This window comes from Paraburkholderia sp. MPAMCS5, from assembly GCF_036016995.1.
Lineage (GTDB): Bacteria > Pseudomonadota > Gammaproteobacteria > Burkholderiales > Burkholderiaceae > Paraburkholderia.
The window spans coordinates 230,687-288,049 of the sequence record NZ_JAYXBK010000007.1 but is presented as its reverse complement, the minus strand read 5'-3'; the positions used below and the strand labels follow the sequence as shown (position 1 = coordinate 288,049).

Annotated in this window: 52 protein-coding genes and 1 riboswitch (2 of these 53 only partly in view); of the genes, 28 read left to right on the top strand and 24 right to left on the bottom strand. The window is 64.0% G+C overall.

Annotated elements, in window-relative coordinates; translation table 11 throughout:
* A protein-coding gene (locus VOM14_RS18555) for a lytic transglycosylase domain-containing protein (RefSeq protein ID WP_327630187.1) crosses the window boundary here: on the bottom strand, positions 1-496 show its 5' portion. It extends 1,472 nt beyond the left edge of the window; only the first 496 of its 1,968 coding nucleotides appear in the window; the start codon lies at positions 494-496; its stop codon lies beyond the left edge, outside the window.
* 77 nt (positions 497-573) lie between these two features.
* On the opposite strand from VOM14_RS18555, the gene VOM14_RS18550 reads away from it, so the two are divergent.
* Positions 574-1,116, top strand: coding sequence for a 5-formyltetrahydrofolate cyclo-ligase (locus VOM14_RS18550; RefSeq protein WP_327630186.1), 543 nt, complete (start codon positions 574-576; stop codon positions 1,114-1,116).
* An 86-nt stretch (positions 1,117-1,202) separates the two neighbouring features.
* Here the strand turns inward: VOM14_RS18550 and VOM14_RS18545 are convergent, their stop codons facing one another.
* The gene (locus VOM14_RS18545) at positions 1,203-1,715 is read right to left on the bottom strand and encodes a winged helix DNA-binding protein (protein ID WP_006052563.1); all 513 of its coding nucleotides are present in this window, start codon (positions 1,713-1,715) and stop codon (positions 1,203-1,205) included.
* A gap of 206 nt (positions 1,716-1,921) precedes the next feature.
* On the opposite strand from VOM14_RS18545, the gene pxpB reads away from it, so the two are divergent.
* The 6 genes from pxpB (at position 1,922) to VOM14_RS18515 (ending at position 8,469) form a co-directional block, all read left to right on the top strand.
* Positions 1,922-2,575, top strand: a complete 654-nt coding sequence (pxpB, locus tag VOM14_RS18540; RefSeq protein ID WP_327630185.1) for a 5-oxoprolinase subunit PxpB — start codon at positions 1,922-1,924, stop codon at positions 2,573-2,575.
* Positions 2,572-3,624: a biotin-dependent carboxyltransferase family protein gene (locus VOM14_RS18535; RefSeq protein ID WP_327630184.1), complete on the top strand. Its 1,053-nt coding sequence runs from the start codon at positions 2,572-2,574 to the stop codon at positions 3,622-3,624. Before pxpB ends, VOM14_RS18535 begins: the two co-directional genes overlap by 4 nt.
* Positions 3,625-3,715: 91 nt before the next feature.
* Positions 3,716-4,468 carry a 5-oxoprolinase subunit PxpA gene (gene pxpA, locus VOM14_RS18530; protein ID WP_327630183.1) on the top strand — a complete coding sequence of 251 codons (753 nt, stop codon included), beginning with the start codon at positions 3,716-3,718 and terminating at the stop codon, positions 4,466-4,468.
* A gap of 288 nt (positions 4,469-4,756) precedes the next feature.
* On the top strand, positions 4,757-5,506 hold the full coding sequence (locus VOM14_RS18525; RefSeq protein ID WP_327630182.1) for a DUF969 domain-containing protein: 750 nt from the start codon (positions 4,757-4,759) through the stop codon (positions 5,504-5,506).
* Positions 5,503-6,459, top strand: a complete 957-nt coding sequence (locus tag VOM14_RS18520; protein WP_327630181.1) for a DUF979 domain-containing protein — start codon at positions 5,503-5,505, stop codon at positions 6,457-6,459. The genes VOM14_RS18525 and VOM14_RS18520 overlap by 4 nt, the downstream gene beginning before the upstream one ends.
* Positions 6,460-6,672: 213 nt before the next feature.
* Positions 6,673-8,469, top strand: a complete 1,797-nt coding sequence (locus VOM14_RS18515) for a tetratricopeptide repeat protein (protein WP_327630180.1) — start codon at positions 6,673-6,675, stop codon at positions 8,467-8,469.
* A gap of 6 nt (positions 8,470-8,475) precedes the next feature.
* Here VOM14_RS18515 and VOM14_RS18510 read toward each other — a convergent pair whose 3' ends face one another.
* From VOM14_RS18510 to VOM14_RS18460, 11 genes are all read right to left on the bottom strand, one after another.
* On the bottom strand, positions 8,476-9,639 hold the full coding sequence (locus tag VOM14_RS18510) for a TraB/GumN family protein (protein WP_327630179.1): 1,164 nt from the start codon (positions 9,637-9,639) through the stop codon (positions 8,476-8,478).
* Positions 9,632-10,651, bottom strand: a complete 1,020-nt coding sequence (locus VOM14_RS18505; protein WP_327630178.1) for a peptide ABC transporter ATP-binding protein — start codon at positions 10,649-10,651, stop codon at positions 9,632-9,634. Before VOM14_RS18505 ends, VOM14_RS18510 begins: the two co-directional genes overlap by 8 nt.
* On the bottom strand, positions 10,648-11,652 hold the full coding sequence (locus VOM14_RS18500) for an ABC transporter ATP-binding protein (RefSeq protein WP_327630177.1): 1,005 nt from the start codon (positions 11,650-11,652) through the stop codon (positions 10,648-10,650). Before VOM14_RS18500 ends, VOM14_RS18505 begins: the two co-directional genes overlap by 4 nt.
* Positions 11,653-12,570: an ABC transporter permease subunit gene (locus tag VOM14_RS18495; RefSeq protein WP_327630176.1), complete on the bottom strand. Its 918-nt coding sequence runs from the start codon at positions 12,568-12,570 to the stop codon at positions 11,653-11,655.
* 5 nt (positions 12,571-12,575) lie between these two features.
* Entirely contained in the window at positions 12,576-13,586 is a 1,011-nt protein-coding gene (locus VOM14_RS18490; protein WP_327630175.1) for an ABC transporter permease subunit, read from the bottom strand.
* 150 nt (positions 13,587-13,736) lie between these two features.
* Positions 13,737-15,365: an ABC transporter substrate-binding protein gene (locus tag VOM14_RS18485; RefSeq protein WP_327630174.1), complete on the bottom strand. Its 1,629-nt coding sequence runs from the start codon at positions 15,363-15,365 to the stop codon at positions 13,737-13,739.
* Between the two features lie 194 nt (positions 15,366-15,559).
* Positions 15,560-17,203, bottom strand: a complete 1,644-nt coding sequence (locus VOM14_RS18480; protein ID WP_327630173.1) for an ABC transporter substrate-binding protein — start codon at positions 17,201-17,203, stop codon at positions 15,560-15,562.
* A 216-nt stretch (positions 17,204-17,419) separates the two neighbouring features.
* Entirely contained in the window at positions 17,420-18,250 is an 831-nt protein-coding gene (metF, locus tag VOM14_RS18475; protein ID WP_327630172.1) for a methylenetetrahydrofolate reductase [NAD(P)H], read from the bottom strand.
* Positions 18,251-18,261: 11 nt separating this feature from the next.
* Positions 18,262-18,615, bottom strand: coding sequence for a phage holin family protein (locus VOM14_RS18470; protein WP_013340808.1), 354 nt, complete (start codon positions 18,613-18,615; stop codon positions 18,262-18,264).
* A gap of 150 nt (positions 18,616-18,765) precedes the next feature.
* Positions 18,766-20,184, bottom strand: coding sequence for an adenosylhomocysteinase (gene ahcY, locus VOM14_RS18465; RefSeq protein WP_327630171.1), 1,419 nt, complete (start codon positions 20,182-20,184; stop codon positions 18,766-18,768).
* Between the two features lie 33 nt (positions 20,185-20,217).
* Positions 20,218-20,354, bottom strand: a riboswitch (S-adenosyl-L-homocysteine riboswitch).
* Between the two features lie 117 nt (positions 20,355-20,471).
* Positions 20,472-21,245, bottom strand: coding sequence for a glycosyltransferase family 2 protein (locus tag VOM14_RS18460; protein WP_327630170.1), 774 nt, complete (start codon positions 21,243-21,245; stop codon positions 20,472-20,474).
* 196 nt (positions 21,246-21,441) lie between these two features.
* On the opposite strand from VOM14_RS18460, the gene VOM14_RS18455 reads away from it, so the two are divergent.
* Entirely contained in the window at positions 21,442-22,392 is a 951-nt protein-coding gene (locus VOM14_RS18455; RefSeq protein ID WP_327630307.1) for a LysR family transcriptional regulator, read from the top strand.
* Between the two features lie 31 nt (positions 22,393-22,423).
* Here the strand turns inward: VOM14_RS18455 and VOM14_RS18450 are convergent, their stop codons facing one another.
* Together VOM14_RS18450 and VOM14_RS18445 are read right to left on the bottom strand one after the other, a co-directional pair.
* Positions 22,424-24,223: an OmpA family protein gene (locus VOM14_RS18450; protein ID WP_327630169.1), complete on the bottom strand. Its 1,800-nt coding sequence runs from the start codon at positions 24,221-24,223 to the stop codon at positions 22,424-22,426.
* 122 nt (positions 24,224-24,345) lie between these two features.
* On the bottom strand, positions 24,346-26,004 hold the full coding sequence (locus tag VOM14_RS18445) for a GMC family oxidoreductase (protein WP_327630168.1): 1,659 nt from the start codon (positions 26,002-26,004) through the stop codon (positions 24,346-24,348).
* Positions 26,005-26,377: 373 nt separating this feature from the next.
* On the opposite strand from VOM14_RS18445, the gene VOM14_RS18440 reads away from it, so the two are divergent.
* Both VOM14_RS18440 and VOM14_RS18435 read left to right on the top strand, forming a co-directional pair.
* Complete coding sequence (locus VOM14_RS18440; RefSeq protein WP_327630167.1) at positions 26,378-28,087, top strand: isovaleryl-CoA dehydrogenase; 1,710 nt, start codon at positions 26,378-26,380, stop codon at positions 28,085-28,087.
* Positions 28,088-28,169: 82 nt separating this feature from the next.
* Positions 28,170-29,588, top strand: coding sequence for a coniferyl aldehyde dehydrogenase (locus VOM14_RS18435; protein ID WP_327630166.1), 1,419 nt, complete (start codon positions 28,170-28,172; stop codon positions 29,586-29,588).
* A 48-nt stretch (positions 29,589-29,636) separates the two neighbouring features.
* On the opposite strand, the gene VOM14_RS18430 is transcribed toward VOM14_RS18435, so the two are convergent.
* The 5 genes from VOM14_RS18430 to fliE form a co-directional block, all read right to left on the bottom strand.
* The gene (locus VOM14_RS18430) at positions 29,637-30,005 is read right to left on the bottom strand and encodes an EscU/YscU/HrcU family type III secretion system export apparatus switch protein (protein WP_327630165.1); all 369 of its coding nucleotides are present in this window, start codon (positions 30,003-30,005) and stop codon (positions 29,637-29,639) included.
* Positions 30,005-31,540: a flagellar hook-length control protein FliK gene (gene fliK, locus VOM14_RS18425; RefSeq protein WP_327630164.1), complete on the bottom strand. Its 1,536-nt coding sequence runs from the start codon at positions 31,538-31,540 to the stop codon at positions 30,005-30,007. The genes VOM14_RS18430 and fliK overlap by 1 nt, the downstream gene beginning before the upstream one ends.
* Before the next feature lie 68 nt (positions 31,541-31,608).
* On the bottom strand, positions 31,609-31,935 hold the full coding sequence (locus VOM14_RS18420) for a flagellar protein FliT (protein ID WP_327630163.1): 327 nt from the start codon (positions 31,933-31,935) through the stop codon (positions 31,609-31,611).
* Complete coding sequence (gene fliS, locus VOM14_RS18415; RefSeq protein WP_327630162.1) at positions 31,932-32,366, bottom strand: flagellar export chaperone FliS; 435 nt, start codon at positions 32,364-32,366, stop codon at positions 31,932-31,934. Before fliS ends, VOM14_RS18420 begins: the two co-directional genes overlap by 4 nt.
* Positions 32,367-32,608: 242 nt before the next feature.
* Complete coding sequence (fliE, locus tag VOM14_RS18410; protein WP_327630161.1) at positions 32,609-32,959, bottom strand: flagellar hook-basal body complex protein FliE; 351 nt, start codon at positions 32,957-32,959, stop codon at positions 32,609-32,611.
* 236 nt (positions 32,960-33,195) lie between these two features.
* Between fliE and fliF the strand changes: the two genes are divergently transcribed.
* The 18 genes from fliF to VOM14_RS18320 all read left to right on the top strand — a co-directional run bounded on the left by fliF (position 33,196) and on the right by VOM14_RS18320 (position 52,283).
* Positions 33,196-34,995 carry a flagellar basal-body MS-ring/collar protein FliF gene (fliF, locus tag VOM14_RS18405; RefSeq protein ID WP_327630160.1) on the top strand — a complete coding sequence of 600 codons (1,800 nt, stop codon included), beginning with the start codon at positions 33,196-33,198 and terminating at the stop codon, positions 34,993-34,995.
* Positions 34,985-35,980 carry a flagellar motor switch protein FliG gene (gene fliG, locus VOM14_RS18400; protein WP_327630159.1) on the top strand — a complete coding sequence of 332 codons (996 nt, stop codon included), beginning with the start codon at positions 34,985-34,987 and terminating at the stop codon, positions 35,978-35,980. Before fliF ends, fliG begins: the two co-directional genes overlap by 11 nt.
* Positions 35,967-36,650 carry a flagellar assembly protein FliH gene (gene fliH / locus VOM14_RS18395; protein ID WP_327630158.1) on the top strand — a complete coding sequence of 228 codons (684 nt, stop codon included), beginning with the start codon at positions 35,967-35,969 and terminating at the stop codon, positions 36,648-36,650. The genes fliG and fliH overlap by 14 nt, the downstream gene beginning before the upstream one ends.
* Positions 36,644-38,320, top strand: coding sequence for a flagellar protein export ATPase FliI (gene fliI, locus VOM14_RS18390; protein WP_327630157.1), 1,677 nt, complete (start codon positions 36,644-36,646; stop codon positions 38,318-38,320). The genes fliH and fliI overlap by 7 nt, the downstream gene beginning before the upstream one ends.
* A 2-nt stretch (positions 38,321-38,322) precedes the next feature.
* On the top strand, positions 38,323-38,772 hold the full coding sequence (fliJ, locus tag VOM14_RS18385) for a flagellar export protein FliJ (protein WP_327630156.1): 450 nt from the start codon (positions 38,323-38,325) through the stop codon (positions 38,770-38,772).
* A 59-nt stretch (positions 38,773-38,831) separates the two neighbouring features.
* The gene (locus tag VOM14_RS18380; RefSeq protein WP_327630155.1) at positions 38,832-40,370 is read left to right on the top strand and encodes a flagellar hook-length control protein FliK; all 1,539 of its coding nucleotides are present in this window, start codon (positions 38,832-38,834) and stop codon (positions 40,368-40,370) included.
* 704 nt (positions 40,371-41,074) lie between these two features.
* Entirely contained in the window at positions 41,075-41,572 is a 498-nt protein-coding gene (gene fliL / locus VOM14_RS18375) for a flagellar basal body-associated protein FliL (protein ID WP_327630306.1), read from the top strand.
* 53 nt (positions 41,573-41,625) lie between these two features.
* Positions 41,626-42,624: a flagellar motor switch protein FliM gene (gene fliM / locus VOM14_RS18370; protein ID WP_327630154.1), complete on the top strand. Its 999-nt coding sequence runs from the start codon at positions 41,626-41,628 to the stop codon at positions 42,622-42,624.
* Positions 42,617-43,084 carry a flagellar motor switch protein FliN gene (fliN, locus tag VOM14_RS18365; RefSeq protein WP_327630153.1) on the top strand — a complete coding sequence of 156 codons (468 nt, stop codon included), beginning with the start codon at positions 42,617-42,619 and terminating at the stop codon, positions 43,082-43,084. Before fliM ends, fliN begins: the two co-directional genes overlap by 8 nt.
* A complete protein-coding gene (gene fliO, locus VOM14_RS18360) occupies positions 43,081-43,635 on the top strand; it encodes a flagellar biosynthetic protein FliO (RefSeq protein ID WP_327630152.1) in 555 nt (184 codons plus the stop codon). Before fliN ends, fliO begins: the two co-directional genes overlap by 4 nt.
* Complete coding sequence (gene fliP / locus VOM14_RS18355; protein ID WP_327630151.1) at positions 43,635-44,468, top strand: flagellar type III secretion system pore protein FliP; 834 nt, start codon at positions 43,635-43,637, stop codon at positions 44,466-44,468. Before fliO ends, fliP begins: the two co-directional genes overlap by 1 nt.
* A 46-nt stretch (positions 44,469-44,514) precedes the next feature.
* A complete protein-coding gene (fliQ, locus tag VOM14_RS18350) occupies positions 44,515-44,784 on the top strand; it encodes a flagellar biosynthesis protein FliQ (protein WP_013340831.1) in 270 nt (89 codons plus the stop codon).
* A 31-nt stretch (positions 44,785-44,815) separates the two neighbouring features.
* Positions 44,816-45,598 carry a flagellar biosynthetic protein FliR gene (fliR, locus tag VOM14_RS18345; RefSeq protein WP_327630150.1) on the top strand — a complete coding sequence of 261 codons (783 nt, stop codon included), beginning with the start codon at positions 44,816-44,818 and terminating at the stop codon, positions 45,596-45,598.
* Positions 45,599-45,742: 144 nt separating this feature from the next.
* Positions 45,743-48,583, top strand: a complete 2,841-nt coding sequence (locus VOM14_RS18340) for a DUF2345 domain-containing protein (RefSeq protein WP_327630305.1) — start codon at positions 45,743-45,745, stop codon at positions 48,581-48,583.
* Position 48,584: 1 nt separating this feature from the next.
* A complete protein-coding gene (locus tag VOM14_RS18335; RefSeq protein WP_327630149.1) occupies positions 48,585-49,454 on the top strand; it encodes a hypothetical protein in 870 nt (289 codons plus the stop codon).
* Positions 49,455-49,614: 160 nt separating this feature from the next.
* On the top strand, positions 49,615-50,484 hold the full coding sequence (locus VOM14_RS18330) for a hypothetical protein (protein ID WP_327630148.1): 870 nt from the start codon (positions 49,615-49,617) through the stop codon (positions 50,482-50,484).
* A gap of 160 nt (positions 50,485-50,644) precedes the next feature.
* Positions 50,645-51,514, top strand: a complete 870-nt coding sequence (locus VOM14_RS18325; protein WP_327630147.1) for a hypothetical protein — start codon at positions 50,645-50,647, stop codon at positions 51,512-51,514.
* Positions 51,515-51,674: 160 nt separating this feature from the next.
* A complete protein-coding gene (locus VOM14_RS18320) occupies positions 51,675-52,283 on the top strand; it encodes a hypothetical protein (RefSeq protein WP_327630146.1) in 609 nt (202 codons plus the stop codon).
* 168 nt (positions 52,284-52,451) lie between these two features.
* Here the strand turns inward: VOM14_RS18320 and flgL are convergent, their stop codons facing one another.
* The 4 genes from flgL to flgJ form a co-directional block, all read right to left on the bottom strand.
* Complete coding sequence (gene flgL, locus VOM14_RS18315) at positions 52,452-53,675, bottom strand: flagellar hook-associated protein FlgL (protein WP_327630145.1); 1,224 nt, start codon at positions 53,673-53,675, stop codon at positions 52,452-52,454.
* A gap of 10 nt (positions 53,676-53,685) precedes the next feature.
* Positions 53,686-55,659, bottom strand: a complete 1,974-nt coding sequence (gene flgK / locus VOM14_RS18310) for a flagellar hook-associated protein FlgK (protein WP_327630144.1) — start codon at positions 55,657-55,659, stop codon at positions 53,686-53,688.
* Between the two features lie 176 nt (positions 55,660-55,835).
* Entirely contained in the window at positions 55,836-56,609 is a 774-nt protein-coding gene (locus VOM14_RS18305) for a flagellar brake protein (RefSeq protein WP_327630304.1), read from the bottom strand.
* Between the two features lie 396 nt (positions 56,610-57,005).
* A protein-coding gene (flgJ, locus tag VOM14_RS18300) for a flagellar assembly peptidoglycan hydrolase FlgJ (protein ID WP_327630143.1) crosses the window boundary here: on the bottom strand, positions 57,006-57,363 show its end. It continues 653 nt past the right edge of the window; the window shows 358 of its 1,011 coding nt (coding positions 654-1,011); its start codon lies beyond the right edge, outside the window; it ends in the stop codon at positions 57,006-57,008.

Here is a 57,363-nt window from a genome sequence, read left to right as displayed (position 1 = left end):
CCGCGACATTTTCGCCGCGCGACGCGCGCGACTCGAGCGCGTAGCACTTCACCTGTGTGTCGTCGTTCAGCACGAAGCGCGCATATTGCTGGTCGAAGTTGCGCCAGTCGTGGCGCGTGCCGAGCACCGTGAGATAGTCGTTGCGCATGCGGTCGGCGATAGCCTGACCGTCGTACTTCTGCAGAAACGCGAGCACCGGCGCGTCCGGCGCATCGACCCGCGCATGGCCGCCCGAATCGAAGAGCTGCGGCTTGATCTGGAAATATTCCAGGTACGAAGGCGCCGGATAGCTGGGGATCATGCCCGCCAGTTGCGCCGCGCGCGCTGCGTCGTTATTGCGGGCGGCCTCGCGCAACTGGACGAAAATCTGGTCGTCGTTGGTGAGCTGCGAAATGGGAAGAGGCCTGACGGCTGAAGCCGTGCTGCACGCGACGAGCGCCGCTGCGGCGAGCGCCATCCCGGCCGCGCGATATACTCGATAAAGACTTTTTGACATCGTTGTTTCTGGAGCGCGAATTGAACCCAAGCATAGCATGCAACCCTCGCGCGGAATCGAAAAAGGCGCTGCGTCGAATGCTATTGGAAGCAAGGCTGCATGCGGCTTCCGAGCCCGCGCACAACGACGCGCTCGGTCGTTGCATTCTGGATGCGCTCCGGCATTTCAATGTGAAAAGCGTGGGCTTCTACTGGCCGCTTGCGGGCGAGTTCGACGCGCGCACCGCGATCGCCATCTGGCTCGCCGGCAACTCGCAACGCGAGGCGAGTTTGCCGATCATCAAGGAACGCGGCTTGCCGCTGGAGTTCCATGCATGGTCGCCGGATACGCCCATGAAGATCGGCCATCACAGAATCGCGGAGCCCGCCACCGGGCGCAAGGTGATTCCCGAGCTGCTGCTCGTGCCCTGCGTGGGTTTCGATGCCGACGGCTACCGGCTCGGCTACGGCGGCGGCTATTACGACCGCACGCTCGCCGGCTGGCCAGGCTCGGCGAGGCCGGTCACGGTGGGCGTCGCGTATGAAGCATGCCGCACGCCGGCGCTGGAGCGCGAGGCTCACGACATTCCGCTCGACATGATCGTCACCGAAACGGGACTTCATTCGCGCGCGGCCGAATAGGCCACGACGCCACGACGCCATGCTCAAGCAGTTAACGCGCGGCGCGCGTGGCCTTGCGCTTCAGCTTCAGCCGCGCCGCTAACCGCTTATAAAGACGCCGCCGCGCGCGCCGCCGTGTCGTACATGCCCGACGCGTTGCGCATCAATTGCGCCGCCTCGCCGATCTGCTCGTTGGTGAGGCCGCTTTCCTTCAGCGTCGAGATGAGGCAGCTCTCGCGCACCTCGCGATACTTCAGGCACAAAGCGCGGCCTGCATCGGTCGCCGAGAAAAACACTTCCTTGCCGGTTTTTTCGCTTTTTACATACCCTCTAGCTACGAGTTTCTTCAGCGCGTAGGTGGCGACGTGCGTGTCTTCTATGTTGAGCACGAAGCAGATGTCGGCCAGCTTCTTGCGCCGCTCACGATGACTCACGTGATGCAGCAGCGAGACCTCGATGGCCGTCATGTCTTTTTCGCCAGCCGCGGACATGCAACGCACCATCCACCGGTTGAATGCATTGCCAGCCATGATGAGCGCGTACTCGAGCTCTGACAGCTCCGCGCTCGTGTCGGACACGAGATGTTCCGAGGAGACGATCTTGGTGGGATGCCGCGACATGTGAGGTTCTCGGGAAACGTAATGGAAAGTGTCGGCAGTGTACGACGAGCGGCTCGCCGCCGGCGAGCCTGGCGAAAACTCTTATTGATAAAATATCGATATTTTATTGAGAATGTATGCTCTGATTTCCGCGCAAGCCTGTGAGCCGCCGCTTCGGGACGGGTGCGCGCGCAGGAAACTCTTCGACTTCATCGGGTCTTCAAGCCATGAGCCAACCCACAATTTTCCCGCTCGGCGACGCCGCGCTGGTCTGCGAGGCGCCTCCGCCGGCGAGGCTGGACTGTCAGCGCCGCGTCTGGGCCGCCGCCGAAGTCGCGCGCGACTGGCCGCATGTGCTGGAAGTCGTGCCGGGCATGAACAATCTGACGCTCGTATTCGATCCGCTCGAAGCTGACCGTGACGCGCTGGCCATTCGCCTGCGCGAAACCTGGAACGCCGTCAGCGAGGCGCCCGGCGCGGGCCGCGAAGTCGCGATTCCGGTTCAGTACGGCGGCGAGTTCGGCCCGGATCTGGCCGAGGTGGCGAATCACACCGGCTTGAGCATGCGCGAGGTGGTCGAGCGTCATTCGAGCGGCGACTACGTGGTGTTCTTCCTCGGCTTCCAGCCGGGCTTCGCGTACATGGGCGGCCTCGACGAAGCGCTGCACACGCCGCGCCGCGCGTCGCCCCGACTCGAAGTGCCGGCGGGCTCGGTCGGCATCGGCGGAGAGCAGACGGGCATTTATCCGGCCGCGTCCCCCGGCGGCTGGCAACTGATCGGCCGCACCGACCTGCCGCTTTTCGATCCGGCGCGTCGGCCGCCCACCTTGCTGCAACCCGGCGACCGGGTGCGCTTCACCGTCGCGGGGATACACGCATGATCGACGTGATTCGCGCGGGTCTGTTGACCACGATCCAGGACCTCGGCCGTCACGGCCACCGGCATCTCGGCGTCGCGACGGGTGGAGCGCTCGACCGCCTGTCGCTGGAAATCGGCAATCGGCTCGTCGGCAACCGGCCCGACGCGGCCGGTCTCGAAATTACCTTCGGTCCGACCGCGCTGCGCTTCTTGCGCGCGACGCGGGTGGCCATCACGGGTACGGAATTTGGCGCGACGCTCGATGGCAAGCCGGTCTATTCGTGGTGGAGTCTGCCGGTCAAAGCCGGCCAGGAACTCGTGCTGAACGCGGCGAAGCGCGGCATGCGCGGCTACGTGTGCATCGCGGGCGGCATCGACGTCTTGCCGATGCTCGGCTCGCGCAGCACTGATCTCGCCGGCCACTTCGGCGGCTTGGGCGGACGCGCGCTGCGCGACGGCGACCGTTTGCCGGTCGGCGCGCCGCCGCAGCGTGGCAATGTGGGCTTTTCGCCCGACGCGCCGGAGTTCGGCGTGAAGGCGCCCGCGTGGTGCAAGTTCGTGCTCGTCGAAGAGCCGCTGCGGCGCGGCCGTCATCCGTCCGGCGTGCCTTGGGCCGCGCCGATCCGCGTGTTGCGCGGCCCGGAGTACGACAGCTTCACCGAGCAGGCACGCGAATCGTTCTGGTCCGACGAGTGGCTCGTCACGCCGAACAGCAATCGCATGGGCTACCGGCTCGCGGGCGCCGAACTGAAACGCGTGCAGAAGACCGATCTGCTATCGCACGCGGTGTTGCCGGGAACGATTCAGGTGCCGCCGAACGGCCAGCCGATCGTGTTGATGAGCGACGCGCAGACCACCGGCGGCTATCCGAAGATCGGCGCGGTGATCCAGGCCGACTTGTGGAAGCTCGCGCAGGTGCGGCTGAACGCGGCCCTGCGCTTCATCCCGACGACGCCGGACGAGGCGCGCCAGGCTTTACTGGAAGAACGCACGTATTTGCGGCAAATCGATGCCGCGATTGCAATGCATGAAGAACGCTGCGCGCGGCAGCTAGCCGCCGTGGCGTTGTAACAATGACCGCCCCCAGCCTGGCGCGTCACGCCGGGCTGGCGGCAAGAAAACTTGGGGCGGCCCGGCGTTTTCTTGAGAATTGAGGAACATCATGGAAATCGATCTGAATGCCGATCTCGGCGAAGGCTGCGGCTCCGACGAGGCGCTGCTCGACCTCGTCAGCTCGGCGAATATCGCGTGCGGCTGGCATGCGGGCGGCGCCAAGGCCATGCGCGACTGTGTGCGCTGGGCGGTGCAAAAAGGCGTGTCGATCGGCGCGCATCCGAGCTTCAACGATCCGGAGAATTTCGGCCGCAAGGAGATGGACTTGCCGGCCAGCGAGATCTACGCGGGCGTGCTGTATCAACTCGGCGCGCTGTCTGCGATCGCGCAGGCCGAGGGCGGCCGCATCGCGCACGTGAAGCCGCATGGCGCGCTGTACAACCAGGCCGCGCGCGATGCGAAGATCGCCGACGCGATCGTCTCGGCCGTGCACGACTTCGACCCGTCAGTGGCGGTGTTCGCGCTGGCCAACAGCGGCCTCGTGACAGCCGCGCGCAACGCGGGGCTGACCGCCATCGAAGAAGTTTTCGCCGATCGCGGCTATCGCGCCGACGGCTCGCTCGTGCCGCGCAAGGAACCCGGCGCGTTGCTCGACGACGAAAACGAAGTGCTCGAACGCACGCTCGCCATGGTGCGCGAGCAGCGGGTGCGTGCCGTGGACGGTCAATGGGTCGCGTTGAATGCGCAGACCATCTGTCTGCACGGCGACGGCCCGCACGCGCTCGCCTTCGCGCGGCGCATCCGCGACGCGCTCGCGCAAGCCGGCATCGAAGTCCACGCGGCCGGCGCCGCACGCGTCTGAAGCCTCACGCGAACCCGACCTGACATGCCCCGAACGCCCCGCTCCAAGCGGGGCGTTCGCCAGACACGAGACATCTTGTCTCACCCGCATTCGATACATCGCAAGAAACGCAGTCGAAGTCGCAGTCGCAGTTGCAGTTGCAGTTGCAGTTGCAGTCGAAGTCGTAGTTGCAGTGCGCAGCAACGTGGCCATCAAGAGCCGCGGAACCAAGACGGCGCGCGGATCGCCGCGCGCCGGACCCTATCAGCCGTCACAAGCGGCGAGGTTAAAACCTGTTCGGAGATCCAGATGCAGACAACAGTTAGTCTATGGCCGCTCATCGGCGTGGCCGTCATCATCGTTGGCTTTTTATTGCGGTTCAATCCGATGCTGATCGTCGCGGCCGCCGCGATCGTCACCGGTCTGGCCGCGCACTTCCCGCCTGACAAGATCCTCGCCGAAATCGGCACCGGCTTCATCAAGACGCGCAACATTCCGTTGATCATTCTCCTGCCGCTCGCGGTGATCGGCTTGCTGGAGCGGCACGGCCTGCGCGAGCGCGCGCAGACGTGGATCAGCAGCATCAAGGCCGCCACGGCCGGGCGTCTGTTGATCGTGTATCTGCTGGTGCGCGAACTGACCGCGGCGGTCGGCCTGACCGGACTCGGCGGACATCCGCAGATGGTGCGCCCGCTCATCGCGCCGATGGCCGAAGGCGCGACCGAAACGCGCTTCGGCAAGATCAGCGACGCGGTGCGCTTCAAATTGCGCGCCTTCTCGGCGGCGACCGACAACGTCGGCCTCTTTTTCGGCGAAGACATTTTCGTGGCGTTCGGCGCAATCGTGCTGATGACCACGTTCCTGAAGGAAGCCGGCATCGTCGTCGAGCCGATTCACGTGGCGGTCTGGGGCATTCCGACTGCGATCAGCGCGTTCCTCATTCACGGCTTCCGCCTGTATCTGCTCGACCGCAAGCTCGACCGCGAGTTGCGCGGCAACGCGAAGCCGGCCAACACCGGCGCGTCGCCGGCTCAATCGGCAGCAGGAGGCAAAGCATGACGCTCACGATCAACTATCTGTTCTGGCTGCTGGGCGTGGTGCTGCTGATCATCGGCGGCATGATCGTCACGGATAAGGAGCACCCGCGCCGCCTGACGGCCGGCGGCTTCTGGATTCTCTACGCGCTGATCTTTCTGATCGGCGACAAGCTGCCAGCCGCCGTGGTCGGCGTCGCGGTCATCGCGATGGCCGTGATCGCGGGCTTGGGCGGCGTCACCGCGGGCAAGCCCCGAGTGCTGTCGCTCGAAGCGCGCAAGGCGAGTGCCGCGCGCCTGCGCAACAAGCTCTTCGTGCCGGCGCTGACCATTCCGGCGATCACCGTGATCATCACGCTGGCGGCAAGCCACCTCGTGTTCGGCGGCCTGCCGCTGATCGAAAAGGCGAACGTCACGTTGATCGGCTTCGGCATCGGCTGCGTGATCGCGCTCGCGATTGCCTGCGTGCTCACGCGCGACACCGTCGGGCAGTCGATGAAGGAAGCGCGCCGTCTCGTCGACGCGCTCTCCTGGGCCGCCGTGCTGCCGCAGATGCTCGGCATGCTCGGCCTCGTGTTTTCCGACGCGGGCGTCGGCAAAGCCGTGGCTCACGTGACCACGGCGTACATCAGCCTCGACTATCGTTTCATCGCGGTGGCCGTGTACTGCATCGGCATGGCGCTGTTCACGATGGTGATGGGCAACGGTTTCGCCGCGTTCCCGGTGATGACGGGCGGCGTCGGCGTGCCGATCCTGGTCGGCGTGTTTCACGGCAATCCCGCCGTGATGGTGGCGATCGGCATGTTCTCGGGCTACTGCGGCACGCTGATGACGCCGATGGCCGCGAACTTCAACATGGTGCCCGCAGCGCTGCTCGAACTGCCGGACAAGAACGCCGTGATCAAGGTGCAGATACCGACCGCGCTGACCTTGCTGGTGGTGAACATCTTCCTGCTGAATTTCCTGATGTTCATGTAGGACGCCAACATAGCGACTCGGCAGTTTCCGATGTGCCGCGCGACATTTCCGCGGCACATTGGCGAAGCGCCTCAAACATGAAAAACCTGCAAGGGAAATAGGATGCGTCCGAACGTCTGCCCATTGGGCCGAACCTAAGATGCTGGACGATCTCCCATCCACACTCGCCGGCGCGTGCAGCGCGCGTCGGCGGGGCTCCTCTCGCAGGTCTCCATGGAACATCAAATCCCGCATCACGACGGGCGCAGCGCGCCGCCTCCCGCCAATCTTCCCGCGCTGATCCAGGCCGCGCTCGACGCGCACCAGGCCGGCCGCTTCGACACCGCCGAATCCCTCTACCGCGAAATACTCGCGCTCGATCCGGCGAATTCGAAGGCGCTGCATTATTTCGGTGTACTGCACTATCAGCGCGGACAGCACGCGGCCGCGGCCGCGCTGATGAGCCACGCGTTGAAGCACGACCGTCACGACGCCGCCTGCTGGAGCAACCGGGGGCTCGCCGCCGCCGCGCTCGGCCATCTCGACGAAGCCACCATCTGCTATGACCAGGCGCTGCAACTGCAACCCGATTTCGCCGACGCCCGCAATAATTTCGGCGTCGCGCTCCAAGCGCAAGGCGCGTTGAACGAGGCGGTCGAACAGTATCGGCTGGCCATCGCGTCGAATCCGGCGCTCGTCGACGCGCATCTGAATCTCGGCGCGGCGCTCGGCAAGCTGAACCGGTTCGCCGAAGCGCTCGCGTGTTATCGCAACACCCTCGCGCTCGATCCGAACTCGGCGGAAGCGCATTTCAACTCGGGCAACGCGCACAACGCGCAGCGCGAGCACGAGGCGGCCATCGCCAGTTTCGAGCGCGCCATCGCGCTTCGTCCCGATTACGCGGAGGCGCATGTCAATCTGGGCAGCGCGATCGGCAAGCGCGGCGACTATGCGGGCGCCGAGGCGCATTACCGGCGAGCGGTGGCGCTGAACCCGAATCCGACGAACCTCGTGTGCCTGGGCGGTTCGCTCGGCGCACAAGGGCGGCTCGACGAAGAAGAAACGTTTTACCGCGACGCGCTGGCGCGCGATCCCAACTACGCCGACGCGCATCAGAACCTCGCGTGGCTTCTGCTCAAGCGCGGCGACTATGCGCGCGGCTGGGCGGAATTCGCGCTGCGCTGGCGCAAGAGCGATTACGACGCGCTCGCGGTTCCGGGCGTGGCCGAATGGCGCGGCGAACCGCTCGAAGGGCGTCGTTTGCTGGTGGTCGGCGAGCAGGGTTTCGGCGATCACTTCCAGTTCCTGCGCTATGCGCGCATGCTGCAGGAGCGCGGCGCGACGGTCGACGTCTGCGCGCGCGAGCCGCTGCTGGGCTTGGTCGAACGCATGCCGGGCGTGCATCGCGCGTTCAGCGGCAAGGCGGAAGGCGAATACGACTTCTGGGTGCCGATGATGAGCGTGCCGTCGTGCGTCGGCACCGAGTTGTCCAGCATCCCCACTAACCTGCCCTACATGTTCGCGGACACGGCGAAGGTCGAAGCGTGGCGCGAGCGGCTGAACGCGAGCAGCGGCGGCGAGCGCAAGATCGGACTCGTGTGGGCGGGCAGCGCGACGTTCGGCAACGACCGCTACCGGTCGATGTCGCTCGCCCACCTGCATCCGCTCGCGGGCGTGAAAAATGTGAGCTGGTATGCGTTGCAGAAAGGCCCGGCGCACGCGCAACTGGCCCGCGCGCCCCAGCCGTTGCGCGAGCACGACTTCATCGACGAGTTGCATGACTTCGAAGAAACTGGCGCGTTGATCATGAACCTGGATCTGGTGATTTCCGTCGATACCGCCGTCGCGCATCTCGCGGGCGCGCTCGGCAAGCCGGTGTGGCTGCTGTTGCCGGCCAACTCCGACTGGCGCTGGCTCGAATCGCGCAGCGACTCGCCGTGGTATCCGGGAATGCGGCTGTTCCGGCAGAAGGTGCTGGGGGAATGGGCGGAGCTGGTAGGGGAAGTCGTTAGCGAGTTGGAGCGAGGGTAGGCTCTCTCATCCCGCCTCAACCACAAACCCGCGCTGTCGCAAAAGTTGCAGCACGCCTTTGCGTCCGCCGAGATGCAACGTGCCGATCGCCACGAACACCGGTTTGTTGGGCGCGGCGATCAGCAGCATCCGCGAGACGAAGCGCCGGTTGCGCTCATAAACGATCTTGTTGTCGATCGAGTTCGACACGGGTTTGTCGCGTGCCAGCTTTTCGGTTTTCGCGGCTTCCCAGGCGGCGATCGCATCGGCGTCGCCCACACGCCAGAGTCGGTGCAAGGTCCGCACATCCTCCACGTTTTGCGCGGGCGTCTGCACCAGATCCTGCGCCAGCATCTCGCGCTGCTGCGCGAGCGAGAGCCCGGTGAAGGCGTGCATCTGCTGCGGCAAGGTTTCGAGACCCACGATCTTGCCGCGCGTGCGCAGATAGACATTCTGCAATTGCGCCTCGGTGCCGTACTCGGTCTGCAAACCGGCGCTGAGCGAGTCGTAGGTTTCCACCAGCAGCGAGGCGAGCCAGGGCCGCATCTTCTTGATCTCGTCGAGCGCCGCAGGATTGCCGCGCAGACGGGACGCGAGCTTGTGCCACAGCGGCTCGGGCAGGAGGCCAGGCAGACAGTCGCGGCGGCACACGCCGTACTTCGAGACGTCGTCTTGCGAGACCAGTAGCTCGTCGGGTGAGAGTTCCAGCGCGAGCGTCGGCGAGGCCGCCAGCGCGCCCATGATCGACGGACGAAACGGCTGCGCGGGAGGGTAATCGGCGGGATCGCCCACATGCAGCGTGCCGAGGACGTAGATGGTGGTCGTGCCGCGCGACGCGACATAGAACGGCATGTGGGCCGGCTGCACGCGCACGGGCCCGCTTGCGGTCGTGCCCGGCGTGGCGGGCGGCGGATTGAAACCGGGCAGCGCGGCGCGCGGCTGCGACGGCAGATTGGGCACCGGCAATGCCGGGCGCGCGCCCTGCGCGGCGGTATTGACGGCGGTAGCAGGCGTATTGGCCGCAGCGCCCGCGGCATGCGCGAGGCCGGTCAGCCCCGCGTCGAAACAAAAAACGCCCACGAGCGCGGCACCGGTCAGTGCACGCGCCCGCAAGCGTCGTATGAAGGCAGCGCGGCGGCCGCCATCACGCGAGCGGCGCGCAAGACGACGCGCCGCCGGCGCATCAGGCATCCACGTCCCCCACCTCCTCGGCGCGGTGACACGAGACCTGACGGCCATCCACTTCACGTAGCTTCGGCTCCTCGCTGCGGCAGCGGTCGATCACATACGGGCAGCGCTGATGGAACGTGCAGCCCGAAGGCGGATTGAGCGGCGACGGCATTTCACCTTGCAGCTTGATCTTGATGGTGCGGTCCGCCTCGAAGATGGACGGCGTGGCCGACATCAACGCGCGCGTGTACGGATGCCGCGGCTTCGAGAAAATCCGCTTTTTGTCGCCGAGTTCCGCGACGCCGCCGAAGTACATCACCATCACATCGTCGGCGATATGTTCCACCACTGACAGATTGTGCGAGATGAACACGTAGCTCGTCTTGAACTGCTCCTGCAAATCCATGAACAGATTGAGAATCTGCGCCTGGATCGACACGTCGAGCGCCGACACGGGTTCGTCGGCCACGACGATCTGCGGGTCCAGAATCATCGCGCGCGCAATGGCCACGCGCTGACGCTGACCGCCCGAGAACATATGCGGATAGCGCTTCGCGTGTTCCGGGCGCAGGCCGACGGTGCGCATCATTTGCGCGATGCGCTCGGCGCGCTCGGCGGCGCTCAGTTGCGTGTTGATCGCGAGTGGCTCGCCGAGCGTCTGCTCGACGGTCTTGCGCGGATTCAGCGACGCGAACGGGTTCTGAAACACCATCTGCACGCGCTGCCGCAGCGCCGCGATTTTCGCGTGATCGGCGCCCGCCACATCTTCGCCGTCGACCAGCAGGCGGCCAGCGCTGGGCGCTTCGATCATGGTGAGCTGACGCGCGAGCGTCGACTTGCCGCACCCGGACTCGCCGACCACGGCGAGCGTCTTGCCGCGCTCGAGCGCGAAGGACACACCGTTCAGCGCCTTGACCGTGCCGGTCGCGAACATGCCGCGCTTGACGGTGTAGTAGCGTGCGAGCTGGTCGGCAACCAGCACGTGATCGCCCGCATGGCCGGACTGGCGCCGCGTTTCGAGTACAGCGTTCATCGTGCGCCTCCGTGGGTGTGAACGTTGGCGTCGCCGCTCAGGTTCAGGGGTTTGATGCAACGCACGCGCGCCAATTCGACGTGACCTTGCATGGGTGCGAGCGCGGGACGTGCCTTGTTGCAGTCGTCCACCACGTACTTGCAGCGCGGCGCGAACAGGCATCCTTTCGGACGGTCGTCGCGTCCCGGCACCATGCCCGGCAGCGCGGCGAGCCGCACCGCGCCCACGTTGTGCTCGGGGATCGCCGCCAGCAGCGCTTCCGTGTATGGATGATGAGGCGCGGCGAAAATATCCGGCACCTTGTTCGTTTCGATCACTTCGCCAGCGTACATGACCGCGACGCGCTGCGCGACCTCGGACACCACCGCGAGGTCGTGTGAGATCAGCACGAGCGCCATGCCGCGCTCTTTCTGCAAGCGCATCAGCAGTTCCATGATCTGCGCCTGGATGGTCACGTCGAGCGCGGTGGTCGGCTCGTCGGCGATCAGCAGTTTCGGGTTGCAGGCAATCGCCATGGCGATCATCACGCGCTGGTTCATGCCGCCCGACATCTGATGCGGAAACGCGCCGATGCGGCTCTTTGCGTCGGGAATGCCAACCTGATCGAGCAGTTCGAGCGCGCGTTTGTCGAGCGCGCCGCCGCGCAGGCCTTCATGCAGCTTCAGCACTTCCTTGATCTGATAGCCGACCGTGTAGCTCGGATTCAGACTCGTGAGCGCGTCCTGAAATACCATCGCGATGTCTTTGCCGATGACCCGGCGGCGTTCCTTCGCCGATGCCTTCAGCAGGTTCTTGCCGTTGAAGGTGATTTCGTCCGCCGTGACTTTGCCGGGTGCGTCGATGAGGCCCATCAGCGCCATCATCGTCACGCTCTTGCCCGAGCCCGATTCGCCGACGACGCCGAGCACTTCGCCCGGCGCGACGTCGAGATTGATACGGTCGACCGCGGGCAGCCCGTTGAAGTTCACCGCGAGATTGCGGATGGTCAGTAGATTGTTCATTTAAGCCATCCGTTTCAGTTTCGGATCGAGCGCGTCGCGCAGCCCGTCGCCGAGCAGATTGATTGCGAGCACCGAGATCAGGATGGACAGACCAGGCATCGTGACGATCCACCATGCGCTGTCGATATAGTCGCGCGCCGACGCCAGCATCGCGCCCCACTCCGCCGACGGCGGCTGCACGCCGAGGCCGAGGAAGCCGAGCGCCGCAGCGTCGAGAATCGCCGACGAAAAACCGAGCGTGGCCTGCACGATCAGCGGCGCCGTGCAGTTGGGCAGCACTTGCGAGAACATCAGGCGCAACGTGCCCGCGCCGGCCACGCGCGAGGCCGTCACGTATTCCTTCTGCAACTCGCCTTGTGCCGACGCGCGCGTCAGACGCACATAGCCGGGCAACGCGACGATCGCGATCGCGAGCATCGTATTGACGAGGCCCGGACCGATGATCGCGACCACCGCCACCGCGAGCAGCAGCGAGGGTAGCGCGAGCAGCACGTCCATGATGCGCATGATCGGCGTGTCGGCCCACTTCTCGAAGAACGCGGCGATGAGACCGAGCACGATGCCCGGAATCAGCGCGAGCACCACCGACACGAAGCCGATCCAGAACGACAGCCGCGCGCCGTACATCAGGCGCGAGAGGATGTCGCGGCCGGCTTCGTCGGTGCCGAGAATGAACTTCCAGTTACCGCCTTCGAGCCAGGCAGGCGGAACCTTCACGAAGTCGCGGTACTGTTCGATCGGGCTATGCGGCGCGATCAGCGGCGCGAAAATCGCGACGACGATCAACAGCAGCACGATGATGCCCGCGCCGACGGCGCCACGGTTACGCGAAAAATTCGCCCAGAATTCACGGGCGGCGATAGCGCGGCCACTCGGAGGCGTGACCGACTGGGGGACTGTGTTTTGAATGTCTGCCATCGTGGTTACCTCGTATGGCGAATGCGCGGATTCAACACGCCGTACAACAGATCGACGATGAGGTTCACGAAAATCACCAGCGTGGCGATCATCAGAATGCCGCCCTGCACCACCGGATAATCGCGTCGTCCAATTGCGTCGATCAGCCATTTGCCGATACCCGGCCACGAAAAGAGCGTCTCGGTCAGCACCGCGCCCGCGAGCAGCGTGCCGACCTGCAAGCCGATCACCGTCACCACCGGAATCAGCGCATTGCGCAATGCATGCACGACGATCACGCGTGCCGGCGACAACCCCTTCGCGCGGGCGGTACGGATGTAATCCTCGCGCAGCACTTCGAGCATCGACGAGCGCGTCATGCGCGCGACCACCGCGAGCGGAATTGTGCCGAGCACGATGGCGGGCAGGATCAGATGGCTCAGCGCGGATGTGAACGCGCCTTCGTCGGTGGACATCATCGCGTCGATCAGCATGAAGCCGGTCACGTGCGGAATGTCGTATTCGACCGCGATGCGGCCGGACACCGGCGTCCAGCCGAGCTTGACCGAAAACACCATGATGAGGATCAGGCCCCACCAGAAGATCGGCATCGAATAGCCGGTGAGCGCCGTGCCCATCACGCCGTGATCGACCGCCGTGCCGCGCCTGAGCGCCGCGAACACGCCCGCCGGCAGGCCGACGATCAGCGCGAACAGCATCGCGCAGATCGACAGTTCGACGGTGGCCGGGAAGCGGGCAAGAAATTCGCCCATGACGCTGGTGTTGGTGATGATGGAGGTGCCGAGGTCGCCGTGCACCGCGCGGCCAATGTAATGGACGTACTGCATCGGCAGAGGTTCGTCGAGTCCCAGCCGGTGCATTGCCGCGGCGTGCATGGCGGGATCGACGCCGCGCTCGCCCATCATCACTTCGATGGGGTCGCCCGGTATCAGGTGAATCAGCGCGAATGCAAGGATCGTGATGCCGATGAACGTCGGTATCACCATGCCGATGCGGCGCAAAACAAAGCGGAACATGGTTCGTCCCTATGGTCTTGGTGAAGAAAAAACGCAACCGGCGACGAGGGCTCGTGACCCCGGTCGCCGGACCATTTCGACCAGTTTTCTAACCGTGCGAAAAGCGTACTGCGCAAATTTTACGACTTGCCTGACAGGATATCCGGCGTGTTACTTGACGCTGACGCCATCAAAACGCGCGTAGCCGAGCGGCTCGATACGCATATCCACCACCTTCTTGCTGACAGGCTGGTAGACCGTCGAGTGAGCGATCGGCGAGAACGGCAGTTGCTGCGCGAAAATCTGCTGCGCCTGCGTGTAGGCCGTGGTACGCGCGCCCTGGTCGGAGGTCGAGCGGCCCTTCTGGATCAGATCGTCGAACGGCTTGTAGCACCACTTCGAGAAGTTGTTGCCGTTCACCGCCTCGCAGCCGAGCAGCGTGCCGAGCCAGTTGTCCGGATCGCCGTTGTCGCCGGTCCAGCCGATCAGCATCGTGTCGTCTTCGCCTGCGTGAGCGCGCTTGATGTACTCACCCCATTCGTACGTGACGATCTTCGCCTTCACGCCGATCTTGGCCCAGTCGGCCTGGATCATTTCGGCCATCAGGCGTGCATTCGGGTTGTACGCGCGCTGCACCGGCATGGCCCACAACGTGATGTCGAAGCCGTTCGGATAACCCGCCTTCGCCAGCAGGGCTTTCGCCTTTGCCGTATCGTAGGACGCGCTCTTCAGGTTCTTGTCGTAGGACCATTGCGTCGGCGGCATCGGGTTCGTGGCCGCCTGGCCTGCGCCCTGGTACACCGAGTCGATGATCGCCTTCTTGTTGATCGCCATGTCGAGCGCCTGACGCACTTCGACCTTGTCGACCGGCTTGTGCGTCACGTTGTACGCGAGGTAGCCCAGGTTGAAGCCCGGCTGCGACGGCATCGCAATGTTCGCTTCAGCCTTCAGCGGCGCGATGTCGGCCGGACGCGGATAGCTCATCACCTGGCATTCGTCGCGCTTGATCTTCTGCACGCGCACGCCGGCGTCCGGCGTGATCGAGAAGATCAGCTTCGAAATCTTGACCGCGTTCGGCTTCCAGTAATCGGGATTGCCGTCGAAACGGATGGTCGCGTCTTTCGTGTAGCTGCGAAAAATGAACGGACCCGTGCCGACCGGGAACTGGTTGATGTCGGCAGCCTTGCCGGCCTTCATCAGTTGATCGCCGTATTCGGAGGACAGGATCGACGCGTATTCCATCGCCAGATTCTGGATGAACGGCGCGTTGACTTCCTTCAGCGTGAATTTGACCGTGTAGGGATCGACCTTTTCCACGCCAGTGATCAGCTTGTCGAGGCCCATGTCGGTGAAGTACGGAAACTGGACAGGGTAAGCCTTATGAAAGGCCGAGTTCGCGTCGAGCATGCGCTGGAACGTGAACACGACGTCGTCCGCGTTGAACTCGCGCGTCGGCTTGAAGAACGACGTGGTCTGGAACTTCACGCCATGACGCAGATGGAACGTGTAGGTTTTGCCGTCGGCGGAAACATCCCACTTTTCGGCGAGGCCCGGTTCGACCTTGGTGCCGCCGCGCTCGAATTCGACGAGGCGGTTGTAGACGGTGAACGTATTAGCCGTAAAGTCCGTGCCCGTGGTGTATTGGGCCGGATCGAAACCCGCGGGGCTGCCTTCTGAGCAGTAGACCAGGGTTTTATTCGGAATCTCAGCGCGGGCGATACTCGCGCCCAGCATCGATGCCGCTGTGGCGGCGACGAGCGTCGTAACACGCGCGGCGCGCAACAGATTGTTTTGCTTCATGTTTCCTCCAGGTTCGTGGCCGGCTCCCGCCGGCGTAGCGCGATATTACTTGAGCAAGGTGCGCACCAACAAGCGGAGGAAAACACCCCGGTTGACGATCGGAAACGATTTGTGCATCAAAAAAGCCGCAAGCCGGCGCGGGCCGGGCATGCGGCTTTCGAAGAGGGGCTCAGGCAGTAGCGGCCCGCCGCCGGTTATTTGAGCCCGACGTTCATGAATTGCGTCGGGCCGAACGGATCGATCTTGAATCCCGTGACGCTTTTACTCATGGGCTGATACACGGTGGAATGGGCAATGGGTGTGAACGGCACCTGATCCTTGAAGATTTCCTGCGCTTCCGTGTAAGCCTTGGTGCGCTCGGCCATATCCGTCGTGCCGCGGCCTTTGCGGATCTGGTCGTCGTAAGGTTTGTAGCACCATTTTGAAAAGTTACTGCCTTTCACCGCATCGCAGCCGAGCAAAACGCCGAGCCAGTTGTCGGGATCGCCATAATCGCCGGTCCAGCCAATCAGCATCGCTTCATGCTCGCCGGCGTGCGCGCGGCGAATGTATTCGCCCCACTCATAAGTAACAATTTTCACCTTCACGCCGATTTTCGCCCAGTCGGATTGCAGCATTTCAGCCATGAGGCGCGCATTCGGGTTATAGGGCCGTTGAACCGGCATGGCCCAGAGCGTCAGCTCGAAGCCGTCGGGATAACCGGCCTGTTTCAATAGCGCTTTGGCTTTGTCGGTGTCGTAAGGCGCGTCTTTCAGATTCTTGTCGTAGCCCCACTGGGTGGGCGGCATCGGGTTCGTTGCGGCCTGACCCGCGCCCTGATAAACCGACTCGATAATCGCCTTCTTGTTAATCGACATATCCAGCGCGCGGCGCACCAATACATTGTCGAGCGGTTTCTTGCTGGTGTTGTAGGCGATATAGCCGAGGTTGAAACCCACCTGATTCGGCATGGCGAGCGACGTGTCCGCTTTAACCGCCGGAATATCAGCAGGCCGCGGATACGCCATCACCTGACATTCGCCGCGTTTGAGCTTTTGCAAACGCACCGCTGGATCGACCGTAATGGCGAATATCAGCTTGCTGACTTTCACGACGCCCGGCTTCCAGTAATCCGGATTACCGTCGAAGCGAATGGTGTCGTCCTTGGTATAACTGCGGAAAATAAACGGGCCGGTGCCGACCGGATATTGATTGATATCCGACGCCTTGCCCGCTTTCAACAGTTGATCGCCATATTCCGACGACAGAATCGACGCGAACGGCATCGCAATCTGCTGCAAGAACGGCGCATCCACTTCTTTCAGCGTGAAACGCACGGTGTACGGATCGAGCTTTTCGATCTTCGAAATATTCTTGGCGAGGCCGAGGTCGTTGAAATACGGGAACGGCACCGAATACGCCTTGCGGAACGGCTGCTCCGGATCGAGCATGCGCTCATAGGTAAAAACGACGTCGTCGGCATTGAATTCGCGCGTGGGCTTGAAGAACGACGTCGTCTGGAATTTCACGCCGTGTCGCAAATGGAACGTGTAGCTGAGGCCGTCGGGCGACACGTCCCATTTTTCGGCGAGGCCGGGTTCGATGTCGGTGCTGCCGTGGGCGAACTCCACGAGCCGGTTATAGACCGTGTAGGAACCCGCGCTGAATTCGATGCTGGTCGTGTATTGCGCCGTGTCGAAACCGGCCGGGCTGCCTTCGGAACAGAACACGATGGTTTTGTCGGGCAGACTGGCCGCGCCGGCGGCGCCGGGCGCGAGACTGGCGGCCAGCAGCGCGCAGGCGCTCAAGGCTGGAAGGCAGGTGTGGCGAACCGCAAGAAGCAACTTGGTTACCGTCATCACTTTCTCCGCACAGCAGCCACGTCAGCTGCGGTTTTGATCATAGACAGCACAAAAACTCTGTTCAATGCGGGCTTACGCGTTGCAAAGAATAGGGAAAACGCCGATTGTTGCGATCCCGTAGACGTCAAAAGCCCGTCGCATAAGGGCGAAAAAAAACCGCGCGGCCGTGAAGCCGCGCGGTTTTCTGTCTGCGCCAGTGCATTTTTGCGTGGTTTATGTGTTCAACCGCTCACAAATTGCCTTGGTCGCCGCCGCGCCATTGAGCGTGTAGAAGTGCAAGCCCGGCACTTTCGCGTCGATCAGGCGTTGACACAGGTTTGTCACCACGTCGAGCCCGAACGCGCGAATCGACTCGCGGTCATCGCCGAAACTTTCCAGCCGGCGCGCGACCCAGCGCGGCACTTCGGCGCCGCACATCTCCGAAAAGCGCATGAGTTGCGAGAAGTTCGTGATCGGCATGATGCCGGGCACGATCGGCACGTCGACGCCGAGCTTGCGCGCGTCGTCGACGAAACGGAAGTACGCGTCCGCGTTGAAGAAATACTGCGTGATCGCGGAATTGGCGCCGGCCTTCACCTTGCGGGCGAAGTTTTCCAGATCGTGACGCGGCGAGCGCGACTGCGGGTGATATTCCGGATAGCCGGCCACCTCGATCCAGAACCAGTCGCCGAACTCGGCGCGAATAAAGCTCACCAGTTCCGACGCATACCGCAACTCGCCGACCTCGCCCATGCCGGACGGCAGATCGCCGCGCAGCGCGACGATATGGCGAATGCCATGCGCACGGTATTGATTGAGAATCGCGCGCAGGCTCTCTTTCGACGAGCCGATGCACGACAGATGCGGCGCCGCTTCGAGCCCTTCCTTCGCCATATCGACGACGGTATCGAGCGTGCCTTGTTGTGTCGAGCCGCCCGCGCCGAACGTGACGGACACGAACTTGGGCTTGAGCAACGCGAGTTGCGCGCGGGTGGCGCGCAGCTTGTCGACGCCTTCCTGCGTCTTCGGCGGGAAGAATTCGAATGAAAGTTCGATCGGATTCATGATTCAGTAAGTCAACCGAGACTACGGTTGCCGAAAATAAGCGCGGACAGCAGCCACGAAACGATGCTGTACAGAATCGAGCCGAAGAACGCCGACCAGAACCCCGACACTTCAAAGCCCTTCAGCAGCGACGCGCACAGCCAGAAACACAGCGCGTTGACCACCAGAATGAAGAGCCCGAGCGTGAGAATCGTCACGGGCAACGTCAACAGAATCAGCACCGGACGCAGGATCGTGTTGATCAGTCCGAGCACCACCGCGACGATCAATGCGGTGCCGAAACTGCGGATGTGAATCGACGGAACGAGATAGGTGATGATCAGGAGCGCGAGCGCGTTGATCAGCCAGGTCAGCAGCACGGTCATGTCAAGCTCCTTGCGGGCAGAATGTCCATTGAACGAAATGAGGCAACAGGCATGGCGAATCAGGCGGCGCTGGCGCGCCGCCTGTCGTCCAGCCATCATGCATTCAGCCGCCCTCGCCTCGCGGCGGAGGGCGAACGCGAAGGCGCGTGCTTAGTAGCGATAGTGGTTCGGCTTGAACGGACCGTTCTTGTCGACGCCGATATAGCCAGCCTGCGCGTCCGACAGCACGCTCAGTTGTGCGCCGATGCGCGCGAGGTGCAGGCGCGCGACCTTCTCGTCCAGATGCTTCGGCAGCACGTACACACGGTTCTCGTACTTGTCGCCTTGCGTGAACAGTTCGATTTGCGCGAGCGTCTGGTTCGTGAACGAGTTCGACATGACGAACGACGGATGGCCGGTCGCACAACCCAGATTCACCAGACGGCCTTCGGCCAGCAGAATCACGCGCTTGCCGTCCGGGAAAATGATGTGGTCAACTTGCGGCTTGATGTTGTCCCACTGGTATTGACGCGTCGAGGCCACGTCGATTTCCGAGTCGAAGTGACCGATGTTGCAGACAATCGCGTTGTGGCGCATCGCCTTCATGTGGTCGTGGTTGATCACATGGTAATTGCCGGTGGCCGTCACGAAAATGTCGGCCTTGTCGGCGGCGTATTCCATGGTCACGACGCGGTAGCCTTCCATCGCCGCCTGCAATGCGCAGATCGGATCGATTTCCGTGACCCACACGGTTGCGCCCAGACCGCGCAGCGATTGCGCGCAGCCCTTGCCCACGTCGCCGTAACCCGCGACCACGGCGATCTTGCCCGCGATCATCACGTCGGTCGCGCGCTTGATGCCGTCGACCAGCGACTCGCGGCAGCCATACAGGTTGTCGAACTTCGATTTGGTGACCGAGTCGTTGACGTTGATCGCCGGGAACGGCAGGCGCCCTTCCTTTTCCATCTGATACAGACGATGCACGCCGGTCGTGGTTTCTTCCGTCACGCCCTGGATGTGCGACAGACGCGTGGAGTACCACGTCGGGTCCGCGTCGAGGTGCGAAGCGATCGACTTGTACAGCGCGACTTCTTCCTCGTTGGTCGGCTTGGCGATCACCGAGCGGTCTTTCTCCGCCTTCGAGCCGAGGATCAGCAGCAACGTCGCGTCGCCGCCGTCGTCGAGAATCATGTTGGCGAACTCGCCGTTCGGCCATTCGAAAATGCGGTGCGAGAATTCCCAGTATTCGTCGAGCGACTCGCCCTTGAACGCGAACACCGGCGTGCCCGACCTGGCGATGGCAGCGGCCGCGTGATCCTGCGTCGAGAAGATGTTGCACGAAGCCCAGCGCACGTCGGCGCCGAGTGCGGTCAGCGTTTCGATCAGCACGCCGGTCTGGATCGTCATGTGCAGCGAACCGGCGATGCGCGCGCCCTTCAGCGGCTGCTGCGCCTTGTACTCGTCACGCGTTTGCATGAGACCGGGCATTTCCGTCTCGGCAATCGTGAGTTCCTTGCGACCCCAGTCGGCAAGCGACAGGTCGGCAACGATGAAATCCTTGTTCTGGGAATCGATAACTGCGGCGTTCATCACGCCCTCCTTTCTAAGAAATTGACTAGAAATTTGACGTGAGCGCGGTTCGATGCGGTGGATGGGGCAGCGCCAGGCGCCTCCGGGTCCTCCGATTGAAGCCTTCGAGCCTGGCGGGCGGCCGGCGAATATGCTGATTCGCGGTACCCGTCGCAACGCTCCTCGAAGACGAACGGCGATTGTAGCAAATCGAGATGAGCGTGGGGCGGGGATCGGGTTTGGTTTGGCCCATGCGCTGGACGGCGCGTCGGCCAATGCGTCGTGGGATGCGTCGGCCTGCTCACGGCCTACGCCGCACTGTCGGCCGGCATGTCCGCGGTCCGCAATTGCGCGATGTTTGCCCGCGCCGCGTCGACGAACTGTCGCGAAAAGTGGAACGCGTCGGCGACATCGGCGGAAGACGGCGTCTGCCAGCCCAACGCGACGCGGAAATAGCGCTCGGCGTGAATGCCCGGGTGGTAATGCATGCGCACGCGCTGCGCGTCGTGCAGACGCGGATTGCCGAACAACTCGCGCAGCGCCCACGAAAACGCGCCGTCCTCGCCGCCGATACGGCGAAACGCGTCATCCATCGGAAAGCCGCCGAGCGCCGCGTACACGGCGCGCCGCATGACGAGACTGCTCGGCACCGTATTGCTGAGCGTCGCCGCGTGCAGCGCGAAGTCCGCGTGGCCGGTGATGTCGGCGGGAAAATTCACGTACTCGACGTCGAGCCGCACCGACACCTGTTTCGGGTGGCGCGTGAGAAAGCCGCTGGCCGCCGACAACGCGCCGGGCAGGTATTCGTCGTCGGCGTCGAGGAAGGCGAGCAGGACGTGCGGCGCGTGCATCGCGCCCCAGTTGCGCGCCCGCGCCGCGCCGCCGTTGTACGGCATGCGCAACAGCCTGATGCGCGGATCGACGCGCGCATAGCCGAGGACGAGTTCGGCGGACGCGTCAGAGGAAGCGTCGTCCACGACGATGATCTGCGCCGCTTCCGCCTGAAGCCGGCAGCTCTCGAGCGCGCGGCCGAGCGTCGCGGCGCCGTTGTAGCACGGGATAACGATCGAAATGGGCGTCATGGATGAAAGTGAATAAAAATCGGCAGCGATTGCCCGAAAAATAGCCGCCGATGTTAGCGCGCTCCACGCCGCGCCCATCTTGAATTAGCGGACGCCTTGTCATGGGTCGAAATGCGCCGCGCCCGCCCTCGCCGCCATAAATGGCATGACTTACAATCCGGCGAATCATTCCAATATGGAATTCGGAGCCCGGATCGTGGAATTGCGTGCGTTGCGGTATTTCGTCGAAGTCGTTCGGCAGCAGAGCTTCACTGTCGCCGCCGAGCAGATGTTCGTCACTCAGCCCACCATCAGCAAGATGGTGAAATCGCTCGAAGACGAAATCGGTTCGCCGCTCTTGCTGCGCGAAGGCCGCCAGATGGTGCTTACCGACGCGGGCCGCATCGTCTACCAGCGTGGTCAGGATGTGCTCGCGGCGCACGCGCAATTGCAGGCGGAGTTGAACGACCTCGACACGCTTGGCCGCGGCGAACTCACCATTGGCATTCCGCCGATGGGCGGCTCGCTTTTCACGCCCGCCATCGCCGTGTTCCGCCAGCGCTATCCGAAAATCGAACTGAAGCTGTTCGAGCAGGGCTCGCGCGCCATTGAGGCCGCGCTGATCAACGGCGAACTGGAGCTTGGCGGCGTGCTTCAGCCGGTCGATCCCGACAACATCGACGTGCTGCCCATTACGCGCCAGATGCTGTGGCTCGTCGCGCGCACTGGCTCGCGCTGGGACGATCTGCGCGAGGTGCCGCTGGCTCAACTCGCCAACGAGCCGTTCGTGTTCTACGGCGAAAGCCTCGCGCTCAACGACGTCGTGCTGAATGCCTGCCGCGCAGCCGGTTTTGCGCCGACCATTGTCGGGCGCAGCGGACATTGGGACTTCATGGCGGCGCTGGTGCTGGCCGGCGTTGGCATTGCGCTGCTGCCGGCGCCGTATTGCCGGCGGCTCGATGCCGCGCAATTCACCTGCCGGCCGGTTGTCGAGCCAGATATTCCCTGGGAAATGGCGATCGGCTGGCGTCGTGACGGCTATCTGTCGCACGCGGCGCGCGCCTGGCTGGAGGTGGCCCGCGAAACGCTTCCCGGCCGCGCCGGCGACGACCTCATGCTTGGCCTGACGGGCATCGCCGCGCCGATCCAGACGCCGGGCGCGGAATAACGATCCGCTCCGGCTCCGCAAACGCCCACGCTTACTGCTGCGTGACGAACTCGATGCGACGATTCGCGAAGCGTCCGCCTGCGGTGCCGTTACTCGCGATCGGACGAGCCTCGCCATAACCTTGAGCGCTCAGCGAGTCCGCGGGAACACCGGTTCTGACGAGATACGAGCGGACCGCTTCCGCGCGGTGCTTCGACAGTTGCAGGTTCGCCTGCTCGCCGCCGACGTTGTCCGAGTAGCCCGCCACTTCGAGCTTCGCTGGCCGGCCGTTACGCGCGCACGCGTGCAGCACGCGCGCCGACTGGTTGAGGTCTTCCGCCGCCGACGCCGGCACACGGGCGCTCGCGTTCGCAAAATTGATCACTTGCAGGTTCAGCACCTTGGCGACGTCGGCTGCCACGCAGGTCGCGTCCGGCGCCAGCAGCGCCTGAATCGCGCCGCGGAAGTTCGCCGTGGCTTCTTCAACGGCCCGCTGCACGTCGAACGTCCCGATCTCGTATGAAGCGCCGAACAGCGATTTCAGCGTGTTCAGCCAGCCGAGCTTTGCGTTGGCGGCGGCGCCGCTCAGTTCGATATGCGTGCCGTCGAGTTTCACCTCGGCGCCCGGCACGCTCATCAGCGGCAGCAGACCGTCGAGGCGAGACAGCCAATCGGCGGGCTTCGTCGCCGGATCGACGGTGACATTCGCGTTGAAATTGTAGGGGCCGAGGCGCTTCGTCAGTTCGTCGACGAGTTGCGTCTTTTCCGCCTCGCTGCCCAGCGTGGCGGTAAGCGTCGGCCTGCCGCTTTCGCCGACTGTGAACGTTAGCTGGGAGTTTTTGGCCGGCGCGGCGGCTGCGGCCGGCTGAGGCGCTTCTCCGGCTTCGCTGGACGCAGCCGTGGGCGCCGAAGCCGCGACGGTCGCCCGCATGGACGCCGCGACTTCGCTCGCCGCGACTTCGCTCGCCGCGACTTCGGCTGCCAGTGGACGAGAAGCCCCGGCTGGCGCCCACGCCGCCTGCGGCGCGACGGCATGTTCCACGGCCTGCCCCGCTTCCGCGCGGCCGGCCCGCTGCGGCTTGGAGAAGCCGCCCGGAAACAGATAAACCAGCGCCGCCGCGAGCGCCATGATCGCGAGCAGCGGCCACCACAGCCACCCGTGCGCGCGGCGCTCTTCGCGCACCACGGCGTCGGCCGGCACCTGAACGGCGGCTGTGACCTCCGGCGTGGGCGTCGCCGTCGGCGTGGGATGTTCGATATGAGCGGACACCGCCCTCAGTTGCGCCAGCACGCTGCCGGCGAAAGTGGCCGCACTGCCCAGGCCGAGCGAGGCCAGCAGGCGGTCGTTCAGATACGGCGCGATGAGCGGCATCTGCTGGCCCAGCAACGCGGGCAACTGGCCGACGCTGCTCCGGCTCCTGAACAAGTGCTGCTTGAGCACGCCCAGCAGGGTCGCGCCGACAATGCCCGTGAGGGCATGCGTGGCGTGCGCCGGGACACCGGTTTGGGCCGCGACCTCGTCGCTGAGCGTGTCGGCGCGGCGGTCGAGCGACCCTTCGAGCAAACGGCGCCCCGCATTTTCCAGTTCGCTCACGCCGCCCGTGCTGCTGGTCAGGTGCGGCAACTCTTCGCCGATTTTTCCGTTTACCTGCGGCGAAACGACAGTGGCGAACAACGACCGGGCGCCTTCCAGCGTAGCCGCCTTCTGCATGAGACCGGCGAGCAGCGCGGGCGCCGCAGTGCTGATCACCGCGCGCGCCGCTTGCGGCGGCAAGCCGATGCGCGTTCCCAACTGCCCCACCACTTCGTCGGTCAACCCCGACTGAATCGCGTGAATCAAATCGATGCTCATGCCTTCGCTTCCTTGAGTTCCGGGACTCGCCACCTGACGCGCCGCTGCGTGTACCTTCCTTAAGCGTCGCGATTATAGGTACCGGGAAGTCTCATAAAACGAATGGCACAATTTATGACGATTTAGACGACGTTCGTCTGATTTTTCTCATATTTAGCACCGAAAGACGGCGCATCGGCTTTCGCTTCGTGGCGGCTCGCCGCGATCAGTTCGGCCGCGCGCTCGCCGATCATCACCGTGGGCGCATTCGTATTGCCGCCGATCAGCGTCGGCATCACCGAGGCGTCGACGATCCGCAGTCCGGTCACGCCGCGCACGCGCAATTGCGGATCGACGACCGAACGCGCGTCGCCGCCCATCCGGCAGGTCGCGACCGGGTGATAGATCGTGTCGGCGTGTTCGGCGATGGTCCGCCGCAACTCCGCGCCGGACTGCCCGGCACGCGTATACAACTCGCGCCCGCCATGCAGCGCGAGCGACGGCGCGTCGAGAATGCGCCGCGCCATCTGCACGCCTTCGACCAGCAGATCGAGATCGCGCGAATCGCTGAGAAAACGCGGATCGATGACTGGCGCCGTGCGGGCATCCGCGCTCGCGAGCGTCACGGCGCCGCGACTGAAGGGCCGCAGCACGCACACGTGCAGCGAATAGCCGTGGCCCCAATGCATATGGCGGTTGTGATCGTCGACGAGCGCCGCGCAGAAGTGCAGTTGCAGATCCGGCCGCGCGAGCGTCGGCTGGCTCTTCAGAAAGCCGCCCGCTTCGGCGACGTTGCTCGACAGCATGCCGCGTCCGTGGCGCATGAAGGTGACGAACTGCGGCGCCATCCGCGCGATGCCGCGAATCGAAAAGCCGGTCGGCTCGATCGACGACACGCGCTTGTTGATTGTGAAATCGACATGGTCGATCAAGTTCTGGCCGACCTCGGGCGCGTCGTGCAACACCTCGATGCCGTGCGCGCGCAGATGCGCGGCCGGCCCGACGCCCGAGCACATCAGCAGTTGCGGCGAGTTGAAGGCGCCCGCCGCGAGCACGACTTCCGCGCGCGCCCTGAGCGTCTCGTGACGCCCGCCGCGCACGATCTCGACGCCGCTCGCGCGCTTGTCGTCGAAAATCACGCGCAGCACGGTGGCGTCGGCGATCGTGTGCAGGTTGGCGCGCTCGCGGTCGTAGAGGTACGCGCGCGCCACGCTGCAACGCCGGCCGTCGCGCTGCGTCACCTGATAGAAGCCGATGCCTTCCTGATCGGCGCCGTTGAAATCGCTGTTCGGTTTGTGACCGGCTTCCATCGCCGCCTGCACGAAACGCCTGGAAAATGGGTTCTGGTAGCGCAGGTCCGACACGGTGAGCGGGCCGCTGTCGCCGTGCCACGCGTCGGCGCCGCGCTCGTTGCCCTCGGCGCGCCGGAAGTACGGCAGCACCTCGCTCCACGACCAGCCGTCGCAGCCGAGTTGCGCCCATTCGTCGTAATCGAGCGGATGGCCGCGCGTGTAGATCATCGCGTTGATTGCGCTCGATCCGCCGAAGCCGCGTCCGCGCGGTTGATAGCCTTGCCGGCCGCCCAGGCCCGGTTGCGGCGTCGTGAGATAGCCGTAGTTCGTTTTGAGCTTGTACGGCACGACTGCGGCGACGCCTACCGGCATGTTCACGAACAGATTGCGGTGCGTGTGCGGCCCCGCCTCGATCAGCGCGATCGTCGCGTCGGGGAAGCGGTCTGCGAGACGGCTCGCGAGCGTGCAGCCGCCCGAGCCAGCGCCTACGATGATGTAGTCGTATTCCATCGCTCCTCCTGATGGGCCGCGTGACTCGCGCACCCTGTCTCGTGCACACTTGTCTACGTGTGTTTCACCGGCATTGTAGGGAGCGTTTTTAAGGCGCGGCAGTCTTGCGTCAGAGCGATTACTCTAAACGCAAGCGCCGTCGCGCCCCTATGATGAAAGTCCCGCGCGGGCCCGCCGGACGGCCTCGCGCAGCATTCAAACACGGTCCGCGCGCGTCGCGCTTCCCGCGCGCGGCGCACGCGCAACGATCAAACAGCGTACCGCCGGCAGACGCGTGCATGGCGCCACACATTGCGCCAAACGCGGCGCAAAATACGCCACGAAAAGCGCGCCGGCGAGCCTGCCGCGAACCCGCGGCGAATGGAGACAACAGATGCAACGCCATAGCTTTGGTCAGACTCACGAAGTCACCAATCAGGTGCCGCCGCTCGCGAACTACAACCTCCTTTCCAGCGACGCCGCGCTGTCCGCCGCGCTCGAACGCGACGGCGCCGCGTGGCACGGCGCGGCGCTGTTGCGGCACGGCGCGGCGCTGACCACGCCCGAGACGCTCGCGCTCGCCGAACTCGCCAATCGACACACGCCCGAGCTCGTCACGCACAGTCCACGCGGTGAGCGGATCGACGCGCTGGAGTTTCATCCGTCGTGGCATGCGTTGTTGTCGCTGCTGCGCCGCGAAGGTCTGCACGCGCTGCCGTTTTCCGATCCGCGACGAGGCGCCATGGCCGCGCGCTGCGCCGGTTACTTCCTGCACGCGCAGATCGAATCCGGCTCGCTTTGTCCGTTGACCATGACGTTCGCGAGCATTCCCGTGTTGCAGCGCGAACCGCAGTTGTTCGACACGCTGCGCGACAAGCTCTTTGCGCGCGCGCACGATCCACGCGATGTGCCGCTCGCGCAAAAAACGTCCGCGATGATCGGCATGGGCATGACCGAAAAACAGGGCGGATCGGACGTGCGCAGCAATCAGACGCAGGCGCGCGCGATTGCCGCCGGCGGCCGCGGCGGCGCTTACGAACTGGTCGGCCACAAATGGTTTTTCTCGGCGCCGCAATGCGACGCGCATCTCGTGCTCGCGCGCACGCACGATCACGTCGGTCTGTCGTGCTTCTTCGTGCCGCGCTTCACGCCCGACGGCAGCAAGAACACGGTGCAGATCCAGCGTCTGAAAGACAAGCTCGGCAACCGCTCGAACGCGAGCAGCGAAGTCGAATTTCTCGACGCGTTCGGCATCATGATCGGCGACGAAGGACGCGGCGTGCCGACCATCATCGAAATGGCGAATTACACGCGGCTCGATTGCGTGATCGGCAGCGCGGCGCTGATGCGCGCGGCGCTCGTGCAGGCCATTCATCACGCGCGCCATCGCAGCGCGTTCGGCCGCAATCTCGTCGATCAACCGTTGATGCGCAACGTGCTCGCCGATCTCGCGCTCGAATCGGAAGCCGCCACGGTGCTGTTCATGCGGCTTGCGCGCGCGTTCGAGCCATCCGCCGACGCGGGCGCGCCAACCGCTGCGGCAAGCTCGCCGGCCGCGCTTGCCGAGCGCGCGTGGCGGCGCATCGTCACGCCGGCGTCGAAATACTGGGTGTGCAAGCGCACGCTCGAATTCACCGGCGAAGCCATGGAAGTCTGGGGCGGCAACGGTTATGTCGAAACCGGCCCGATGGCGCGCTTCTATCGCGAAGCGCCCGTCAACTCGATCTGGGAAGGCTCGGGCAACGTGATGTGCCTCGACGTGCTGCGCGCGATGGAGCGCGAGCCCGAAGCGGCGCAGGCGCTATTTGCCGAATGGCAAGCGGACGCCGCCGCGCATCCGGCGTTGAGGGCCGCGCTCGGCAAGCTCGCCGCCATGCTCAATGGGCCCGCTGAACATCGCGAAGCGTCGGCGCGGCGCATCGCGCAGCAGATCGTGCTGATCGCGCAAGCCACGTTGCTCGTCAAGCACGCGCCCGCCGCCGTCGCCGACGCGTTCATCGCCACCCGTCTCGCGGAAGGTTGCGGCGAAAGCGGGCGCGTGTACGGCACGCTGCCCGCCACCTTCGATCATGCGGCGATCATCGAGCGGGCTTTTCCGGGTTGAACCTGGCGAACACAGCACCAACGCGGCAACAACACAATAAGCGCGGCACGAGCGCGCAACTTTCATCAGGGAGTGGTGAACAATGAAAAACGATTTACCCGAAGTCGCCGCGCTGCAAGCGCTGCTTCGCGATCAGCGTCACGCGTATTTGCGCGCGCCGTATCCTTCGTGGGAAACGCGCGCGTCGCATTTGCGGGCGCTGCGCAAAGTCCTGCTCGATCATCGCGACGCGCTCGCCAATGCCATGAGCGCCGACTTCGGACATCGCGCGAAACAGGAAGTGTTGCTCGCGGAATTTCTGCTGGTGAAGGAAGAAATCGACGCCGCGCTGCGCCACGGCAAACGCTGGATGAAACCGCAGCGCCGCAGCACGAACAAATGGCTGCTGCCGGCGCGCGCGAAGGTCGTGCCGCAGCCGCTCGGCGTGGTCGGCATCATCGTGCCGTGGAATTATCCGGTGCTGCTCGCCGCCGGGCCGCTGATCAGCGCGTTGAGCGCGGGCAATCGCGCGATCATCAAGATGTCCGAGCTGACGCCGCGCACCTCGGCGCTCTTCGAGCAGTTGATCGGCGAGACTTTCGCGCGCGATCACGTGGCCGTGGTGAACGGCGACGCCGCGCTCGCCGCCGCCTTCAGCGCGCAGCCGTTCGATCATCTGCTCTTCACCGGCTCGACCAAAGTCGGCCACGACGTGATGCGCGCCGCCGCCGACCATCTGACGCCCGTCACGCTCGAACTCGGCGGCAAGTCGCCGGCGATCATCGGCGCGCACGCGCGTTTCGACAATGCCGTGGACAACCTCATCGCCGGCAAGACGCTCAACGCCGGGCAAACCTGTGTCGCGCCGGATTACGTGCTGGTGCCGCGCGGCGCGGAGCAGGCGTTTGTCGAGCGGGCGCGCGCGCGCATGGCGAAGATGTATCCGGACTTCGCGCGGAACCCGGATTACACGTCGATCATTTCGCCGCGCCACTTCGCGCGGCTTGCGCGTCTCGCCGACGAAGCGCAGGCCGCCGGCGCGCAACTGCATCCGCTCACGGACAGCGCGCCCGACGCGGTGAGCCGCCGCTTTCCGCTCGTCGCCGTGACGAACGCGCCCGACGAATGCGAACTGATGCAGGAGGAAATCTTCGGGCCGCTGCTGCCGATCGTTCCCTACGACACCCTCGACGACGCCATCGCGTGGATCAACGCCCGGCCGCGTCCGCTCGCGCTGTATCTGTATGCGGACGACGCCGCGACCATCGAACGCGTGACGCACGAAACCATCGCGGGCGGCATGGCGATCAACGAAACGCTGATGCATCTGGCGTGCGAAAGCCTGCCGTTCGGCGGAGTCGGTGCAAGCGGAATGGGCGCGTATCACGGCTATGAAGGCTTCGTGACCTTCTCGAAGATGAAGCCCGTGTTGACGCAGGCGCGGCTCAACGCGCGCGGCTGGATTTCGCCGCCGTATGGCAAGCGCGTGAATGCGCTGCTGAAGCTGATGATGCGGTTTTGAGCGGCGAATCGCGGACTGAGTCGCCGCAGCCCGTTTCCGCCTGAGTGCTTATCGCACGCCGCCGCCTTCGATATCGACCGCGACGACGTCGGTGACGTCGTCGGCGCCGTGGCGGGCGGTGTTTGGCGCGGCGGGCGCGGACTCGTCCTCCGCTCCGCTTTCCAGCCGATGCAGCCACGCCAGCAATTCGGCGACCGCCTGATAAAGCTGCGGCGGAATGCGCGCGTCGAGATCGACCTGCATCAGCAGCGACACCATTTCGGGCGCTTCGTGCACGTAGAGGCCGGCTTCCTTGGCTCGCTGCACGATCATCTCGGCCAGCATGCCGTAGCCTTTCGCGATCACGCGCGGCGCGGGCTCGCCGCCATGAGTGTCGTAGACGAGCGCAGCCGCGCTGCGGCGATGTGTGCGGCTCATTACATGTCCCAGTCGAAATCGTCGAGCGGCGCTGCGGCCGCGCGGGGCGAACCGGCGGTGCGCGGCGCGCGCCGGCCGGTGCCGGCCGCCGCTGCTACCGCTGCACTTGCCGATGCGGTCGATGCGGTCGATGCATTTGAAGCGGCCGCGCTGGTTGAACTCGCCGCTGAACTTGCCGCCGCAGCCGAGCGCGCATACGCCGAAGCCGCCGCCTGAGCAGCCGCTGCGGCGCCGGCTGCCGCCGCGCCGGTCGCCGGCGCGCCGCCGCCGATCTCGCGAATCGTCAAACCGTTCAACTGGATGCCGGCCGCCGCGAGGCGCTGACGGAAGCTCTCGCCCTGCATCGCGAGACGCGCCGCGCCGCCCGGACTCGCCTGCACGCGCGCGACGAGCCGCGTGCCGGTCAAGGTCAATTCGGCGTCGACGGTGCCGAGCGTCGGCAGCGACAGCGTGAGCCGCGTGCGCCACGGCTGGTCGTCCTCGCTCGCGGCGCCGCCGCCGCTGCGGTCCCATTCGTCGCCTTCCTGCTCGATTGTCCAGTCGAGTTTCGCGCCCGGCCATGCTTCGCCGGTCCAGCGGAACTGGCCGGTCGCGAGCAGATCCAGTTGCTGACGTACGAGCGGCACGGTGGCAGGATGAACCGCGGCCGCCATCTGCGGATTTTGCGACGAGCCGCCATCCGCCGACGATGCCGCCGCGTTATGCAGCCCTGAATGCGTGGGCTGGCCGTTCAGGTCGGACAGGGAATTCGCCAGCACTTCGCCAGCGGCAAAGCGCGCGGCCTGCGCGGTTTCGATCGACGGCATCGCGCGGCCTGCGGTGTTGGCGGAATTGGCGGCGTTGGGGTTATTGGCGTCGGCGGCGCCAGACGAGCCGTTCGCGGCGGCGCCGATGCCTGACCGCCCAGCGGCGCCGGCCGCCGCTGCGGCGCCGGCCTCGCCCGCCCAGTTGGACGGCAGTTGCGCGGCAGCCACGAGCTTGTTCTGCGGCTCGCCGGCGAGCGCCTCGGGCGAGCGCTGACCGCCCAGCCATTGCGCGAGATGCGCCTCGTAGAAAAGACCGCTGTCGCCGACTGTTTGCGCAAGCGCCGCCGCAAGCGCCGCGACGGGCACCTGCGTGGCCGCGATATTCGCCGTGGCCGCCGAGGCGGAAGCATTGGCAGCGGCATTGGCAGCGGCATTCGAAGCCGTGCTGGAAGCCGTGTTGGAAGCGGTGGCCGCGTCGGCCGGCGGGACAGCGCCGACTACGACATCGAGCGCGGGCGCTGCGGCCCAGATTGGCGTCTGGCCCACGATAGCGGAGGTCGCCTCGCCGCCCGAACGCACGATCGCGTTGAGCGTCAGCGCGACGGCGGACAGCGCGGTTTGCGCGGAAGGCTGCGGCGCGGACGGCGCGACCGGAGCGGCCGTGGCGAGCGCGGTCTCGACATCCGCCGCGCCGGTCTGGCTGGCGGCCGCGCTGCCCGGCGAGATGTTGAGCAGGCTGTCGATGCGGGTCGCGAGCAGCGAGGCGACGGCCGTGTCGATTCCGTTCATGCCGATTCCTTGATCACATTGGCGGCAGCGCGCTCAAATTCATACGGTCCGGCGCCTCGCGGCGAGACTCAGCGTGCCCCGTAAAGCTCCTGGAGCACTCGGGACGGTCGTCCGCCGAACAGCGCCGACAGTTTGGCGAGGCTCGGACTGGCCAGATCACGGATCGCGGCGTCGTCGGCGAGGATTTGCCGGATCAGCGCGTATTTGCGCAAGCGCTCCGTCTCGTCGAGCTTGACGCCGCCTTCGGCGTCCTTCAACGCGTCGACGAGCAGCCGGTATTCTTCCTGCAAGTGGACCAGATCGCTCCACAGTGCGCGTCGGGCAGCCATCAGCATCCGGCAGGACAGCGCTGCGATAGCCTCATAGCGGGCGAAATATTCTGCGTTCGATGTCATCTCATGCTTTCCGCGGCCGGCTGGGCTGCCATCCGCGCTATCTCCGGGGCAATCCCGATCCAGGCTTCTTCGAGCGTCGCCAGCAGGCCGTCGACCTCAACCAGCATTGCCTCGCTCTCTTTTATATTGGCTTCCAGCAGCCGGCGCGACATATAGCTATATAGCGCGTTCAACCGCTGCGCAATCTCGCCGCCCACCTCAAGGTTGAGCGACTGTTGCAGCCCGCTTTCGACGATTTGAATCGCCTTGCCGATCGCCTCTCCACGAGCCGGCACATTGCCCTGCTGCACATGCATCCGCGCTTGCGCGATTGCCCGCCGGGCCCCTTGATACAGCATCACGATCAGACGATGCGGACTCGCGCCCATCACCCCTGTCTCGACGCCGACGCGTGCGTACGCATTGGCTCCAGAGTGTCCTGGGGAAAACATCGGCGCTCCTCCTCAATTGCAACTACTGCGGTTGGTCGTGGCAGCCCATTCGGGTGAGTTGCCTCACCCCGATTCATGCCTGTATCTGGTTATCGGATACGCAGCAGGAAAGCTTTAGGCCGGTGTAAGGAGGATTAAGGGGCCAGGTTGCGCGACCGTGAAAAAAAAGGCCGCGCGGCGTGCTGACAGGCGGTCGCGGCCAGGCGGGCGGAACCATCTTGCCGCCAGAGCCGCGGTCTTGTTCAGACCTGCATCTGCATGATGTCGTTGTAGGCGGACACCAGCTTGTTGCGCACCTGCAGGCCGAACTGGAAGCCGACATTGGCCTTCTGCATATCGACCATCACGTCGTTCAGCGACACGTTGGACGCGCCAAGCTCGAACGCCTGCGATTCGCCGACCGCCTTGGTCTGATCGCCGCTGATCTTGTCCAACGAAGCCTTCAGCGCCGACGCAAAACCGCCGGCCGTAGCCGCGCCGGACTCACCTGCGGCCGAAGCGCCGGTTGCCGCGGTGCTGCCGCCGGCAGCCTGCGCGGCCATCGAATGCAACTGTTGCAGCGCCGACGAAATCGCGTTCACGGGCAAAGTCATGTTCTCTCCAGTAATGACGGACGGCACGTGGAAAACAGTACCGATCTGAACGAAAGCATAGCAGCGGGCGTTTAGGGAAAGCCCCGAAACTAGGGGGGAAACCCGGCTCTATTCAAGCAATCGGGTGAAGCCGCCGTGCGGATAATTTCAGTCGTGAAAGTATCTGTCCGTACTCCCGCCGGCCCTCGGTGCGGTTGAGCGGCAGAACGCAAAGGCATCCCGGAGAAACCCGACGCATGGATTCGTCAGCCAACTCTTTGATCAACCCCGACGCCCGCATGGGCCTCGCCGGCGCGCAGCCCGGCGCGGCCGCGGCGGGCGCCGGCCAGCCCGGCGCAAACGCGGACCTGGGCGGCCTCGGTGGCGGCCTCGGCGGCAATTTCGGCCAGCGCCTGTCCGGCCTCGCGCAAATGCGCGGCAACCCGCGCGCCCCGCTGATCTTCGCGGTGGCCCTGCTGGTCGCCGTGGTGGCGGCCCTGTTCCTGTGGTCGCGCGCGCCGGACTACAAGGTGCTCTACAGCAATCTGTCCGACCGCGACGGCGGCGCCATCATCACGGCGCTCCAGCAGGCCAACATTCCCTACAAGTTCTCCGACGCCGGCGGCGCGATCCTCGTGCCGGCCGAGCAGGTGCACGAAATGCGCCTGCGCCTCGCGTCGCAGGGATTGCCGAAGAGCGGCTCGATCGGCTTCGAACTGATGGACAACCAGAAGTTCGGCATCAGCCAGTTCGCCGAACAGATCAACTATCAGCGCGCGCTGGAAGGCGAACTGGAGCGCACGATCGAATCCATCTCGTCGGTGAAATCGGCGCGCGTGCATCTGGCGATTCCGAAGCCGTCCGTGTTCGTGCGCGACAAGGAAGCGCCGTCGGCTTCGGTGCTCGTCAATCTTTTCCCGGGCCGCGCGCTCGACGAAGGTCAGGTGCTGGCGATCACGCATATGGTGTCGTCGGCGGTGCCGGAAATGCCGGTCAAGGGCGTGACCATTCTCGACCAGGACGGCAACCTGCTCACGCAGCCCTCGACGGGCAGCGGGCTCGACGCGTCGCAACTGAAGTACCGTCAGCAGATCGAGCGCAACACGCAGCAGCGCATCGACGCGATCCTCGCGCCGCTGTTCGGCGGCGGCAATGCGCATTCGCAAGTGAGCGCGGACATCGACTTCTCGCGCAGCGAACAGACTTCGGAAAACTTCGGCCCGAACGGCAACCCGCAGCAGGCCGCGATTCGCAGCCAGCAATCGAGCACGGCGAGCGAAATGTCGCAAGCCGGCGCGTCGGGCGTGCCGGGCGCGCTGTCGAATCAGCCGCCGCAGCCGGCCTCGGCTCCGGTCAATGCGCCGAACGGCGCGAACGGCGGCGTCACGACGACGCCGGTGAGCGACCGCAAGGACATGACCACGAACTACGAGTTGGACAAGACCGTGCGTCACCTGGAGCAGCCGATGGGCGGCATCAAGCGTCTGTCGGTGGCGGTGGTGGTCAACTATCTGCGCGTGGTCGACGCCAAGGGCCACGCGACGATGCAGCCGGTCACCGCCGACAAGCTCGCGCAGGTCAACCAGCTCGTGAAGGACGCGATGGGTTTCGACGCGGCGCGCGGCGACTCGGTCAACGTGGTCAACAGCCCGTTCACCGCCGACCTCGACCCGAACGCGGATCTGCCGTGGTGGCGCACGCCGGACATGCTCGCGCTCTACAAGCAGATCGCGACGTATCTCGGCATCGGCGCGGTGGCCCTGTTCCTGTACTTCGTGATGGTGAAGCCGGCGCTGCGCCGCGCGTTCCCGCCGCCGGAGCCGGTCGTCGCCGCGGCGCTGCCGTCGCCGGACGAGCCGATCCTGCTCGACGGCATTCCGGTCGCGGAGCGCGCCCACAGCGGCGTCGAGCTGGACAGCGGCGACAGCGAGCTGCTGGCGCTGGAAAACGCGAAACACAAATATGAGCGGAATCTGGAGTTCGCGCGCAACATCGCGCGCCAGGACCCGAAGATCGTTGCAACTGTCGTCAAGAATTGGGTGACCGATGAGCGCTGAAGGCGTAATGAAGAGCGCGCTTCTGCTGATGTCGATCGGCGAGGAAGAAGCCGCGCAAGTGTTCAAGTTTCTCGGACCGCGCGAAGTCCAGAAGATCGGCGTCGCGATGGCCGCGATGAAGGCCGTGACACGCGAGGAAATCGACGTCGTGCTGCACGAGTTCGTGCGCGAGGCGGAAAAGCACACCGGCATGTCGCTGGATTCGAACGAGTACATCCGTTCCGTGCTGACCAAGGCGCTCGGCGACGACAAGGCCGGCGCGATCATCGACCGGATTCTGCAAGGCAGCGATACCAGCGGTATCGAAGGCCTGAAGTGGATGGATTCGCCGGCGGTCGCCGAACTGATCAAGAACGAGCATCCGCAGATCATCGCGACAATTCTGGTGCACCTCGACCGCGATCAGGCGTCGGAAATCGTCTCGTGCTTCACGGACCGTCTGCGTAACGACGTGCTGCTGCGGATCGCGACGCTCGACGGCATCCAGCCGGCGGCGCTGCGCGAACTCGACGACGTGCTGACCGGCCTGCTGTCCGGCAGCGACAACCTGAAGCGCAGCCCGATGGGCGGCATCCGCACGGCTGCGGAAATTCTCAACTTCATGTCGAGCAACCACGAGGAAGGCGTCATCGAGAACGTCCGTCAATACGACGCGGAACTCGCGCAGAAGATCGTCGACCAGATGTTCGTGTTCGAGAACCTGCTCGACCTGGAAGACCGCGCGATCCAGTTGCTGTTGAAGGAAGTGGAATCCGAGGCGCTGATCATCTCGCTGAAGGGCGCGCCGCCCGCGCTGCGTCAGAAATTCCTCTCGAACATGTCGCAGCGCGCCGCGGAACTGCTCGCCGAAGACCTCGACGCGCGCGGCCCGGTTCGCGTCTCCGAAGTGGAGACGCAGCAGCGCCGCATCCTGCAGATCGTGCGCAACCTGGCGGAAAGCGGCCAGATTGTGATTGGCGGCAAGGCGGAAGATGCATATGTCTAATCGCAACTCCACGGCAAAGGAAAGCTTCTCGGCCTACCAGCGCTGGGAGATGGCCTCGTTCGATCCGGCGCCGCCCGCGCCGCCGCCCTCCGAAGTCGACGAAGGTGCGCTGGAAGCCGAACTCGAACGTCTGCGCGAAGCCGCGCATGCGCAGGGCATCGCGTCCGGCCACGTCGCGGGCCAGGCGCTCGGCTATCAAGCGGGCTACGAGCAAGGCCACGCGCAAGGCTTCGAGCAGGGCAAAAGCGAAGCGCGCGAGGAAGCCGCCCGGCTCGCGGCGCTCGCGGAGACCTTCAAGGCCGCGCTCGAGGGCGCTCAAGGCGCGATTTCGGAGACGCTCGTCGCGCTCGCGCTCGACATCGCGCAACAGGTGGTGCGCCAGCACGTGCAGCACGACCCGACCGCCCTGATCGCCGCCGCGCGCGAGGTGCTCGCCACCGAACCCGCGCTGCTCGGCGCACCGGCGCTGATCGTGAGTCCCGCCGATCTGCCGGTCGTCGAAGCCTATCTGATGGAAGAACTGCAAACGCGCGGCTGGACCGTGCGCACCGATCCGGCCATCGAACGCGGCGGCTGCCGCGCGCAGTCCGGCAGCGGCGAAGTGGACGCCGGCATCGATACACGCTGGGAGCGCGTCGCCGCGGCCCTCGGCAAGGTGAGCACATGGTGAAGCCGACGCTCGAAGAAATCCGCGCCAGTGATCTGACGCCGCTCGAACGCGAGCTGGCGCTGGCGTCGTTCGGCGCCGAGGCGCTTGCGGACGCGGGTTCAAGCGCCGCGCCGCTGGCGGATGCCAACCACGCGCATCCGCTGACGGGGGCCGCCGCGAGCCGCGAGTCGGCGGCGGGCGCCCACGCCGGCGCCACCGCGGCCTTCGCGGCAGCCGGTTCGCGCGCGGCCACTCAAGCCGCGAAGGACGCAAGCACCGCTGCGTTCGCGCCGTACGATCCCGCGCTCGACAGCAATCCGCACATGCAAGCCTGGCGCGGCCAGCTCGACGCGCTGCGCGCGCGCAACGCGATCGCCAAGCCGATGCGCGCCTGCGGACGCCTGACGCGCGCCGCCGGCCTCGTGCTCGAAGCGGTCGGACTGCGCCTGTCGGTGGGCGCCGAAGTGATGATCGAACTGCCGCCCGGCAGTTCGCTGCCGATGGCCGAAGCCGAAGTGGTCGGCTTCTCCGGCGACAAACTGTTTCTGATGCCGACCACCGAAGTGATCGGCCTCTTGCCCGGCGCGCGCGTCTATCCGCTCGAAAGCGCGCCGATTGCCGACCCGATGGCGGGCGCGAAGCGTCTGCCGGTCGGCTGGGAATTGCTCGGCCGCGTGCTCGACGCGTCCGGCCGTCCGCTCGACGGGCTCGGCCCGCTCGGCGCGCATGCCGATGCGCCGCTGTCCGCGCCGGTCATCAACCCGCTGAACCGCGAGCCGATTCACAAAGTGCTCGACGTCGGCGTGCGCGCGATCAACGCGCTGCTGACCGTGGGACGCGGCCAGCGCATGGGTCTTTTCGCCGGCTCGGGCGTCGGTAAGTCGGTGCTGCTCGGCACGATGGCGCGCTACACGAGCGCCGAAGTGATCGTGATCGGTCTGATCGGCGAACGCGGCCGCGAAGTGAAGGAGTTCATCGAACAGATTCTCGGCGAGGAAGGTCTCGCGCGCTCCGTCGTGATTGCCGCGCCGGCCGACGTCTCGCCGCTGCTGCGGATGCAGGCCGCCGCGTATTCGACCTCGCTCGCCGAATATTTCCGCGATCAGGGCAAGCACGTGTTGCTGCTGATGGATTCGCTGACCCGTTACGCGATGGCGCAGCGCGAAATCGCGCTGGCCGTGGGCGAGCCGCCCGCCACCAAGGGCTATCCGCCCTCGGTGTTCGCCAAGCTGCCGGCGCTCGTCGAAAGGACCGGCAACGGCCCGGCGGGCGGCGGCTCGATTACCGCGTTCTACACGGTGCTGACCGAAGGCGACGACCAGCAGGACCCGATCGCCGATTCGGCGCGCGCGATTCTCGACGGCCACATCGTGCTGTCGCGCTCGCTCGCGGAAGCCGGCCACTATCCGGCGATCGACATCGAAGCCTCGATCAGCCGCGCAATGACCGCACTCATCGACGATAACCATCTGGACAAAACGCGTATGTTCAAGCAGATGCTGTCGCGCTATCAGCGCAACCGCGATCTGATCAACGTTGGCGCTTATTCGAGCGGCCGCGACGCGCTGCTCGACCGCGCCATCGCGCTGTATCCGCGAATGGAAGCCTTCCTGCAGCAAGGCTTTCGCGAATGCGCGAACTTCGAACCGAGTATTGAGATGCTGGACGCGCTGTTTGCCCAAGGAGGTTGACGATGGCGAAACACTTTCCGATCAAGACGCTGATCGGCCTCGCGAAGGACGATGTCGACGCCGCCGCGCAACGTCTTGGCCGCGCGCAGCGCGAGCGCAACGATGTCGAGGCGCAGTTGAACGCCCTCGTCCAGTATCGCGACGAATATCACGCGCGTTTCACGGCGACGGCCCAGGCAGGCATGCCGGCCGGCAACATGCGCAATTTTCAGGCGTTCATCGACACGCTCGACGCCGCCATCGAACAGCAGCGCAATCTGCTCGCGACGGCCACCGCGCGCGTCGAGGCCGCGAAGCCCGACTGGCAGCGTCAGAAGCAGAAGCTCGGCTCGTATGAAGTGCTGCAGGCACGCGGCGAAGCCGCCGAGGCGAAAACCGTGGCGCGGCGCGACCAGCGCGACGCCGACGAACACGCCGCCCGAATTCTGAGGATGCGCGCGGAAGGCATCTGACGCCCGCGCCACCTCGACTGACTGAACACCGTACCCTTTGACGGATTGACAGGACACGTATGTCGTTTCTCTCACAGATCGGCTCGCTGCCCGGCACGACCGGGAGCGCCTCCACCAGCAACGCGAGCAGCGCGGCTCTTGCCGCCGCCGCCGCGAACGCGAAGCCGTTTTCGCAGACCTTGCAGCAAAACATCGACTTGCAGAACAGTGCGGCGGCCAGTGCGGCTGCAAGCGCGGCTCAAAGCGCGGCTCAGAACCTGAGCCAGCCGCCCGCCGTGCCGGCGCCGTCGGTGACGGATGCGTCGCAGGTGTCGTCATCGAGCGTGCACGATGCACCGCCGCCCGCCGATTCCTCCACAAAGAGCGCCGACGACGCGAGCAAGGACAGCAGCGGCGCGAGCGCGGCCAACGGCGCGTCGTCGAATGCGCCGTCGGACAAGGCGCAGCAGGCTTCGGCCGACAAGAGCGCGCCCACCTCGCCCAAGTCCGGCAACGCGGCGAGCCAGAGCGACGCGAACACGGCCGCGGCCGCGGCCGCCGCAACGGCTCAGGCGCAGGCGCAATCGCAGACCGACGCGAGCGCTGCCGCCGATGCGGCAAGCGCGAACCTCGCGGCTTCGGCGGCCACTGACGCGACGTCCACTGGCTCGGCCACCGATGCCGCGACCGCCGGCACGCCGGGCAAGAAGGCATCGAACGATCCGAAGTCGCTGCAGGACGCGTTGCAGGCGGCGCTGGCCGCGCTGGCGAACGGCCAGGGCGTGGTGCCGCCGCAGGCTTTGGCGAGCGGCGCGGCCGCGAACGCCGCCGCGGCGGCGAACGGTTTGGCGAGCGCGAACGCGTCGCTGGACGCCACCAACGGCAAGACACTCGAAGGCGGTTTGCTCGGCGGCGGCAAAGGCTCGGCGGTCGCCAAGGCTGCATTGACGACCGTGACCGCGACGACGGCGGACCCGACGGCGGCGGCAGGCGCACTGACGTCGGCGGCTGGCGCGGGCGCGCAGACGGACGATCTGGCGTCGTTCAAGAATGTCGCCGATGCGGCGAGCGCCGCGCTGGCCGCGAGTCAGGCCGCAGCGGCGAGCGCCGCGAGCACGACGGCGGCGGCGCAAACCACGGGCACGGCGAGCGCCGCGGACGCCGCGAACACCTTGGGGCCGCAGGTCGGCACGACCGATTGGGAAGACGCGTTGAGCCAGAAGGTCGTGTTTCTGTCGAATGCGCATTCGCAGAGCGCCGAGCTGACGTTGAACCCGAAGGATCTCGGGCCGCTGCAAGTTGTACTGCAGGTGGCGGATAACCATGCGCATGCGTTGTTCGTGTCGCAGCACCAGCAGGTGCGGGAGGCCGTCGAGGCCGCCTTGCCGAAGTTGCGCGAGGCGATGGAGGCGAATGGCATCGGGTTGGGCAGCACGAGCGTGAGCGATGGATTTGGGCGCCAGGGCGGCGGGCAACAGCAGCAAGCTGGGTCGGGGCGCTCAGGGGCAGGGGGTTCCGGCGGGGCGGGGGCTGGTGGTGGTGCCGGTGTCGGCGGCGTGTCGGCTTCTGTTGGTTTGGGCTCGCGGCGTCAGGTTGGGTTAGTGGATACTTTTGCCTGATCGGCGGGTTCTTTTTGTTTTGGCCTTTCCTTGAATTCTTAGTGGTCTATTGGCGTTGCCCCTGTGCGGGGCGGCACTCACTTTCTTTGCGGCCGCAAAGAAAGTAAGCAAAGAAAGCGGCTCACACCGCTAGCTCTTAAGCGGCTCCCCTAGCTTGGAGGGGCCCGTGGCTCATCTGGAATCCGTGTTCTCGCACACTCCACGCCTGTGACAAGGCTGTCATTCTTGCGGCGGCGCTGCGCGCGCCGTGGCGGTCGTTCTTCCTCCCTCCCACTCCCGTGAACGTGCCGGTTCAAAGCAGGCCCTTCCGGCGAGCACGCGTGCGAGGCGGGAAGCATGACTGCCTTGTCACGAACGCGGAGTGTGCGACGGGACGGATTCCAGATGCACCACTACCCACTCCAAGCCAGGGGGCCCGCTTCCTGGCTGGCGGTGTGAGCCGCTTTCTTTGCTCACTTTCTTTGCGGCCGCAAAGAAAGTGAGTGCCGCCCCGCACAGGGGCAACGCTAATAGACCACCACGAAAACCACAGCGGAAAAAAATCCCGCATCAAATCCAGAAAAAAACAGCAAGCACCGTCCCGCCGGGCCCAAAAACAAAAACCAGAGATAGCCCGCATTAACCCTTCTGTTCGACCCATCGCGCCGCAGGCAAATCAACAACAATCACTATCACCAGCACTAACGGCAAGCAAAGCAAACCTCATGGCAACCACTCCCGCAAATCAGCAAGCCGCGCCCGCTTCACCGGGCCCCTTGAAGCGCATCATCCTGATCGCCCTCATCGCTATCGTCGCCGCTGGCGTCGCCGGCGCCGGGGTGTGGTTCTTCATGTCCAAACGCGCTCCGGCACCGGCCTCGGCCGCCGCCCCGGCTCCGGCCCCGACGCCGACCTTCTTCCCGCTCGACTCGATGACGGTCAACCTGCAATCGGACGACGGCCAGCAGCACTTCCTGCGCATCGGCCTCACGCTCAAGCTCATCGACGCGAAAACGCCGCAGGAACTCACCGATCACATGCCGGAAATCCGCAGCCGCATTCTCCTCGCGCTGTCGAACCATCATCCGGATGAACTCGCGCCGCTCGACGGCAAGCGCGCGCTCGCCACGGAACTCCGCACGCTGATCGAGCAGCCGACCGACAAGGGCGCTGCGCCGATCCACGTCCAGGACGTGCTGTTCACCGAATTCGTCGTGCAGTGACGTCGTTACGCACTGCCATCATCAACCGCCACGGTATGCACGAGGAATAAGGAATGGGCCACGAAGAGTTCATGTCCCAGGAGGAGGTCGATGCCCTCCTCAAGGGCGTAACCGGCGAGTCCGACTCTGAAGCCGAACAAAGCGAGCGTGTAGGCGTCCGTCCCTACAACATCGCGACGCAGGAACGCATCGTCCGCGGCCGGATGCCCGGCCTCGAAATCATTAACGACCGCTTCGCGCGCCTATTGCGCCTCGGCATCTTCAACTTCATGCGCCGCTCGGCGGAAATCTCCGTCGGTCCGGTGAAGGTGCAGAAGTACAGCGAGTTCACCCGCAATCTGCCGATCCCGACCAACCTGAACCTGGTCCACGTGAAGCCGCTGCGCGGCACGTCGCTGTTCGTGTTCGACCCGAACCTGGTGTTCTTCGTGGTCGACAACCTGTTCGGCGGCGACGGACGGTTTCATACGCGCGTCGAAGGGCGCGATTTCACGCAGACCGAGCAGCGCATCATCATGAAGCTGCTCAACCTGACGTTCGAACACTATGCGGCGTCGTGGAAAAGCGTGCGGCCGCTGCAGTTCGAGTACATGCGCTCGGAAATGCACACGCAGTTCGCCAACGTGGCGACGCCGAATGAAATCGTCATCGTCACGCAGTTCTCGATCGAGTTCGGCACGACGGGCGGCACGCTGCATATCTGCATGCCGTATTCGATGATCGAACCGATTCGCGACGTGTTGTCGTCGCCGATCCAGGGCGAGGCGCTCGAAGTCGACCGCCGCTGGGTCCGCGTGCTGTCGCAGCAGGTGCAGGCGGCGGAAGTCGAACTGACCGCGGACCTCGCACAGGTGCCCATCACGTTCGAACAGATCCTGAACATGCGCAAAGGCGATGTTCTGCCGATCAACATTCCCGAGCACATCACCGCGAAAGTGGACGGCGTGCCGGTGATGGAATGCGGCTACGGAATTTTCAATGGTCAATACGCGTTGCGCGTGCAAAAGATGATCAGCGCGACCGACACGATGAAGGATGGTGGATATGAGTGATCTGAACGCAAAGCCCGATGACGATCTCATCGCCGCCGCGGCGCAAATGAGCGCCGACGCCGCGAGCGCCGAAGACGACGCGGCAATGGCCGACTGGGCGAGCGCGCTCGCCGAGCAGAACGACAACAGCAGCGACGTCAGCGCGAGCACGGCGGGCGTGTTCCAGCCGCTGTCGAAGGTCGCCCCGACCTCGACGCGCAACGACATCGACATGATCCTGGACATTCCCGTTCAGATGACCGTCGAACTCGGCCGCACGAAGCTCGCGATCCGCAACCTGCTGCAACTCGCGCAAGGCTCGGTGGTGGAACTGGACGGCATGGCCGGCGAACCGATGGACGTGCTCGTCAACGGCTGCCTGATCGCCCAGGGCGAAGTGGTGGTGGTGAACGACAAGTTCGGCATTCGCCTGACCGACATCATCACGCCGTCCGAACGCATCCGGAAGTTGAATCGATGAAAGCCGTGACCCGCCGCACCGCGCTCGCCGCGACGGCATTGTTCTGCGCGCTGTGCGCACCGCTCGCCGCCCACGCGGCTGACATGAACGCGGTCAACAACGCAGCGAAAATCGCGTCGGGTGTCGGCGCGGGCACGGCGGTTCCGGCGCTCGGCGTCGGCGCGGTGCTGCAAACCATTGTCGGCCTGCTGGTCGTGATCGGTCTGGTGTTCGGCTGCGCGTGGCTCGCGCGCCGCTTCGGCTTGCAGCCGGGCGCGCGCGGCGGGCTGGTGAAGACAGTCGGCGGCACGTCGCTCGGCGGCAAGGAGCGCGTCGCGGTGGTCGAAATCGGCGATACGTGGCTCGTACTCGGCGCGGCGCCCGGCAACGTGCGTCTGCTTCATACGATGCCGGCCGGTTCGGTCGCGGCGGAATCCGCCGGCCATCCGCAGGCGGGCGCGCAAGGCGCGAGCGGCGCCGCATTGTCCGGCAGTTTCGGCCAGCGTTTTCGCGACGCCCTGAAAGGCGAAGTGGGCAAACGTTTCAACGGGCAAGGCAACGGGGTTCGGTAATGCAGTTCAGTGTTCAATCGGCGCCATGCGCGCCTTCCAGCCGCACCTCGCGCGTCGCCTCCATCGTGCTGCGCACTTTGCGCCGCGTTGCGCCCTTCGCAAGCGTTGCATTGCCCGCGCTGATGCTCGTTCTGCCGACGCTCTCGTTCGCGCAAACCGCCGGCTTGCCGGCCTTCAACACGAGCCCTGGCCCGAACGGCGGCACCACGTATTCGCTGAGCGTGCAGACGATGCTGCTGCTCACGATGCTGTCGTTCCTCCCGGCCATGGTGCTGATGATGACGAGCTTCACGCGCATCATCATCGTGTTGTCGCTGCTGCGCCAGGCGCTCGGCACGACGACCACGCCGCCTAACCAGGTGCTCGTCGGTCTCGCGCTCTTTCTCACGCTGTTCGTGATGTCGCCGGTGCTCGACAAGGCCTACACCGACGGCTACAAGCCCTTCTCCGAAGGCACCATTCCGATGGAAACGGCAGTGAACCGCGGCCTCGCGCCGTTCAAGACTTTCATGCTGCGCCAGACGCGCGAAAGCGACCTCGCGTTGTTCGCGCGCATCTCGCACGCCGCGCCGATGCAAGGCCCGGAAGACGTGCCGCTGTCGCTGCTGGTGCCGTCGTTCGTGACGAGCGAACTGAAGACCGGCTTCCAGATCGGCTTCACGATCTTCATTCCGTTCCTTATCATCGACATGGTGGTGGCGAGCGTACTGATGTCGATGGGCATGATGATGGTGTCGCCCGCCACGATTTCGCTGCCGTTCAAGCTGATGCTGTTCGTGCTCGTCGACGGCTGGCAACTGCTGCTCGGCTCGCTCGCGCAAAGCTTTGTTTGAGCGCGGCGCGCGTCTTTCACCTGTTCACGTATCCGGTTGAATCGCCATGAATTCAGAATCCGTCATGACGCTCGCGCACCAGGCCATGTATGTCGGCCTGCTGCTCGCCGCGCCGCTGTTGCTGGTCGCGCTGGTTGTCGGTCTCGTGGTGAGCCTGTTCCAGGCCGCCACGCAGATCAACGAATCCACGCTGTCGTTCATTCCGAAGCTGCTCGCGATCGCCGTCACGATGGTGATCGCCGGTCCGTGGATGCTCACGACCATGCTCGACTATCTGCGCCAGACGCTCACCAATATTCCGACGCTCGTCAACTGAGCGCCGCGCTTCTCGCCCTTCGGTCATCGCCATGTTTTCCGTCACGTACGCGCAACTGAACGCCTGGCTCACCGCGTTCCTGTGGCCGTTCGTGCGGATTCTCGCGCTGGTAGCGACCGCGCCGGTGCTCGGCAACCGCGCGCTGCCGATGCGCGTGAAAATCGGCCTCTCGGCTTTCGTCACGATCATCGTCGCGCCGACGCTCGGCGCGCTCCCGCAAGTCACGGTGTTTTCCGCCGAAGGCGTGTGGATCATCGTCAACCAGTTTCTGATCGGCATTGCACTTGGCATGACGATGCAGATCGTCTTTCAGGCAATCAGCGCGACCGGCGATTTCGTCGGCCTCGGCATGGGCCTCGGCTTTGCGACTTTCTTCGATGCCCAGGCGAGCAGTTCGAGCCAGGTGCTGTCGAGCTACCTGTACACGATCGCGATGCTCGTGTTCCTCGTGATCGACGGCCATTTGCAGATGATCAGCGCGCTCCTCGCGAGCTTCAATTCGTTGCCGGTGTCGGTAAATGTGCTCGGCGCGGCCGGCTGGCGCACGCTCGCGAACTTCGGCAGCACGATTTTTTCCGCCGGACTTCTGTTGTCGCTGCCGGTGGTCGCCGCGCTCCTGATCACCAACCTGTCGCTCGGCATTCTGAACCGCGCGGCGCCGCAAATCGGCGTGTTCCAGATCGGTTTTCCGCTCACCATGCTGATCGGCCTTCTGCTTCTGCAACTGATGATCCCGAACATGATTCCGTTCTTCGCGCGGCTGTTCGAGACTGGCATCGATCAGATGGGACGTGTTGCGCTGGGCTTCAAATAGCGGGCTTCACAACGTGCCCGCCCGCGATGTGTAGCCGCCCGCTCGCGACCATGAATGACTTTCGAGCCGACCGTTGAGGTCGGCTTTTTTTATGTGGAAAAGCGCCCGCGCAGCGCGCCTTGACAGATGACGCGTTTTACCTGAATCGAAAAGTTATTCGGTGCGCATACCTTTGCATTCCTATTTAATCCTTGTCCGATAGCCGGACGCCGTTACTCCGCTAAAGATGATGCTCGGCAACGGGCGATGACCGACTATCCACAGGACAGCGCAAACCGGGAATACCTGGTACTCGCCTGCGAACTGGACTTGAGCGAAGTCGGCACCTCGACCGGCGCATGGCGCACCTACGCGGTGAAGGCGGAGTTCGATCTTCATCCGGTTGACGAGTATTACCGGCTGCCGCAGGCAACGCCGAAGCCGCGCGTCGAGGGTTACGAATATGCGGTGATCGTCGCGCCGCAAGAGAAGGAAATGTGGATCGACAACTACAACCGTCTGCTGATCCAGTTCGACTGGGATCGCCAGGCGCGCTTCGACGGCGCAACGTCGATATGGGTCCGCGTCGTCTCGCAATGGCAAGGCGGCGAACTCGGCGTGGTGACGCCGGGACGCGCCGGACAGATGGTCGTGGTTTCCCATGTTCACGGCGATCCGGACCGGCCCGTCGTGGCGGGCTTCGTCGTTGACCGCTACAACGCGCCGCCGTGGATGCTGCCCGCGAATGCGGCGCTAAGCGGCATACGCAGCAGAAGCCTTGATCACGGCGCGCAGTCGAACCATCTCGCTCTGGACGACACCGCCGGAGAACTCCAGGCCCAACTGGCGAGCGACCACGCGAAGTCCAGTCTGAGCCTCGGCCATATCACGCGGATCGACGGCAACAAGGGGCGGCAGGACGCGCGCGGCGAAGGCTTCGAACTGCGCAGCGACCGGTGGGGCGTGCTGCGGGCTTCGATGGGCTTGCTATTCACCTCGTGGGGGCGCTCCAATGCGGCGGGCAAGGTCAAGGACATGGCCGAGACCCATGCCCGGCTAACCGAGGCGCGCGGCATCCACGAAGAACTTGCTCTCGCGGCCCAGCAGCATGGCGCACAGGAAGCCACCGGGGCGCAACGGGACGTCGCGAAGTCGATCCGGGACGCGAACGCGGCGCTACGCGACGGATCGTCGGACCGTGCGAAAGGCTTCCCCGAATTCGGCCAGCCCGACATAGCCATGTCGAGCGCGGCGAATCTGCATGTCGCGGCGCAGGACAACACGCACATCGCGAGCGGCCAGCACACGGCGTTGACCGCGAGCGGCAACGTCGCCATTGCCGCGCTGAAGTCGCTGTTTGCCTCGGTGCGCGAGGCGATTTCGCTCTATGCCAGCAGGTCAATATCCATGATCGCCGCAACCGGGCGCATCTACATTGACGCGCGCGCCGATGGACTGGAGGCCCTCGCGCAGAAGGACGTGACAGTAACGAGCCGCCACGGCTGGCTGCGGCTGGCCGCGATGAAGGGTATCGAAATCAACGCGGGCGGCACCTTGCTGCGGCTGACGCCGGAAGGCGTCACGGTCCACACGGACGGTCACTATCTGGTTCACGCGGCAAGCCATGCCACGGACGAGCCGCAGGCGGTGCCGGTCGCGCTGCCGGTCACGCAGGAGAATCCGGGGCGGCTGGTTGCGCATCACGTGCTGGTCGAGGACGGCGGCGGGTTCATCCTTGAGGGACAGCCCTATCGCATCACACTGGACGACGGACAGGTGATCGAAGGCGTGACCAATGAGCGCGGCGAAATGCAGGCGGCGACGAGCAACGTGGTGTCGTTCGGACTGGTTGAACTGCTGTCGCCGGGCGAGCCGCACAAGGTCATCGCGGCGAGCACGACGACCGTGTGGCACGACGCCAGTCTGCCGACGCCTGAAACGGTGCCGATGCCCGAGAGGCGGACCACGAAGCTAGGCGGCAAATCGGCCGGGACGCCGGGAGACGATCTGACGAGCGACGGCAAGCCGCCGGTCTTCGTGTCATGCGACCCGATGAACTGGGGACTGCGCGCGTATCACTTTCTCAGGAATGCGAAGGCTTCGGATACTTCGGTCGCGTTCCAGTATCGGGGGGATATTGAGTATCCGGTTGCGAAGAGCTATACGGCGGCGGTGAAGGAGAGTCTGTGCAGGATTGATTGGGGGGGACTGGCGGGGAAGACGGATCGCGAACTAGTAGCCGTCATTCTGCCAGCGGTCCGGGCGCCGATCTGGAGTGCGTTGCAGGCGGGGCCGTTCGGGATGCCGGAGGGGGGCGCACCGGATAGCGGTGCAATGCCCGCTATCGTGATTGTGTCGGCCAGGAATGCGGCGGAATACAGCTTTTCGAATGCTGCGCACGGAACGTTTGTTGCCAGGCTCTGGACGCTCTGTCTGTCGAGATGGGACGTCGATGACATTATCAGAACCATGAAAGCCGATCCCGCAACTAATACCACGCTGATTGATTTCGCCGATACCGTCTATCACGAAGCACGACACTGTCAGCAACTCTTCTGGCAGATTGCGCTACTGGGTGCATTTCCTGAGGATTACAGCCAGTTCTCCGGTATGCAGAAGTTCTTCCGGCAGCTGGTCGGGAAGGAAATGTTTAGGCTGGCCTCTACTACACCGTTCCCGAGTGACGCGCCCGCTCGCGCAGGCATTCACGCCATGCTGATGTTTTACTACTACTGGGTTATTACCAAGCAGAAGGGGATCGCGGGCTTGGAATTCATTCAGGCCGATCTGGAAAAAGTCGAAGCTGAAGTCTGCAAGGTAAGAAATGTTACGCCCGAGCAGGCCCGAACAATGGCAGTCACATATACGAGCTATCTACATGAACAGGATGCATTTTTGTGTGGTGAAGTGGTCCAGTATTGCTGGACTGGTCGTTCTCAGTTGCGCAACCCTGGTACATGCACAAGCGCCTATGCCCATGTCATCCAGTCCATCGGAGCAAACTGATATGAATAATGACATCACGCCGTCGCAGGAACAGGCGCTACTGCGACTGCTTGGCAAGGTCATGGAAGTCATGCGGGATGACAGGCCGCTCAACCCTGACGATTCCGCTTTCGGAGCGCTCGAGTCATCCCGGTCTATTAAGCCGGGAGAGGCTGGAATGCACTACTCGTTCCGAAACCGCGCCATTCCGGACGCGACGGTGGATCTATCGACATGGACCGACCCACTGGATTATTCCGACGACAGAACGCGCGCGCGAGCGGTACCAGCCTCCTTCGAACTATGGTTTTATGATGCTCCCACGGGTGTTAGTCGCCGGCTGCTCGAACAGCGTCTCGATCTGGCGGGATACTGGATAGATGCGGCCGGGGTAAGGGAAGAGGGAAACGACCTGGGCTCCGGGCTGCCGCCCGCTGAGCTACTACACACCTACCGTTACCGGGCTAATGCGGGCGAGCATGGCCGCTTTCCCGTGGACGTTGAACTCTTTTTTCTGGACCCGGCACCCAATGATTCTTCCAGGAAGACGCGGCTAATAAAAATCACCATCGATCGCGATTATCCCTATCTCACGCCAGCCATGCGCAAGAAAAAGCGTGAAGAACAGAATCAGAAAAAGCGCCAGACCTACGGTTATATGAATCTCTGCACGGGCACGCCATGTCCCGAAACCGGCGTATGGGAAGGCTGGACCGATAGCGGCTCCACCGACGTAATGGAATTCGCACGCGGCCAGATATTCGACGCAGTGCGTTCCGTGTTGCTGGAACAGGGCGGTTCGTGCCCGATGGTCGTTGGCCGCTGGTTCTGGCTGTGCAGTACCAATGAAAAATCCGGGACCGTCTGGAAAGGCATTGAGCTTCAGGGTTAGGACAAGGCAGTCAAGTACGCGAGTTATCTACATGAACAACATGCATTCTTGTGTGGTGAAGTGGTCCAGTATTGCTGGACTGGTCGTTCTCAGTTGCGCAACCCTGGTACATGCACAAGCGCCTATGCCCACGTCATCCAGTCCATCGGAGCAAACTGATATGAGCTATGACATCACGCCGTCGCAGGAACAGGCGCTACTGCGACTGCTCGGCAAAGTCATGGAAGTCATGCGGGATGACAGGCCGCTCGATCCGAACGATCCCGCTTTTGGAACACTCGAATCATCCCGGTACATTGAACCGGGCGAGGCTGGAGTGCACTACTCGTTCCGAAACAGCGCCTTCCCTGATGCAAAGGTAGACCTGTCGACGTGGACAGATCCACTCGATTACTCCGACGACAGGACGCGCGTGCGAGCAGTTCCAGCCTCCTTTGTACTATGGTTTCGACACCCTCCGGCCGGTATCAGTCGCGGCCAGTTCGAACAACGTCTCGATCTTGCTAACTACTGGGTAGGTGCGGGCGGGGTAAGGGAGGAGGGAAACGACATCGGTCACAGTCTGCCGCCCTTCACGCAGGAGCATCGATACCGTTATCGGGCTAATGCAGGCGAGCATGGCCGCTTTCCCGTGGACGTTGAACTCTTTTTTCTGGACCCGCCGCCTAACGATCCATCCGGCAAAGTCTGGCTCGAACGAATCACGATTGATCGCGATTACCCTTATCTCACGCCCGCGATGCGCAAGAAAAAGCGTGAAGAAGAGAATCAGAAAAAGCGCCAGACCTACGGTTATATGAATCTCTGCACGGGCACGCCGTGTCCCGAAACCGGCGGATGGGAAGGCTGGATCGATAGCGGCTCAACCGACGTAATGGAATTCGCGCGCGGCCAGATATTCGACGCAGTGCGTTCCGTGTCGCTGGAACACGGCGGTTCGTGCCCGATGGTCGTTGGCCGCTGGTTCTGGCTGTGCAGTACCAGTGAAAAATCCGGGACAGTCTGGAAAGGCATTGAGCTTCAGGGTTAGGACAAGGCAGTCAAGTACGCGAGTTATCTACATGAACAACATGCATTCTTGTGTGGTGAAGTGGTCCAGTATTGCTGGACTGGTCGTTCTCAGTTGCGCAACCCTGGTACATGCACAAGCGCCTATGCCCACGTCATCCAGTCCATCGGAGCAAACTGATATGAGCTATGACATCACGCCGTCGCAGGAACAGGCGCTACTGCGACTGCTCGGCAAAGTCATGGAAGTCATGCGGGATGACAGGCCGCTCCATGCTGACGATCCCGCTTTCGGAACACTTGAATCGGCCAAATTCTTCAAGCCAGGAGAGGCGGGAAAAACCTACTCGTTCCGAAACAATGCTTTCCCTGATGCAACTGTGGATTTGTCGACGTGGACCGATCCACTCGATTACTCCGATGACAGGACACGCGTGAGCGCCGTGCCGGCCTATTTTCACCTACGGTTCCAGCATCCTCCTTCACGCGTTAATCGCCGCCTGCTCGAACAGCGTCTCGACCTTGCTGACTACTGGATAGGTGCGGACGGGATAAGGGAGGACGGAAACGACATCGGGCACAGTCTGCCGCCCTTCACGCGGGAGCATCGTTATCGCTACCGGGCCAATGCGGGCGAGCATGGCCGCTTCCCCGTCAACGTCGAATTTTTCTTTGTAGATTCCGCGCCCGATGATCCCACCGGGAAGATCTGGCTTACCCAAATCACTATCCATCGCGATTACCCTTATCTCACGCCAGCCATGCGCAAGAAAAAGCGTGAAGAACAGAATCAGAAAAAGCGCCAGACCTACGGTTACATGAATCTCTGTACAGGCACGCCATGTCCCGAAACCGGCGTATGGGAAGGCTGGACCGATAGCGGCTCAACCGACGTAATGGAATTCGCGCGCGGCCAGATATTCGACGCAGTGCGTTCCGTGTCGCTGGAACAGGGCGGTTCGTGCCCGATGGTCGTTGGCCGCTGGTTCTGGCTGTGCAGTACCAGTGAAAAATCCGGGACCGTCTGGAAAGGCATTGAGCTTCAGGGTTAGGACACGGCAGTCAAGTACGCGAGTTATCTACATGAACAACATGCATTCTTGTGTGGTGAAGTGGTCCAGTATTGCTGGACTGGTCGTTCTCAGTTGCGCAACCCTGGTACATGCACAAGCGCCTATGCCCATGTCATCCAGTCCATCGGAGCAAACTGATATGAGCTATGACATCACGCCATCGCAGGAACAGGCGCTACTGCGACTGCTCGGCAAGGTCATGGAAGTCATGCGGGATGACAGGCCGCTTGATCCGAACGACCCTGATCTTGGAACGCTCAAATTGGCCAGAGTCTTCAAGCCCAGGGAAGCGGGAAGAACTTACTCATTCCGCAACAATTCTTTCCCTGATGCAAAGATTGAGCTATCGACGTGGACCGATCCACTCGATTACTCCGACGACAGGACGCGCGTGCGAGCGGTTCCAGCCGCGTTCGAACTCTGGTTGTATAACGCTCTTGCTGGCGTTAATCGCCGCGTGCTCGAACAGCGGCTTGATCTCGCCACCTATCGTATGAATGGGGACGTAAGGCGGGAAGGAAACGACCTGGGACCGGGTCTGCCGCCAGCGGAGTTGCGGCACAGATACCGTTACCGGGCTAATGCGGGCGAGCATGGCCGCTTTCCGGTGGACGTTGAACTGACCTTTCTGGACCCGCCGCCTAACGATCCATCCGGCAAAGTCTGGCTCGACCGGATCACCATCGATCGCGATTACCCCTATCTCACGCCAGCCATGCGCAAGAAAAAGCGTGAAGAACAGAATTAGAAAAAAACGGCAAACCTACGAGCATATGAAGCTGTATCCAGGTTCAACGTGACCGGACACGGGCATATGACTCATCTCTCACCCGAGGCACAAAAAATAAAAAAGCGGCAACCGATCACCGGTTACCGCCCTTCTCCATTCCAACTTCCAATCCGCCCGCCAACGCGATCAGTTCAGATACTGGAACAGCGACATGTTCTGGATCTTCACAAACGCCTGCTGCGCCGCTTGCAATGCGTTCTGCGCCAACGTGTATTTGCCGACCGTCTTGACCATGTCCGTCTGCGTCAAATCCGACAGATTGTTGGCCGTTTGCAGCGTGTTGGCCTGCGTGACCGTCTGCAACGCCTGAATCTCCTGCTCGCGGCCGCCCACCGTCGCCTGCGCGGTCACAACGTTGTTCATCGTGTTTTCGAGCTGCGTCATGCTCGTGGTGAGCGCGCTCTGGAAGCTCGCGGTCGAAGCGCCGCCCGAAATCGGCGATTGCAATGTGCTGATCAACTGGCTCAGGTTCGCGAACACATCCATGCTGCCTTGCGTGGCCGGCGTGACCGAGAAGCTGTCGCCCGTATTCGGCGTGCCGCTGATCGTCACCGACTGGCCGCCGAGCGTGATCGCCGAGCCCGCCGTGTAAGCCTGCGGGCTGCCCGTCGAGATCGCGCCCGTCGCCGGGTTGGTCTGGCTCACGGTGTAAGTCGTCGACGACGTGAAGTTGATCGCGTACGTGTCCGCGTTGGTCGGATCGGTCGGATTGTTCAGGCTCACGGTGCTGATCACGCCGGTGCCCGAGTTGCCCGTGGTCGCGGCCGGCACGGCGCTCGTGCCGATCGGCGCGACGCTGCCGAAAATCGAAATGCCGTTGTCGCCGGTCTGCACGATGTGCGCGTCCGTGATCTGCACGGCGGGCGTGCCGGTGTCGCCGGAATACTTCACGACGCCTGCCGCATTCGTGCTGTACGGCTGCGATGTGCTTTGATAGCCGGCGAACAGATAGTTGCCTTGCGGATCGGTCGAGTTCGCAAGCGTCATCAACTGGCTGCGCAAGCTCGTCAGTTCGGTCGCGATGGAGCCGCGGTCGCCGTTGTTGAGCGACCCGTCGCCGGCACGCAGCACCAGCGTGTGAATGCTTTGCAGCACGTTGTTGACGCTGCCGAGCGTCGTGTCTTCCTGTTGCAGCGACGCAAGCGCCGTGTTCTGGTTGCTCGTGTACTGCGAGAGGCTCGTCGCGGTCGTGCTCAACTGCACGGCCTGCGCCGCGCCAAGCGGATTGTCCGAAGGCGTGGACAGGCTCACGCCGCTCGAAATCTGCGCGTAAAGCTGCGACAACTGAGCTTGCTGATCGCTCATCGTCGCCACGTTCATGGTGAAGTACTGCGTGCTGGAGATGCGCATGTTCAACGCCTCACTGGAAGATGCCGAGCAGCGTCTGGAACAGGGTCTGCGCGGTCTGGATCACCTTGCTGTTCGCCTGATAGAGCTGCTGATACTGAAGCAGATTGGCTGCTTCCTCGTTGATGTTGACGCCCGACACGGACTGCTGCGCGGTGGTGATCTGCGTCACCAGCGAAGCCTGCGCCGTGCTCGACGTCTGAATCTGATTGGTCTGGTTGCCGACCTCGTTGACGTAGTTCGCATAGGCGCCCGTCAGCGTGACCGTGCCGCCTTGCATCGACTTCGCCGTCGACAGATTCGACAAAGCCAGCGCGTTGCGGCCGTCGTTGCTCGCGCCGGTGTTCGGGCCGATGGTGAACTTGTCGCCGGCGGCGGGCACGCCGCTGATCGTCACCGAGACCTTGTTCATCTGGCCGGCGGTCGTGTTGTTGATCGTCAGGTCCGCGCCCGTGCTCGACGAATACGGCACGACGGTCGACGAACTCGCGATCGGGTAAGTGGTGGCGGGCGAGCCGGCCACGGTCACGGTCGAGCCGGCCGGAAAGCCGGTCAGTCCCGTGCCGTTGTAGATCAGCGTGGTGGTCGAGTTCGGCATCGTGTAGCCGGCCGTCACGGTGCCTTGCGAGATCGCGCCGGTGCCGGTGTTGGTCGACGCGGCCGCGCCGAGAACCGGCCCTGCGGCGGCGATCGCCGAGGCGTCCGTCGTCGCGGTGGCGAAGCTGTTCAGCGCGCCGCGAGTCGGTTCGACCGTGAACGAGTCGCCGGCATTCATCGTTCCCGCCGTCGAGAAGTTCAGGCCGTTGATCGGCTGGCTCAAATTGGCAGCGGAACCCACCACGTTGCCCGTCGAATTGTCGGTCAGCGTGTAGGTGCTGCCGTTGTAGGCGAGCGTGTAATCGCCGGTCGTCGGCTGCGCGGGGGGCGCGAACGACACGGTGAGCGACGCATTGCCGGTGTTCTGCGTGTTCGCGTAGACAGTCGGGCCGCCGACCGAAAACAGCGCGCCGCCCTGCACGCCCGCCAGCGTGATGCCGAGCGCGTTCTGCGAATTGACCTGCGAGGCGAAGCTCACGGCGATCGCGCCGAGTTGCGCTTCGGCCGGATCGAGCGTCTGGCTGCGGAACGCGACGAGGCCGCCGAGCGTGCCGCCGTCGATCTTGCTGTCGGGCAAATTCTGCGGCGCGGCGGCGGGATTCGCGCCGGCCTGGCCGAGATACTGCACGGAGAGTTCGCTGGTATCGCCCGTCGAAGGCGCGGTGCCCAGGTTGAAGCTGTTGCCGGACGACACGAGCGGCTGGCCATTGCTCATGAACACGCTATACGCGCCGTTGCTGTTCACGACCTGCACGCCGATCAGTTGCGACAGGTTCGACACGGCGAGGTCGCGCTGATCCAGCAACTGGTTCGGCGGCTGGCCTTGCGTGCTCGCGGCGGAAATCTGGCCGTTCAGTTGCGCGATCTGCTTGGTGTAGCCATTGATCTGCGAAACCGTGCTGCTCAGTTGCGTATTGACGCTCTGGCGCAGCGAGTCGTATTGCTGGCCGGCGGCGGTGATCTGGTTCGCGAGCGTCTGCGCGCCGCTCATCGCGGTCTGGCGCGTGGCGAGGCTCGACGCGTCGTTCGAAACGTTCTGCAAGCCCGTGAAATAGCTCGTGATCGCGCTGGCAATGCCGGAAGTCGGGCTGCCGATCAGGTTGTTCAGCTGCGAGATGAGCGTGTTGTAGGTGGACAGCGAGCCGCTCGACGACTGCGCGTCGTTGAGCTGTGTCGTCAGATACTGACTGTATTGGCGCGTGACAGTGACCGTCGACACGCCTTGCGGCAGATAGCCGGAACCGGTGTACTGGCCACCCGTTTCCGCGTAGACCGGCGTTTCAATGGTATAGCCGGGCGTCGACGCGTTGCTGATGTTCTGGCCGGTCGTCGTGAGTCCCCACTGAGCTGCATTCAGTCCACTGAGGCCAAGGGTGATGAGATTGGACATGCGTCATCCTGAAGGGCGACACCGCACACATGCCGCCGCGTTACTTGAACTGACTGTTTAACGGCTTGAGCGACGGAAAATTGAGGCCATTCCCGACGCTTGCCGAAGTTTGTTTCAACGTTTGCGAGGGCGGCGCGGCGGGCCTTCACCCGGCGTCACGTCCAATCCGCACAACTTCAGCGCACGAGCGAGCGGCGCTTCATTTCGAGTTGCGTGATGAGACGTTGCAGCGTGTTTTCCGCGCTGCCCGGCAGTGTCAGAAAGCGGAAGCCGAGCTGGTAGCGCTGCGTGCCGTTCGGCAGCGCGAGCGAGCGATGCGACACGAGTTGCAGGTCCAGCGTGAGCCGGCCGAATGCGCCGAGCGACAGTTCGCAGTCGGCGAGACGCGAGCCCATCGGCAGTTCCGCGACACGTTCGTCCGCCGTCCGCATGCCGACGCCGCCAAGCGACAGGTCATGCACTTCGAAGCGGAACGGACCGCCTTCCGGCAAACGGCCGCTGCACACGTAGGGGTCGAGAATCGGTGCGTCGACGCGAAAATATTCACGGCGCTGCACGTAGAACAGCACTTCCGGAAAGTCGGCTTCGAATGCCGGCAAACCTTCGAAGCGGGTTTCGCGCGGCATGCCGGTGAGGAACTCCACTCGCACGCCTTCGGGCGCCGCATGGAACTGGCATCCGCTCGCGGCGAGCAGGCCGCGGTTCTGATCGGACACCGCGCCCCAATCGAAAGTGAAGGTGCGCCCGCGCACGTCGACGTCGAGCAGACGCGTCACGAGTTGACCGCCCGCGTATTGCACGGTGAGGAAATCGCCGCGATTGACGAGATTGCGCAACTGCACGCCGATTTCGAGCGGATTGCGACGGCCGAAGTCTTGTGCGCTGTCGTCCAGGGGAACGTGCGGCTGGGGCTGCGTGTCGGTTTGGCCGTTCGACTGATTGGTTTCCATGGGCTTGCCGGTATGCATGTTCTTGCGGGCGCGTGCCTGAGCCTTGCTGGGCTTTTTCACGGTCTTTCCCGACCGCTGCACGCGCATTCAACCGGACGCTGACGCTTCCGGGATGGGGTCTTACAGATTAGCGGCACGATCCGGCCAAAATTTAGGGGCCGCTAATGAATTATTTCCAACAATTTCGCGCAAACGTTAAAGCCCCGGTAACTTGCCCATAACACGCCGGTAAGTCTCTCAGCTTATTCGGCGCGCGCTCGCTGCTCACCATTATCCGTTCATGATTTGCGCGGATGGGCCGGCGCCACGCGGCGACCGGCCTTCCGTCTTTTCATGCACCTGGCCCCGTCGCGTGCATGATTTGAGTCGCTCAATCAGACCGCTTTAACCGGCGGGTTAGCCCATTTTTTCCATAATGGACATCAGCTTTTTCGCGTAGTGCGGGTCCGTTGCATAACCGGCGCGTTGCATGCCGTTGGCAAAACCCTTGACGTCGTGCGCCGAATTGATGACCTGCGCGTAACGCGGGTTGCTCTTCAACATGCTCGCGTAGTCGGTCATCGCATCCTGATACGAGTCGTAGGCGCGGAACTTCTCGACCACGCGCTGCGGCTTGCCGTGCACATATTCGGTGGTGAGCGTGGAAACCGTCTTGCCGGTCCAGTCTTTCGTCGCCTTGATGCCGAACACGTTGTGGCTCGTGGTGCCGTCCGCCTTCTTGATTTCGCTCTTGCCCCAGCCCGATTCGAGCGCG

Bases quoted from the DNA above. Each gene is read 5' to 3' on its own strand.
- VOM14_RS18550 (WP_327630186.1), top strand. From the start codon at position 574: ATGCTATTGGAAGCAAGGCTGCATGCGGCTTCCGAGCCCGCGCACAAC.
- VOM14_RS18545 (WP_006052563.1), bottom strand. From the start codon at position 1,715: ATGTCGCGGCATCCCACCAAGATCGTCTCCTCGGAACATCTCGTGTCC.
- pxpB (WP_327630185.1), top strand. From the start codon at position 1,922: ATGAGCCAACCCACAATTTTCCCGCTCGGCGACGCCGCGCTGGTCTGC.
- VOM14_RS18535 (WP_327630184.1), top strand. From the start codon at position 2,572: ATGATCGACGTGATTCGCGCGGGTCTGTTGACCACGATCCAGGACCTC.
- pxpA (WP_327630183.1), top strand. From the start codon at position 3,716: ATGGAAATCGATCTGAATGCCGATCTCGGCGAAGGCTGCGGCTCCGAC.
- VOM14_RS18525 (WP_327630182.1), top strand. From the start codon at position 4,757: ATGCAGACAACAGTTAGTCTATGGCCGCTCATCGGCGTGGCCGTCATC.
- VOM14_RS18520 (WP_327630181.1), top strand. From the start codon at position 5,503: ATGACGCTCACGATCAACTATCTGTTCTGGCTGCTGGGCGTGGTGCTG.
- VOM14_RS18515 (WP_327630180.1), top strand. From the start codon at position 6,673: ATGGAACATCAAATCCCGCATCACGACGGGCGCAGCGCGCCGCCTCCC.
- VOM14_RS18510 (WP_327630179.1), bottom strand. From the start codon at position 9,639: ATGCCTGATGCGCCGGCGGCGCGTCGTCTTGCGCGCCGCTCGCGTGAT.
- VOM14_RS18505 (WP_327630178.1), bottom strand. From the start codon at position 10,651: ATGAACGCTGTACTCGAAACGCGGCGCCAGTCCGGCCATGCGGGCGAT.
- VOM14_RS18500 (WP_327630177.1), bottom strand. From the start codon at position 11,652: ATGAACAATCTACTGACCATCCGCAATCTCGCGGTGAACTTCAACGGG.
- VOM14_RS18495 (WP_327630176.1), bottom strand. From the start codon at position 12,570: ATGGCAGACATTCAAAACACAGTCCCCCAGTCGGTCACGCCTCCGAGT.
- VOM14_RS18490 (WP_327630175.1), bottom strand. From the start codon at position 13,586: ATGTTCCGCTTTGTTTTGCGCCGCATCGGCATGGTGATACCGACGTTC.
- VOM14_RS18485 (WP_327630174.1), bottom strand. From the start codon at position 15,365: ATGAAGCAAAACAATCTGTTGCGCGCCGCGCGTGTTACGACGCTCGTC.
- VOM14_RS18480 (WP_327630173.1), bottom strand. From the start codon at position 17,203: ATGACGGTAACCAAGTTGCTTCTTGCGGTTCGCCACACCTGCCTTCCA.
- metF (WP_327630172.1), bottom strand. From the start codon at position 18,250: ATGAATCCGATCGAACTTTCATTCGAATTCTTCCCGCCGAAGACGCAG.
- VOM14_RS18470 (WP_013340808.1), bottom strand. From the start codon at position 18,615: ATGACCGTGCTGCTGACCTGGCTGATCAACGCGCTCGCGCTCCTGATC.
- ahcY (WP_327630171.1), bottom strand. From the start codon at position 20,184: ATGAACGCCGCAGTTATCGATTCCCAGAACAAGGATTTCATCGTTGCC.
- VOM14_RS18460 (WP_327630170.1), bottom strand. From the start codon at position 21,245: ATGACGCCCATTTCGATCGTTATCCCGTGCTACAACGGCGCCGCGACG.
- VOM14_RS18450 (WP_327630169.1), bottom strand. From the start codon at position 24,223: ATGAGCATCGATTTGATTCACGCGATTCAGTCGGGGTTGACCGACGAA.
- VOM14_RS18445 (WP_327630168.1), bottom strand. From the start codon at position 26,004: ATGGAATACGACTACATCATCGTAGGCGCTGGCTCGGGCGGCTGCACG.
- VOM14_RS18440 (WP_327630167.1), top strand. From the start codon at position 26,378: ATGCAACGCCATAGCTTTGGTCAGACTCACGAAGTCACCAATCAGGTG.
- VOM14_RS18435 (WP_327630166.1), top strand. From the start codon at position 28,170: ATGAAAAACGATTTACCCGAAGTCGCCGCGCTGCAAGCGCTGCTTCGC.
- VOM14_RS18430 (WP_327630165.1), bottom strand. From the start codon at position 30,005: ATGAGCCGCACACATCGCCGCAGCGCGGCTGCGCTCGTCTACGACACT.
- fliK (WP_327630164.1), bottom strand. From the start codon at position 31,540: ATGAACGGAATCGACACGGCCGTCGCCTCGCTGCTCGCGACCCGCATC.
- VOM14_RS18420 (WP_327630163.1), bottom strand. From the start codon at position 31,935: ATGACATCGAACGCAGAATATTTCGCCCGCTATGAGGCTATCGCAGCG.
- fliS (WP_327630162.1), bottom strand. From the start codon at position 32,366: ATGTTTTCCCCAGGACACTCTGGAGCCAATGCGTACGCACGCGTCGGC.
- fliE (WP_327630161.1), bottom strand. From the start codon at position 32,959: ATGACTTTGCCCGTGAACGCGATTTCGTCGGCGCTGCAACAGTTGCAT.
- fliF (WP_327630160.1), top strand. From the start codon at position 33,196: ATGGATTCGTCAGCCAACTCTTTGATCAACCCCGACGCCCGCATGGGC.
- fliG (WP_327630159.1), top strand. From the start codon at position 34,985: ATGAGCGCTGAAGGCGTAATGAAGAGCGCGCTTCTGCTGATGTCGATC.
- fliH (WP_327630158.1), top strand. From the start codon at position 35,967: ATGCATATGTCTAATCGCAACTCCACGGCAAAGGAAAGCTTCTCGGCC.
- fliI (WP_327630157.1), top strand. From the start codon at position 36,644: ATGGTGAAGCCGACGCTCGAAGAAATCCGCGCCAGTGATCTGACGCCG.
- fliJ (WP_327630156.1), top strand. From the start codon at position 38,323: ATGGCGAAACACTTTCCGATCAAGACGCTGATCGGCCTCGCGAAGGAC.
- VOM14_RS18380 (WP_327630155.1), top strand. From the start codon at position 38,832: ATGTCGTTTCTCTCACAGATCGGCTCGCTGCCCGGCACGACCGGGAGC.
- fliL (WP_327630306.1), top strand. From the start codon at position 41,075: ATGGCAACCACTCCCGCAAATCAGCAAGCCGCGCCCGCTTCACCGGGC.
- fliM (WP_327630154.1), top strand. From the start codon at position 41,626: ATGGGCCACGAAGAGTTCATGTCCCAGGAGGAGGTCGATGCCCTCCTC.
- fliN (WP_327630153.1), top strand. From the start codon at position 42,617: ATGAGTGATCTGAACGCAAAGCCCGATGACGATCTCATCGCCGCCGCG.
- fliO (WP_327630152.1), top strand. From the start codon at position 43,081: ATGAAAGCCGTGACCCGCCGCACCGCGCTCGCCGCGACGGCATTGTTC.
- fliP (WP_327630151.1), top strand. From the start codon at position 43,635: ATGCAGTTCAGTGTTCAATCGGCGCCATGCGCGCCTTCCAGCCGCACC.
- fliQ (WP_013340831.1), top strand. From the start codon at position 44,515: ATGAATTCAGAATCCGTCATGACGCTCGCGCACCAGGCCATGTATGTC.
- fliR (WP_327630150.1), top strand. From the start codon at position 44,816: ATGTTTTCCGTCACGTACGCGCAACTGAACGCCTGGCTCACCGCGTTC.
- VOM14_RS18335 (WP_327630149.1), top strand. From the start codon at position 48,585: ATGAATAATGACATCACGCCGTCGCAGGAACAGGCGCTACTGCGACTG.
- VOM14_RS18330 (WP_327630148.1), top strand. From the start codon at position 49,615: ATGAGCTATGACATCACGCCGTCGCAGGAACAGGCGCTACTGCGACTG.
- VOM14_RS18325 (WP_327630147.1), top strand. From the start codon at position 50,645: ATGAGCTATGACATCACGCCGTCGCAGGAACAGGCGCTACTGCGACTG.
- VOM14_RS18320 (WP_327630146.1), top strand. From the start codon at position 51,675: ATGAGCTATGACATCACGCCATCGCAGGAACAGGCGCTACTGCGACTG.
- flgL (WP_327630145.1), bottom strand. From the start codon at position 53,675: ATGCGCATCTCCAGCACGCAGTACTTCACCATGAACGTGGCGACGATG.
- flgK (WP_327630144.1), bottom strand. From the start codon at position 55,659: ATGTCCAATCTCATCACCCTTGGCCTCAGTGGACTGAATGCAGCTCAG.
- VOM14_RS18305 (WP_327630304.1), bottom strand. From the start codon at position 56,609: ATGGAAACCAATCAGTCGAACGGCCAAACCGACACGCAGCCCCAGCCG.